53 protein-coding genes (1 of these 53 running past the window's edge) are annotated in these 57,671 nt (G+C 46.0%); 28 read left to right on the top strand and 25 right to left on the bottom strand.

What is annotated here, in order from left to right; genetic code table 11:
* Positions 1-120: 120 nt before the first annotated feature.
* Together QUA03_RS08055 and QUA03_RS08060 are read right to left on the bottom strand one after the other, a co-directional pair.
* The gene (locus QUA03_RS08055) at positions 121-813 is read right to left on the bottom strand and encodes a response regulator transcription factor (protein WP_333211102.1); all 693 of its coding nucleotides are present in this window, start codon (positions 811-813) and stop codon (positions 121-123) included.
* The gene (locus tag QUA03_RS08060; protein WP_333211104.1) at positions 810-1,910 is read right to left on the bottom strand and encodes a HAMP domain-containing sensor histidine kinase; all 1,101 of its coding nucleotides are present in this window, start codon (positions 1,908-1,910) and stop codon (positions 810-812) included. Before QUA03_RS08060 ends, QUA03_RS08055 begins: the two co-directional genes overlap by 4 nt.
* 299 nt (positions 1,911-2,209) lie before the next feature.
* Between QUA03_RS08060 and kdpA the strand changes: the two genes are divergently transcribed.
* From kdpA to QUA03_RS08090, 6 genes are all read left to right on the top strand, one after another.
* Positions 2,210-4,030 (top strand): potassium-transporting ATPase subunit KdpA, encoded by a 1,821-nt coding sequence (gene kdpA / locus QUA03_RS08065; RefSeq protein ID WP_333211106.1) that lies wholly within the window; start codon positions 2,210-2,212, stop codon positions 4,028-4,030.
* A 122-nt stretch (positions 4,031-4,152) separates the two neighbouring features.
* On the top strand, positions 4,153-6,246 hold the full coding sequence (gene kdpB / locus QUA03_RS08070) for a potassium-transporting ATPase subunit KdpB (protein ID WP_333211108.1): 2,094 nt from the start codon (positions 4,153-4,155) through the stop codon (positions 6,244-6,246).
* A 157-nt stretch (positions 6,247-6,403) separates the two neighbouring features.
* Positions 6,404-6,673, top strand: coding sequence for a K(+)-transporting ATPase subunit F (gene kdpF, locus QUA03_RS08075; RefSeq protein WP_333211110.1), 270 nt, complete (start codon positions 6,404-6,406; stop codon positions 6,671-6,673).
* A gap of 41 nt (positions 6,674-6,714) precedes the next feature.
* Positions 6,715-7,344: a K(+)-transporting ATPase subunit C gene (gene kdpC, locus QUA03_RS08080; RefSeq protein WP_333211112.1), complete on the top strand. Its 630-nt coding sequence runs from the start codon at positions 6,715-6,717 to the stop codon at positions 7,342-7,344.
* A gap of 160 nt (positions 7,345-7,504) precedes the next feature.
* Positions 7,505-8,647 carry a universal stress protein gene (locus tag QUA03_RS08085; RefSeq protein WP_333211115.1) on the top strand — a complete coding sequence of 381 codons (1,143 nt, stop codon included), beginning with the start codon at positions 7,505-7,507 and terminating at the stop codon, positions 8,645-8,647.
* A 125-nt stretch (positions 8,648-8,772) separates the two neighbouring features.
* Positions 8,773-10,041: a sodium:proton antiporter gene (locus QUA03_RS08090; RefSeq protein ID WP_333211117.1), complete on the top strand. Its 1,269-nt coding sequence runs from the start codon at positions 8,773-8,775 to the stop codon at positions 10,039-10,041.
* 94 nt (positions 10,042-10,135) lie between these two features.
* Here QUA03_RS08090 and QUA03_RS08095 read toward each other — a convergent pair whose 3' ends face one another.
* Positions 10,136-10,774: a class I SAM-dependent methyltransferase gene (locus QUA03_RS08095; RefSeq protein WP_333211118.1), complete on the bottom strand. Its 639-nt coding sequence runs from the start codon at positions 10,772-10,774 to the stop codon at positions 10,136-10,138.
* A 6-nt stretch (positions 10,775-10,780) separates the two neighbouring features.
* Positions 10,781-11,242, bottom strand: a complete 462-nt coding sequence (locus QUA03_RS08100; protein WP_333211120.1) for a cupin domain-containing protein — start codon at positions 11,240-11,242, stop codon at positions 10,781-10,783.
* Positions 11,243-11,503: 261 nt separating this feature from the next.
* Between QUA03_RS08100 and QUA03_RS08105 the strand changes: the two genes are divergently transcribed.
* The 3 genes from QUA03_RS08105 (at position 11,504) to QUA03_RS08115 (ending at position 15,707) form a co-directional block, all read left to right on the top strand.
* The gene (locus tag QUA03_RS08105) at positions 11,504-12,958 is read left to right on the top strand and encodes a folate/biopterin family MFS transporter (RefSeq protein ID WP_333211122.1); all 1,455 of its coding nucleotides are present in this window, start codon (positions 11,504-11,506) and stop codon (positions 12,956-12,958) included.
* Between the two features lie 130 nt (positions 12,959-13,088).
* The gene (locus QUA03_RS08110) at positions 13,089-14,585 is read left to right on the top strand and encodes a carotenoid oxygenase family protein (protein WP_333211124.1); all 1,497 of its coding nucleotides are present in this window, start codon (positions 13,089-13,091) and stop codon (positions 14,583-14,585) included.
* A gap of 288 nt (positions 14,586-14,873) precedes the next feature.
* Positions 14,874-15,707, top strand: coding sequence for a DUF4436 family protein (locus QUA03_RS08115; RefSeq protein ID WP_333211126.1), 834 nt, complete (start codon positions 14,874-14,876; stop codon positions 15,705-15,707).
* A 116-nt stretch (positions 15,708-15,823) separates the two neighbouring features.
* On the opposite strand, the gene QUA03_RS08120 is transcribed toward QUA03_RS08115, so the two are convergent.
* Positions 15,824-16,678 (bottom strand): SGNH/GDSL hydrolase family protein, encoded by an 855-nt coding sequence (locus tag QUA03_RS08120; protein ID WP_333211128.1) that lies wholly within the window; start codon positions 16,676-16,678, stop codon positions 15,824-15,826.
* A 361-nt stretch (positions 16,679-17,039) separates the two neighbouring features.
* Between QUA03_RS08120 and QUA03_RS08125 the strand changes: the two genes are divergently transcribed.
* From QUA03_RS08125 to QUA03_RS08160, 8 genes are all read left to right on the top strand, one after another.
* A complete protein-coding gene (locus QUA03_RS08125) occupies positions 17,040-17,282 on the top strand; it encodes a DUF7219 family protein (RefSeq protein WP_190658612.1) in 243 nt (80 codons plus the stop codon).
* 106 nt (positions 17,283-17,388) lie between these two features.
* Positions 17,389-17,922 carry an RDD family protein gene (locus tag QUA03_RS08130; protein ID WP_333211130.1) on the top strand — a complete coding sequence of 178 codons (534 nt, stop codon included), beginning with the start codon at positions 17,389-17,391 and terminating at the stop codon, positions 17,920-17,922.
* A 38-nt stretch (positions 17,923-17,960) separates the two neighbouring features.
* A complete protein-coding gene (gene rpmG, locus QUA03_RS08135) occupies positions 17,961-18,149 on the top strand; it encodes a 50S ribosomal protein L33 (protein ID WP_006631376.1) in 189 nt (62 codons plus the stop codon).
* Positions 18,150-18,251: 102 nt separating this feature from the next.
* A complete protein-coding gene (gene rpsR / locus QUA03_RS08140) occupies positions 18,252-18,467 on the top strand; it encodes a 30S ribosomal protein S18 (protein ID WP_006631377.1) in 216 nt (71 codons plus the stop codon).
* Between the two features lie 313 nt (positions 18,468-18,780).
* Complete coding sequence (locus QUA03_RS08145) at positions 18,781-20,787, top strand: ribonuclease R family protein (RefSeq protein WP_333211132.1); 2,007 nt, start codon at positions 18,781-18,783, stop codon at positions 20,785-20,787.
* Positions 20,788-21,376: 589 nt separating this feature from the next.
* The gene (locus QUA03_RS08150) at positions 21,377-22,819 is read left to right on the top strand and encodes a 1-acyl-sn-glycerol-3-phosphate acyltransferase (protein WP_333211134.1); all 1,443 of its coding nucleotides are present in this window, start codon (positions 21,377-21,379) and stop codon (positions 22,817-22,819) included.
* Positions 22,820-22,975: 156 nt separating this feature from the next.
* Complete coding sequence (locus QUA03_RS08155) at positions 22,976-23,863, top strand: histidine kinase dimerization/phospho-acceptor domain-containing protein (RefSeq protein WP_333211136.1); 888 nt, start codon at positions 22,976-22,978, stop codon at positions 23,861-23,863.
* Between the two features lie 283 nt (positions 23,864-24,146).
* Positions 24,147-25,607: an IctB family putative bicarbonate transporter gene (locus QUA03_RS08160; RefSeq protein ID WP_333211138.1), complete on the top strand. Its 1,461-nt coding sequence runs from the start codon at positions 24,147-24,149 to the stop codon at positions 25,605-25,607.
* 443 nt (positions 25,608-26,050) lie between these two features.
* Here the strand turns inward: QUA03_RS08160 and QUA03_RS08165 are convergent, their stop codons facing one another.
* From QUA03_RS08165 to smpB, 3 genes are all read right to left on the bottom strand, one after another.
* Positions 26,051-26,281 (bottom strand): Osc7112_2153 family protein, encoded by a 231-nt coding sequence (locus QUA03_RS08165; protein ID WP_333211140.1) that lies wholly within the window; start codon positions 26,279-26,281, stop codon positions 26,051-26,053.
* Positions 26,278-26,994: a tetratricopeptide repeat protein gene (locus QUA03_RS08170; protein WP_333211142.1), complete on the bottom strand. Its 717-nt coding sequence runs from the start codon at positions 26,992-26,994 to the stop codon at positions 26,278-26,280. Before QUA03_RS08170 ends, QUA03_RS08165 begins: the two co-directional genes overlap by 4 nt.
* A 710-nt stretch (positions 26,995-27,704) precedes the next feature.
* Positions 27,705-28,172 (bottom strand): SsrA-binding protein SmpB, encoded by a 468-nt coding sequence (gene smpB / locus QUA03_RS08175; protein WP_006631384.1) that lies wholly within the window; start codon positions 28,170-28,172, stop codon positions 27,705-27,707.
* A 127-nt stretch (positions 28,173-28,299) separates the two neighbouring features.
* On the opposite strand from smpB, the gene xrtO reads away from it, so the two are divergent.
* Together xrtO and QUA03_RS08185 are read left to right on the top strand one after the other, a co-directional pair.
* A complete protein-coding gene (xrtO, locus tag QUA03_RS08180) occupies positions 28,300-29,886 on the top strand; it encodes an exosortase O (protein WP_333211144.1) in 1,587 nt (528 codons plus the stop codon).
* Positions 29,864-32,764, top strand: coding sequence for a TIGR02921 family PEP-CTERM protein (locus QUA03_RS08185; protein WP_333211146.1), 2,901 nt, complete (start codon positions 29,864-29,866; stop codon positions 32,762-32,764). The genes xrtO and QUA03_RS08185 overlap by 23 nt, the downstream gene beginning before the upstream one ends.
* Before the next feature lie 205 nt (positions 32,765-32,969).
* Here QUA03_RS08185 and QUA03_RS08190 read toward each other — a convergent pair whose 3' ends face one another.
* Both QUA03_RS08190 and QUA03_RS08195 read right to left on the bottom strand, forming a co-directional pair.
* The gene (locus QUA03_RS08190) at positions 32,970-33,272 is read right to left on the bottom strand and encodes a Rieske (2Fe-2S) protein (RefSeq protein WP_333211147.1); all 303 of its coding nucleotides are present in this window, start codon (positions 33,270-33,272) and stop codon (positions 32,970-32,972) included.
* Positions 33,273-33,371: 99 nt separating this feature from the next.
* Entirely contained in the window at positions 33,372-33,608 is a 237-nt protein-coding gene (locus QUA03_RS08195; protein WP_333173917.1) for a helix-turn-helix transcriptional regulator, read from the bottom strand.
* A gap of 115 nt (positions 33,609-33,723) precedes the next feature.
* Between QUA03_RS08195 and QUA03_RS08200 the strand changes: the two genes are divergently transcribed.
* Positions 33,724-33,987: a peptide ABC transporter substrate-binding protein gene (locus QUA03_RS08200; protein WP_333211149.1), complete on the top strand. Its 264-nt coding sequence runs from the start codon at positions 33,724-33,726 to the stop codon at positions 33,985-33,987.
* Positions 33,988-34,179: 192 nt separating this feature from the next.
* Here QUA03_RS08200 and QUA03_RS08205 read toward each other — a convergent pair whose 3' ends face one another.
* On the bottom strand, positions 34,180-34,848 hold the full coding sequence (locus QUA03_RS08205) for an HAS-barrel domain-containing protein (RefSeq protein ID WP_333173180.1): 669 nt from the start codon (positions 34,846-34,848) through the stop codon (positions 34,180-34,182).
* 115 nt (positions 34,849-34,963) lie between these two features.
* On the opposite strand from QUA03_RS08205, the gene QUA03_RS08210 reads away from it, so the two are divergent.
* Positions 34,964-35,104 carry a hypothetical protein gene (locus QUA03_RS08210; protein ID WP_333211151.1) on the top strand — a complete coding sequence of 47 codons (141 nt, stop codon included), beginning with the start codon at positions 34,964-34,966 and terminating at the stop codon, positions 35,102-35,104.
* Positions 35,105-35,171: 67 nt separating this feature from the next.
* Here the strand turns inward: QUA03_RS08210 and QUA03_RS08215 are convergent, their stop codons facing one another.
* Together QUA03_RS08215 and QUA03_RS08220 are read right to left on the bottom strand one after the other, a co-directional pair.
* Positions 35,172-35,363, bottom strand: a complete 192-nt coding sequence (locus tag QUA03_RS08215) for an NAD(P)H dehydrogenase subunit NdhS (protein ID WP_015175937.1) — start codon at positions 35,361-35,363, stop codon at positions 35,172-35,174.
* A 131-nt stretch (positions 35,364-35,494) separates the two neighbouring features.
* Positions 35,495-36,565, bottom strand: coding sequence for an Mrp/NBP35 family ATP-binding protein (locus QUA03_RS08220; RefSeq protein WP_006631390.1), 1,071 nt, complete (start codon positions 36,563-36,565; stop codon positions 35,495-35,497).
* A 281-nt stretch (positions 36,566-36,846) separates the two neighbouring features.
* On the opposite strand from QUA03_RS08220, the gene hemF reads away from it, so the two are divergent.
* Together hemF and QUA03_RS08230 are read left to right on the top strand one after the other, a co-directional pair.
* On the top strand, positions 36,847-37,890 hold the full coding sequence (gene hemF, locus QUA03_RS08225; protein WP_333211153.1) for an oxygen-dependent coproporphyrinogen oxidase: 1,044 nt from the start codon (positions 36,847-36,849) through the stop codon (positions 37,888-37,890).
* 57 nt (positions 37,891-37,947) lie between these two features.
* On the top strand, positions 37,948-38,310 hold the full coding sequence (locus tag QUA03_RS08230; RefSeq protein WP_006631392.1) for an STAS domain-containing protein: 363 nt from the start codon (positions 37,948-37,950) through the stop codon (positions 38,308-38,310).
* Positions 38,311-38,555: 245 nt separating this feature from the next.
* Here the strand turns inward: QUA03_RS08230 and QUA03_RS08235 are convergent, their stop codons facing one another.
* Entirely contained in the window at positions 38,556-39,176 is a 621-nt protein-coding gene (locus QUA03_RS08235) for a chromophore lyase CpcT/CpeT (protein ID WP_333211155.1), read from the bottom strand.
* Between the two features lie 471 nt (positions 39,177-39,647).
* Here QUA03_RS08235 and psb29 point away from each other — a divergent pair, with 471 nt between their 5' ends.
* Positions 39,648-40,361, top strand: a complete 714-nt coding sequence (gene psb29, locus QUA03_RS08240) for a photosystem II biogenesis protein Psp29 (RefSeq protein ID WP_333211156.1) — start codon at positions 39,648-39,650, stop codon at positions 40,359-40,361.
* Positions 40,362-40,589: 228 nt separating this feature from the next.
* Here the strand turns inward: psb29 and QUA03_RS08245 are convergent, their stop codons facing one another.
* The 5 genes from QUA03_RS08245 to QUA03_RS08265 all read right to left on the bottom strand — a co-directional run bounded on the left by QUA03_RS08245 (position 40,590) and on the right by QUA03_RS08265 (position 46,151).
* A complete protein-coding gene (locus QUA03_RS08245; RefSeq protein WP_006631395.1) occupies positions 40,590-41,126 on the bottom strand; it encodes a late competence development ComFB family protein in 537 nt (178 codons plus the stop codon).
* Positions 41,127-41,334: 208 nt separating this feature from the next.
* Entirely contained in the window at positions 41,335-42,276 is a 942-nt protein-coding gene (locus QUA03_RS08250) for a M23 family metallopeptidase (RefSeq protein WP_333211158.1), read from the bottom strand.
* 831 nt (positions 42,277-43,107) lie between these two features.
* The gene (locus QUA03_RS08255; RefSeq protein WP_333211160.1) at positions 43,108-43,335 is read right to left on the bottom strand and encodes a hypothetical protein; all 228 of its coding nucleotides are present in this window, start codon (positions 43,333-43,335) and stop codon (positions 43,108-43,110) included.
* A 52-nt stretch (positions 43,336-43,387) separates the two neighbouring features.
* Positions 43,388-44,914 carry a phosphomannomutase/phosphoglucomutase gene (locus tag QUA03_RS08260; RefSeq protein WP_333211162.1) on the bottom strand — a complete coding sequence of 509 codons (1,527 nt, stop codon included), beginning with the start codon at positions 44,912-44,914 and terminating at the stop codon, positions 43,388-43,390.
* 331 nt (positions 44,915-45,245) lie between these two features.
* Positions 45,246-46,151, bottom strand: coding sequence for a D-hexose-6-phosphate mutarotase (locus QUA03_RS08265; RefSeq protein WP_333211164.1), 906 nt, complete (start codon positions 46,149-46,151; stop codon positions 45,246-45,248).
* Between the two features lie 40 nt (positions 46,152-46,191).
* Here QUA03_RS08265 and QUA03_RS08270 point away from each other — a divergent pair, with 40 nt between their 5' ends.
* Complete coding sequence (locus tag QUA03_RS08270; RefSeq protein ID WP_333211165.1) at positions 46,192-46,482, top strand: hypothetical protein; 291 nt, start codon at positions 46,192-46,194, stop codon at positions 46,480-46,482.
* 158 nt (positions 46,483-46,640) lie between these two features.
* Here the strand turns inward: QUA03_RS08270 and QUA03_RS08275 are convergent, their stop codons facing one another.
* On the bottom strand, positions 46,641-47,702 hold the full coding sequence (locus QUA03_RS08275) for an NADH:flavin oxidoreductase/NADH oxidase (RefSeq protein WP_333211167.1): 1,062 nt from the start codon (positions 47,700-47,702) through the stop codon (positions 46,641-46,643).
* A gap of 35 nt (positions 47,703-47,737) precedes the next feature.
* A complete protein-coding gene (locus tag QUA03_RS08280) occupies positions 47,738-47,977 on the bottom strand; it encodes a glutathione S-transferase domain-containing protein (protein ID WP_333211169.1) in 240 nt (79 codons plus the stop codon).
* A gap of 541 nt (positions 47,978-48,518) precedes the next feature.
* On the opposite strand from QUA03_RS08280, the gene QUA03_RS08285 reads away from it, so the two are divergent.
* Positions 48,519-50,834 (top strand): cation:proton antiporter domain-containing protein, encoded by a 2,316-nt coding sequence (locus QUA03_RS08285; protein ID WP_333211171.1) that lies wholly within the window; start codon positions 48,519-48,521, stop codon positions 50,832-50,834.
* 141 nt (positions 50,835-50,975) lie between these two features.
* On the opposite strand, the gene QUA03_RS08290 is transcribed toward QUA03_RS08285, so the two are convergent.
* Positions 50,976-51,188 (bottom strand): Hfq-related RNA-binding protein, encoded by a 213-nt coding sequence (locus QUA03_RS08290; RefSeq protein ID WP_333057289.1) that lies wholly within the window; start codon positions 51,186-51,188, stop codon positions 50,976-50,978.
* 312 nt (positions 51,189-51,500) lie between these two features.
* Here QUA03_RS08290 and dapF point away from each other — a divergent pair, with 312 nt between their 5' ends.
* Together dapF and QUA03_RS08300 are read left to right on the top strand one after the other, a co-directional pair.
* Positions 51,501-52,385, top strand: coding sequence for a diaminopimelate epimerase (gene dapF / locus QUA03_RS08295; RefSeq protein WP_333211173.1), 885 nt, complete (start codon positions 51,501-51,503; stop codon positions 52,383-52,385).
* 222 nt (positions 52,386-52,607) lie between these two features.
* The gene (locus QUA03_RS08300; RefSeq protein WP_333211175.1) at positions 52,608-53,753 is read left to right on the top strand and encodes a hypothetical protein; all 1,146 of its coding nucleotides are present in this window, start codon (positions 52,608-52,610) and stop codon (positions 53,751-53,753) included.
* A gap of 142 nt (positions 53,754-53,895) precedes the next feature.
* On the opposite strand, the gene QUA03_RS08305 is transcribed toward QUA03_RS08300, so the two are convergent.
* The 3 genes from QUA03_RS08305 to QUA03_RS08315 all read right to left on the bottom strand — a co-directional run.
* Positions 53,896-55,230 (bottom strand): hypothetical protein, encoded by a 1,335-nt coding sequence (locus QUA03_RS08305; RefSeq protein WP_333211177.1) that lies wholly within the window; start codon positions 55,228-55,230, stop codon positions 53,896-53,898.
* Between the two features lie 15 nt (positions 55,231-55,245).
* A complete protein-coding gene (locus QUA03_RS08310) occupies positions 55,246-56,118 on the bottom strand; it encodes a hypothetical protein (protein WP_333211179.1) in 873 nt (290 codons plus the stop codon).
* 73 nt (positions 56,119-56,191) lie between these two features.
* Positions 56,192-57,671: the 3' portion of a dynamin family protein gene (locus QUA03_RS08315; protein WP_333211181.1), read on the bottom strand. The gene runs 1,028 nt beyond the window's last position; only the last 1,480 of its 2,508 coding nucleotides appear in the window; the start codon falls outside the window, past its right edge; its stop codon occupies positions 56,192-56,194.

Raw genomic sequence — 57,671 nt, forward strand, 5'->3', positions numbered from 1 at the left:
AAACTTATATTTAACTCGGCTTGAAGATATCGATCGCTCTTATTCTTGATGTGCGATCGATTATTCAGCAAGCCCTAATTAATTTCAAAAACCGACAATCCCAGTACAAAAGTTGACCTTTTAGGGTTCGACTGCCAAAAGTTCTTGTGCAACCAATCCTTTCTGAATAGCGAACACTGCTGCTTGAGTGCGATCGCGCACTTCCAACTTTTGCAAAATCGCGTGCACGTGAACCCGCACAGTCCCCGGAGCAATGTACAATATTTGTGCAATTTCCTGATTGCTTTTCCCCCCCGCAACTAAAGCCAAGATTTCCTGTTCTCGCTTCGTCAGCGGATTCTCCAAAACTTCTGATTTTGAACCAACTTTCACAGGTTCAGAATTAGCAAAAACCGCCCGAATTTCCCCAGTTGCCGCCTTATCCCACCACGAAGCACCAGCCGCTACCGATCGAATTGCCAAAACCAAAGTTTCCGCCGCAATTCCCTTGAGGCAATAGCCCTGAGCCCCCACACCAATCAATCTTTCAATTAAGGATTTTTGCGAATGAGAAGTTAAGATTAAAACGGGAATTGCTGGATGTCGCTGTTTAATTTGGCGACACGCTTCAATACCGCCAATTCCAGGCAAACCGACATCAAGAACCACCACATCTGGTAAGTGTTCCTGAGTCAATTCTACTGCGGTTTCGCCATCTTCTGCCTCGGCAATTACTTGCAAGCAACTTTCTTGCTGCAACCTGGTTTGCAGCCCCAACCGAAACAGTTCGTCGTCTTCAACTAGGAGAATTCGCAACGGATAAGCTGGTTTCATTTCTGTGGGATAGCAGGGAGTCGGAATCCAAATAAAGCACCGTGTGGCAATTTATTTTCTGCCCAAATTATACCGCCGTGGGCGTCAATAATTTGGCGAGATAAGTATAATCCTAATCCCGAACCTTTGGCTTGCCGATCGCTGTGTCCTTGATAAAAACGCTCGAACAAGTGGGGCAGTTCATCGGCGGTAATTCCCAACCCGCTATCGATAACTTTCACCACCTGATAACTCGCATAAGATTCCATAACAATTTCTACTTTACCGCCGCGAGGAGAATGGTTAATTCCGTTTGTTAGAAGATTAACAAAAACGCGCTGGAGTTGCACCGCATCGCCATTTACCCACAAAGAGCGACGGAAATCTGACTCTCCGTAACTCATACTAATGTAAACTCGGCGCGCCGCCGACAAATGGATGAGTGTTGCGATTACTTCTTCTGCCAAAGCTACTAAATTTACGGGCGCAAGTTGCAGTTTTAAACCTTCGGCATCGTTGCGGTAAACATCCAGCAGCGTTTCTACTAATTGTAGTGACATTTTGTGCGATCGCGCCATTGTTTCGAGAACTTTTTGCTGACTGGCGGTGACATTCCCAAATTTTGCTGACTGAAAAGCTTTAATAGTTTCGATCGCCCCCAGCATCGGCGTTTTTAAGTCGTGACTCAAAGTAGAGACAAAATCTTCTCGGATGCTTGCTAGCTGCTGCTGCGACTGCAACTCAGCTTTAGCGATCGCGATCGCCTCTTGGTACTGCTGGTTGCGATCGCTCAAATATCCCGTCACCCCTAAAGCCATGACTGCGATCGATCTATTTGCAACTGTGGCTAGGGCGATCGCTTCTCCGTAAGGAACAAACAAATTTAACAGCGTCAAAGCTACTGCTACCAGAGTAATTTGTAACTTACCCAACCGACTCAAGCGCGAATTTGCCAGTAAAATCGGCCCTGTGTACAAATACCCAAACAGATACTCCGACGGCGTAGTAAATTCCAGCACTACAACGATCGCAAATAAAATTGCGATCGACCACCTCCCCCGCAAATAATTATCTTGAATTGCCAGGTTGTCTGTGATTTTTAATAAGCTGTTTAACATTCTTTATCCATCCATTTTATATTTTATATTTACACTCTATTCTCTGCCTTATTCCTGCGGTTTTTCATCGCCAAAATTTGTCTCCTGTGACGCAACAACAGCGTTTAGATAACATCTATATCTGCAAGCATAGATACTGCTACATATTTAAACATTTGTCAGTCAGTGAAAATATATAGCAGCTAAGGGTAACGGGTAAACGGCAACTTATATCTGCGGGCTGATTATCAAAAATCCTAGTGGCAAGTATATTGATTTTTAAAAGCAGATTGCACTTTTAAGGAAGTATTGGCTCAGTTATGCTTGAAGGATTAATTCAAATCGCATTAACGCTAATCATTGTAGTAGCGATCGCCCCTATTTTTGGTAATTACATGGCGCGGGTGTACATGGGAGAACAAACCATTCTCGACCCCGCTATTAAACCTCTAGAACAACTCATCTATAAAGCCAGCAATATCCGGTCTATAGATTCGATGACAGGTTGGCAATATGCGCGATCGCTACTCTACAGCAATGCAGCAATGGGCATATTTGTTTTCCTAATTTTCATGCTTCAGGGAGTTTTGCCTTTAAACGCCACCAGCTTAACTGCCCCAACCTGGGATACTGCGCTGCACACAACTATTTCATTCCTCACAAATACCGACCAACAGCATTACTCCGGCGAGACAACATTTACTTATTTGTCCCAGTTAACCCTGGGATTTTTAATGTTTACCTCAGCAGCTACAGGTTTAGCAGTAGGCATTGCTTTTATCCGGGGCTTAACAGGTCGTCCATTGGGCAACTTTTACATAGATTTAATTCAATCAATCACCCGGATTCTGCTACCCCTTTCTTTAATAATTGCCTTACTGTTGCTGATGTCGGGAGTCCCAGAAACCCTAGCCGGGCCGGCCGTTGCCCGTACATTAGAAGGCGGCACGCAAATAATTGCTCGCGGCCCAGTAGCTCACTTTGAAAGCATCAAACAACTAGGAGAAAATGGCGGCGGTTTTTTTGCCATTAACTCGGCTCATCCTTTTGAAAATCCCAATCCTTTTACCAACCTGCTGGAAACACTAGCAATGGTTTCTATACCAGCAGCTATGATTCACACCTACGGCAGATTTGCCAACAACAAAAAGCAGGGATGGCTGATTTTTTGGATGGTGTTTGCCATCTATGTAATTTTGATTGGCATTGCAGCGTTTGGCGAGTACGGCGGCAACCCTCAAATTAATAATTTACTGGGTTCGCAGCAGCCAAATTTAGAAGGAAAAGAAGTTAGGTTTGGCTGGGCAGAGACTGCACTGTGGGCTGTCACTACGACTGGGACAATGTGCGGCGCTGTCAACGGAATGCACGATTCTTTAATGCCTCCCGGTGGTTTTGCCACTCTGTTTAATTTGTTTCTGCAAATCGTTTGGGGCGGACAAGGAACAGGAACTGCTTACTTATTTATCTACTCAATTTTGAGCGTGTTTCTCACGGGCTTGATGGTGGGGAGAACGCCGGAATTTTTGGGACGCAAAATTGAGAAACGGGAAATTGTTTTAGCCAGCGTTGTTTTGTTAATTCACCCGATCGCAGTTTTAATCCCCGGTGCCATTACTCTCGCCTTTACCGACAGTTTGAGCGGCATCAGCAACCCCGGATTTCACGGCATTTCCCAGGTGATGTACGAATACGCTTCGGCTGCAGCCAACAACGGTTCTGGCTTGGAAGGATTGGCAGACTCTCAACCCGCACCTACCGGACTTTGGTGGAATTTAAGCACCTGTTTCAGCCTGCTGCTGGGGCGCTACGTTCCAATTATTGCCCTCCTGCTTTTAGCTGACAGCATGACGAACAAACAACTGGTTCCCGAAACAACCGGCACTCTCAGAACCGATTCAGTTTTATTCACCGGCGTCACCGCAGGAGTAATTATAATTCTGGGCGCGCTGACATTTTTCCCAGTTCTAGCTTTAGGGCCAATTGCCGAAGGATATGAAATTAGCAGCGGCAAATTTGAAGCCACACCGATAACTGCACCCACAACACCTTTAGCAACGCCTTCGCCTTTAGCAACGCCTTCGCCTTTAGCAACGCCTTCGCCTGAAGTGACAACCCCGACACCAAACAGCGGACAGTAGATGTAGATTGCATTAAGTAATGCAGCGACAATAAACTGCTGTTGCTGGCAACAATCCCAAATCCCTAATCCCAAATCCCTAATCCCAAATCTAAAATCTAAAATCTAAAATCTAAAATCGACATGGCTTCTTCCCATACTCCAGATTCCCCAAAAAAACCTGCTAGAGGCTCTCGCGAGTCTCGCAAGCACACGCCAAAAGCAAATACAAAAGGTCTTTATCAAAGAGCTTTTAAACAAGCTTTTGTCAAGCTAAACCCACGGGTGATGCTGAAAAATCCGGTGATGTTTGTGGTGTGGGTTGGCACAATTGTGACTGCATTATTAACGATCGACCCGACGCTGTTCGGCCCGGTTCCCGGCGAAAATCAGAGAGTTTTCAACGGTTTAGTCACGTTTATTTTGTTCTTTACTTTGGTATTTGCTAATTTTGCGGAAGCGATAGCAGAAGGGCGCGGGAAAGCGCAAGCAGATGCCCTGCGATCGACCAAAGCCGACACAACAGCCCGCAAACTCCTACCAGACGGTTCAATTCAAGAAGTTAGTTCGACATCCCTGAGACGCGGCGACCAAATTAAAGTGATCGCAGGCGATGTGATTCCTGCCGACGGGGAAGTGATCGCAGGTGTCGCATCTGTAGACGAATCTGCGATCACCGGCGAATCGGCCCCGGTGCTCAAGGAACCAGGTTCGGACATCGCCAGTTCCGTCACCGGCGGTACGCGCATCCTTTCCGACGAATTGACGCTGCGGGTGATGGCCGACCCCGGTAAGGGGTTTTTGGACAGGATGATCGCGCTGGTGGAGGGCGCTGAAAGGTCGAAAACGCCGAACGAGATCGCGCTGACGGTGCTGCTAGCGGTGCTGACGCTGGTGTTTTTGATTGTGGTTTCGACGATTCCGCCCGTGGGCAATTACGTGAAAACCCCTGTGGGCGTGGTGACGCTGATTTCGCTGCTGGTGGCGCTGATTCCAACAACCATTGGAGGTTTGCTGAGCGCGATCGGCATTGCGGGCATGGATCGCGTCGCTCAGTTTAACGTGATAGCGACCTCTGGACGCGCCGTGGAGGCTTGCGGCGACGTGAATACGCTGATTTTGGACAAAACGGGGACGATCACGCTGGGGAACCGTTTAGCCGAGGAGTTCATTCCGGTCAACGGTCACTCGCTGGAGGATGTTGCGAGTGTAGCCCTTGCTGCGAGTGTGTTTGACGATACTCCAGAGGGAAAGTCGATCGTCCGTTTGGCTCAAAATTTGGGCGCACAGGTGGATTTCGATCGCACCAATGCCACGGGGCTTGATTTTTCCGCAAAAACGCGGATGTCTGGCACGGATTTGCCCGATGGGACAGAGGTTCGCAAGGGCGCGGTGGATGCGGTGAAGGGTTTTGTGCGATCGCGCGGGGGCAATTTCGGCCCGGATCTCGATGCAGCTTACGAGCGAGTTTCGCGCTTGGGAGGCACGCCCTTAGCTGTTTGTCAAGGCAGCGACACCTACGGCATTATCTATTTGAAAGATGTCATCAAACCGGGAATTCGCGATCGATTTGACCAACTGCGAAAAATGGGAATTCGCACCATTATGCTCACCGGAGATAACCGAATTACAGCATCAGTAATTGCCGATGAAGCAGGCGTTGACGACTTCATTGCCGAAGCAACTCCCGAAGACAAAATCGACGTAATTCGCAAGCAACAAGCCGAAGGCAAATTAGTCGCAATGACGGGAGACGGAACCAACGACGCACCCGCACTAGCTCAGGCAAACGTAGGACTCGCGATGAATTCTGGAACCCAAGCAGCGAAGGAAGCAGCGAACATGGTGGACTTAGATTCTGACCCCACAAAACTAATTGATTTAGTTACAATTGGCAAACAATTGCTGATTACTCGCGGCGCGCTGACCACATTTTCCCTAGCCAACGATATCGCTAAATATTTTGCAATTATTCCGGCAATATTTTCCCCTGTTGGCGCTTTGAACGTCATGGGTTTAGCCAGCGGTCAATCTGCGGTTTTGTCGGCATTAGTTTACAATGCTTTGATTATTCCCGCTTTGATTCCCCTAGCATTAACCGGGGTAAAATTTCGACCTTTGAGCGCCAACCAACTGTTGCAGCGGAACATTTTAATCTACGGATTGGGCGGGGCAGTCGCGCCGTTTATTGCCATCAAAATTATTGATGTTTTGATTACCGCCGTTGGGCTAGCATAGATCGGGAAAGCATGACAAGGATTTTGAGACGGATACACGGATTAATCTCGTTCCCCGGCTCTGCTGATGAACGCATATCCAGAGGCTCTGCGTCGATTTTTCCCAAAAAATAATCCAATAGAAAGACAGATATTTATTCCCAAAATAAGGAGAATTCATGAAACGGAATAATTGGCTGAATGATATTTGTCCCAGAGATTTCCAAGAAAACGTTGAGTTAGCACAAATGCTTTGGCAGCGCCACCCAATCCCGGTGCAGCTATTTCTAGTGATGTGTTTCAATGCTATAGTTGCCCCCGCTGTCTACGCTGCTGCAGGTGAAGATTTGACCCGAAAAGCTGTCTGGGGTTTAAGTCTCCTAGGTTTGGTGATTATCGCCCTTTCTATTTACTTGTTCGTAGTCATCTTTCAACCGGAAAGATTTTAGTCAATAATTAACCCTTAGCAAATAACCGATCGAGGTAATTTATGAGAGAAATAATTAGAGCCATTCGCCTTACCCTGGTTTTGTGGGGAATTACAGCTATTATTTACCCTTTAATCTTGCTAGTAATCGGCCAAATTGCCTTCAACTCCCAGGCAAACGGCAGCTTAATTACCAACCAAGGAGTTGTAGTTGGCTCTGCTTTAATCGGTCAGCCTTTCTCCTCAGAAAGATATTTTTGGGGTCGTCCCAGCACCACCAATTACAGCAGCTTTGTGACAGAAAATTACGATCCGACAAAGGGAGAAAATGTTAGTCAAAGAACAGGCGTTTCTGGTGCTAGCAACCTGGCTCCAAGTAACTCGGATTTGCTGAAGCGAGGTAATCAAAAAGAGGGTTTTCAAGGGGTGCAACTTGAATTAGATCGCCTCAACAAAGCTGGTATCAAACCAACTGCTGATTTAGTCTACACCTCTGGTTCTAGCCTCGATCCGCACATTAGCGTAGAGGCAGCTCGATCGCAAATTCAGCGGATAGCAACAGTGCGATCGCTCAATCTTAATCAAGTAGAAATGTTGGTAGCCAAAAATACAGATGGTAGATTTATCGGCATTTTCGGTGAACCGGGAGTTAACGTCCTGAAACTAAATTTGGCTCTCGACCGTTTACAATAGTTTACAGTCAATAGTCAGTAGTCATTAGTCATTAGTCATTAGTTATTAGTTATTAGTAGCAACAAACAACCGCCAACTGACAACAGACAACAGACAACAGACAACAGACAACTGACAATCGCCAACTGACAATCGCCAACTGACAACTCACTACTCAGCTATGATTCACTCTAGCGAAATTACCAACAATCCAGACGCGGTTTACGCCCAACCAAACCGCACTTACGATCGCACCACCCGCCGGGGAAAGCACAAAATATTTATCGGCATGGCCCCCGGTGTCGGCAAAACGTTCCGAATGCTGGAAGAAGGACACAGGCTCAAATCTGAAGGCATTGATGTGGTAATTGGACTGTTAGAAACTCACGGTCGGAAAGAAACAGCAGCTAAAGCAGAAGGATTGGAAGTAGTACCCAAAAAACAAATGCGGCGCGGCGAAAAAATGCTCACCGAAATGGATACAGATGCTGTCATCGAACGCCGTCCTCAATTAGCATTAATAGACGAACTGGCTCATACAAACATTCCGGGTTCTCTGAGAGAAAAACGATATCAAGATGTCGAACAAATTCTCAAGGCTGGAATTGATGTTTTCTCCACCCTCAACATTCAGCACATAGAAAGTCTCAACGATTTAGTAGCTCGAATTACCGGAGTTGTAGTGCGAGAGCGAGTACCCGATCGCGTCCTCGAAGATGCTGACGAAATAGTCGTTGTCGATGTCACGCCAGAAACTTTAGAAGAAAGGTTGCTTGAAGGCAAAATTTATGCTCCCGAAAAAATTGAACAATCTTTAGAAAACTTTTTTCAGCGCCGTCATTTAATCGCTTTGCGAGAACTCGCCCTGCGAGAAGTCGCAGACAATGTGGAAGACGACGCAGCAACTTTAAAAGGTCAATCTTGCAACATTCACGAACGAGTTTTAGTGTGCATCTCGACTTATCCGAATTCTTTGCAACTGCTGCGGCGGGGCGCGAGGATTGCTAGCTATATGAATGCCCCATTTTATGCTGTGTTTGTCAACGATCCAGACCGATTTTTAACAAAAGCAGAAAGCTTGCACGTTGAAACTTGTGAGAAACTCTGTCAAGAATTTAAGGGGCAGTTTTTGCGGGTAAACGGCACTAATATAGCCAAAGCAATTTCGGAGGTAGCGAAACAGTATCGCATTACTCAAATTGTGATCGGCGAAAGCCAGCAATCCCGCTGGAAATTGCTGCTGCGGGGTTCTTTGACTCAACAGTTAGTGCGATCGCTCAAACACGTAGATTTGCACATCATCGCTACTGAAAAAAGTCAGTAGTCATTAGTTATTAGTCAGTAGTTGTGAGTTGTTAGTTATTTTGCAGAAAAACTGCAACTTTTGGAGGATAGGTGAATCTAGCGGGTGGTGGATGCTGCAGAAGCTTTTATCTGTCAAGATTGCACTTGGTAAACCTGATTAAAAGTGCGATCGCTATGGTGGATGATTACATTCTCAACTTGCTAGTTATTGGCATCCTCCTGCTTACCGTTACCTTGGGTTCCGGCTGGATTTCGCGATTGCCTGTATCTTATGCCTTAATTTATCTCATTGTCGGTATCGGATTGGGGCCCTACGGCATCAAGCTGATTGACTTGCGTCCCGAAGCTGAATTTTTAGAAAGACTTACAGAATTTGTAGTTATTGTTTCTCTGTTCAGTTGCGGCTTAAAAATGAATCGCCCACTGCAACTTTGGGCCTGGAATTCCACAGCGCGGCTGATCGGTTTTTTAATGCCAATTTCGATTTTTGCTGTTGCTGCGATCGGTCATTGGTTTGTGAAATTAGATTGGGGCCCGGCGATTTTACTGGGAGCAATTCTCGCTCCCACCGATCCAGTTTTAGCCTCAGAAGTTCAGTTAGCTCATCTAGACGATCACGATGAATTGCGCTTTGGTTTAACATCGGAAGGCGGTTTGAACGATGCTTTAGCTTTTCCCTTTGTTTATTTCGGAATTTATGCACTAAAAGATAACAACTGGCCGAACTGGTTTTCGCAGTGGGTAGCAGTTGACTTGATTTGGGCGATCGCCGCAGGTATCGTTATGGGAATTTTAGTAGCTAAAGCCGTCACCTGGGTCGATCGCCAACTCCAACACTATAGACCGGCCGATCAATTAATGGAAGATTTCATTGCTCTCAGCACAATTCTGCTTACATATTCCCTCACAGAAGTAGTCAACGGCTACGGATTTCTCGCAGTTTTTGTAGCAGGAATTGTGGTGCAGCGGAGTTACCGCAACCCAGAAAAGCCGCTTTCCCAACTGCACTTTACCGAGCGCATAGAAAAGTTAATGGAAGTAGCAACTATTTTACTATTAGGTTCACTTTTGCGCCTAGAACCTATGTTGGCATATGGAGGTTACTCCCTCTTAGTAGCTGGATTGTTAATTTTTTTAATCCGGCCTGTGGGAGCTTGGATTAGTACGATCGGCAGTCCTTTGCACCCAGCCAACCGCTGGCTTTACGGTTGGTTCGGCATTCGTGGTGTCGGTTCTATCTATTATCTTACATATGCTTTGGGTAAAGGTTTGAAAGGCGAAACGGCAGAAAAAATTGCCTGGATTACCTTTTCAACCATCGTACTTTCTGTGATTCTGCACGGCATTACTTCTACCCCGTTAATGAACTGGTACGAGCGCCGAATCAAACCTGACGTACCAGATTTAATTTAATTCAGTCACTAACCTCATATAGATTGTATGCCATATTTGTAGGGACACGGCAGTGCCGTGTCCTTACCCGGCTCAGCGAATTTCACGAAATACTCTAAACTGGTTTGACACCAATTAATAAAGCGAGTTCCCGCCACTTCCAATAACAATCTGCATCGGTAAAACCAAGTTCTCTAAACCAGCGCAATTGCGTTTCGACATCTAGCAATTTATTAGATGGATCGTCTGGCGAATCGCTAATACCGATCGCCTCTCGAAATTTATCATGCAAAGCGGGAGTTGGTGATGCTACGTGCTCCAAATTGCCAAAAATGCCTCCCGGTTCCAAAAGCTCGAAAATCTCGGTGTAAAGCGAACGTTTGCGATCGTCTGCTACATGATGAATCGCAAAACTAGAAACAACCGCATCAAACTTGCCCAAATCCGCCGGTAGCGATTCGTCAAAATTGTGTTCGATTACCGTGACATTCTGGTCATCAGCAAAGCGAATTCTGGTTTTTTCCAGCATTGTCGGCGAAAAGTCGATCGCCACACATTCCACATTTGGTCGATCGCACTTAAGCAGACCCAGCAACCGCCCGTCTCCCGTACCCACATCCAGAATTCGCTTCACATTTTTCGGCACTTCCTCCAACAAAACCGCTTCACCTTCAGTGCGGTGAGGAATACCATCAGCCTTAGCCAGATACCACAAAGCGTGTTCCGCCGAAGTCCAAAGATTCACTTGACTCATAAATTCTCAACTCTCATAAACTTCGCCATTTTTGTGAGTAAAAATCCAACCATTATCCGTAGCTTTGGCAATTAAATCATCATCGGGATATTCGGCACTATCTCCCGGAGTGCGATCGCCCATTTCCAGATAAACAACATCTGCATTGCTGCGGTTGACTAAATGATGCCCATCTGAATCACCCGCGCGAAAACCCGCAGCCATACCCGGTTTCAGCACCTGCTCTCCCGAATTTGCAATCAGAGTAACTTCCCCTTCCAGAACATAGATTAACTCATCTTGACGAGTGTGCCAATGCCTGAGAGCAGAACAACTTCCCGGCGCAAGTCTCACCAAATTCACCCCAAAATTCTGCAACCCGGCAGCATCGCCCAAGCGTTTTTTAACTCTCCCCGCAACAGCAGATTGGAATTGCTGAGGGTACTTAGAACCCGTAATTTCCGGCACGTTTTTAGGGTCAATAATCATATAACAAAGCTGACCGCAGTTGTGAGTTTTTTCTTCTTTCTCTTGCTTGGCGTCCTAGGGTTTACGCGCGGCTTCGCCTAACGCGCCTTCGCGGTTCGTTTTTCGGTTTTTATTATTACAAAACACGCTTAAATTCAAGATAAATACAATTTTATAGCACTTACCAGATCCCCGCCACTCTCGCCTCCCACCTCCGACAGTTCCCCCAACTCATTAAGAATGTGTTATAAATATTGAGATTCATTAAGAAATATTGCTCAAATGCTCGTTTCCCCCTCCGGCGTCAGCAAACTCAAAGAATCTTTAAAAGAAAAAGTATTCTTTGGGAATGAGCCAACCCCCGAACTCATAGCCATCTTACTGATTTACTTCGTCCAAGGCATTCTCGGACTAGCCCGCTTAGCCGTCAGCTTCTTTCTCAAAGACGAACTCGGCATGAGTCCGGCAGAAGTCTCGGCCATGCTGGGCGTCGTAGCCCTGCCTTGGATTATCAAACCCGTGTTCGGGTTCATGTCCGACGGCTTGCCGATATTCGGCTACCGCAGACGCCCTTACATCGTCCTCTCCGGGCTGCTGGGAACCTTAGCATGGGTGAGCCTCGCAACAATTGTACACACACCGCTGGCAGCTACAGGCGCGATCGCCCTGAGTTCCCTCTCCCTCGCCGTCAGCGACGTAATCGCCGACTCCCTGGTAGTCGAAAGGGCCAGAAAAGAATCAGTTACCGACGCCGGTTCCCTGCAATCCTTGTCTTGGGGCGCAGCTGCCCTCGGCGGACTAATTACCGCCTACCTCAGCGGTTCCCTGCTGCAACACTTCAGCACCCACACTATCTTTTTAATCACTGCATCTTTCCCGCTAATTGTATCAGCAACAGCTTGGTTAATTGCCGAAGAAAAAACCGACAAAAGAACCGACTTTGATACAGTCAAAGACCAATTCAAACAACTACGGCAAGCTGTTACCCAAAAAACAATTTGGCTGCCCACAGCCTTTCTCTTCCTTTGGCAAGCCACCCCAAGCTCAGACTCCGCCTTCTTCTTTTTCACCACCAACGAATTAGGCTTTCAACCAGAATTTCTCGGCCGAGTGCGCCTCGTTACCAGCATTGCCGCCCTCGCCGGGATCTGGCTGTTTCAACGCTTCCTCAAAACAGTTCCATTTCGAGTAATTTTTGGCTGGTCAACCGTCCTTGCGGCTGTTTTGGGCATGACTACTTTATTATTAGTAACTCATGCCAACAGAGCTTTAGGAATTGACGATCAATGGTTCAGCATCGGAGACAGCCTGATCCTGACAGTAATCGGACAAATTGCTTATATGCCGGTGCTCGTACTCTCCGCCAGATTGTGTCCCCCAGGCGTCGAAGCAACTTTATTTGCCGTGTTGATGTCAGTCACCAACTTAGCAGGACTTATTTCCCACGAAGGCGGCGCACTTTTGACCCACTTGCTAGGAATTACCGATCGCAATTTCGATAACCTCTGGCTGCTAATTGTCATCACAAACCTCTCCACACTTCTGCCCCTACCCTTCTTAAATTGGCTGCCCGCCGATAGTACAGAAAGCGCCGATCCAAATTCTCAAAAGTCTCTTCCCGTATTAGAACCAGAAATCGGCAGTTCCAAGCCAGGCGGACAGCATTTCATGCCCGAATACTTTCCCGACTTAGTACCCACAGTAAGGTCACAAAGCCGCACCGCAGACAGCAAATAAACGCAGGCACACACGGATTTTGACACGGATACACGGATGAATTTAACTGTGTTTCCCAATTCTCCGATTTTCCTTCTCTCTGCGCCCTCTGTGTTCTCGGCGGTTAAATCAATAAAAGCTTATTCTACCAATGCCAAACTTACAGATTTCTCAACCTCAAACCGCAGCTCAAAACGTATCATACGATCGCACAGACTGGCAGCGCGGGTACGAATCCCAACCCAACGAATCCGACTACTGGATTGACGACATAGAAGGCGAAATCCCCGCCGACTTGCAAGGCACATTCTTTCGCAACGGGCCCGGATTATTAGAGGTCAACGGCCAACGCATCCACCACCCGTTTGACGGTGACGGGATGGTTTGTGCGATCGCAATATCCGAAGGCCGCGCCCATTTCCGCAACCGATTCGTCCGCACAGAAGGCTATCTCGCCGAACAAGAAGCCGGAAAAATTCTCCACCGAGGCGTTTTCGGCACACAGAAACCAGGGGGTTGGCTAGCCAACATCTTTGATGTCAAAATCAAAAACATTGCCAACACCAACATCATTTATTGGGGCGACAAACTGCTAGCACTTTGGGAAGCCGCACAGCCCTACAGACTCGACCCCCGCACCCTAGAAACACTCGGCTTAGATACTCTAGACGGCATCTTGGAACCCGGTGAAGCCTTCGCCGCCCACCCCAGAATTGAAAAAGGGAAAAATGGCAAAGGAGACAGATTAATCAACTTTTCCGTCAAACCAGGTTTGTCGAGTACAATTACCATTTACGAACTCGACGAAAGCGGCAAACTTTTGCAGCGTCACGCCCATGCAATACCGGGTTTTGCCTTCCTGCACGACATGGTAATTACCCCGAATTACTGCATATTCTTCCAAAATCCCGTCAGCTTCAATCCGCTGCTTTTCGTGTTAGGATTTCGGAGTGCCGCCCAGTGTATTCAATTTTCGCCAAACAAGCCAACGCAAGCAATTTTAATTTCCCGCAACGGCACTGACGAGGTAAAGATATTAGAAACTGAACCTTGTTTTGTCTTCCACCACTGCAACGCATGGGAAGAAGGAGACGAAGTTTTTGTTGACTCAGTTTGTTATGAATCGTTTCCAAATGTAGAAGAGGACGGCGATTTTCGCGAGGTTGATTTTGACAGCGTTCCAGCGGGCGAATTGTGGCGGTTTAAGTTAAATTTGCAAGACAAAACCGTGCAGCATCAAGTTGTTGAAACTCGGTGCTGCGAGTTTCCAACTCTGCATCCCAATAATGTCGGACAACCTTACCGATATCTTTATATCGGTGCTGCTGATGCTCCCACTGGGAATGCTCCTTTGCAAGCTATCCTCAAAATTGATTTTGTGACTGGTGAAAGGCAAATTTGGAGTGCGGCGCCGCGCGGTTTTGCGGGGGAACCGGTGTTTGTTACCCGTCCCGATGCTGTTGCCGAGGATGACGGCTGGCTGCTGGTTTTAATGTATGATGCAGCTAATCATCGATCGACCTTAGTGATTTTAGATGCTCGCGACATCACCAAAGGACCCCTAGCGCGCTTGCATTTAAAACAGCACATTCCCTACGGCTTGCACGGAAGTTTCACGCCAAATGTATTGCTTCCTATCGGTTCGTAGTTCGGCTACTATGGGCGGGCAGAATGCCCACCCCACAAAAAAGAAAATTGAACTCTTGTGGAACAGGCATCTTGCCTGTTCCTAAACAAGTAATTGAGAATGCTCTAATATCTCACTTTTAACCGAATTTAGCTATGAGCCAGGGGTTTACACCCCTGGCTGACTGACTGCGGAGAGTGCGGGAAATACTAACAACAATTTACACAGAAAAATCCATAGTAAATGCAAACAGTCAACAAATTTAATCTAAAAAAAATACTTATTTTAATTTGCAGTCTGGTCGCAATTTTGGCAATCATCTTATCTATTTATTCTCACAATGCTAACGCTCAAGAGCCTTATAATCCCTCTCCAGAAAGCACTGTAGCGTCCAAAGGCTTGGTTGAGGTCAAAATGACATTAATTGCCGTTGATCCCATTAAAAACGAACTAGAAGCCCGCTTGCAGTTTGAACTCAAAGGTATCTATAAAAAAGGGCCAACTTACCCGGCGCAAGACTTGTTAATGACAGTTAACGGCGCAAACGTACAAGATTCGGAAATTACCTTTAAAGAAGGCAAACCGATGATTGTCCCTGCATTGAAGTTTAACTTAGTCAAAGGAAAAATTAACAATTACCCATTTGACAGGCACATTGCTAAAGTAGCTATTTCGATTGACCCGCTGCCTTCAATTGGTAAAAAGTTTGCTCCCTTTGAACTGAATCCCGTGCCGCTGGAATTTAATTTTCATGCCGATGTTCCCGGTTTCGACATCAGCTATAAGCCGATGGAAGAGAATTCATCTATTTTTATTTATATCGATGTTTCTGCAACTCGATCACTGCCGGTGAAATTCTTTGCGTTAGTAATAATTGTGATCATGTGGGTGCTGTCAATTATGGCGCTTTTGCTAGCATTGAAAGTGATGAAATCAGGCAAGTTGCCGGAAGTGGGAATGTTGAGTTGGACTGCTGTCATGCTGTTTGCTTTTCCAGCGATTCGCAACGCTCAACCGGGGGTGCCTCCCGTGGGAACTGCCAGCGATTTCCTTTCCTTTTTTTGGACGGAAATTATAGTTGTGGTGGCGTTGGTGATTATCGGTAGCTGTTGGTTAAAGCGGTATCATCCGCCGATTGAATGATTTTAGATTTTAGATTTTATATGGGAATAATTTACCCCCGATATAAATCAGGGGGCTTGTAGCTTTGATACTTTCACTTAACAGCCAACAGTCAACTGTTAACTACATTCAAAAATTCAATTTTTGACTTCCAAATTCTCAATATCCTTTGCGGGTACGCCCAAACCGCGCAAGATAGTAAAAGCCATAATTCTATATCCCGATTGATTTGGGTGCACTCCATCTGCCGCCAACAAATTCAGAGTCTTGCCCGCGTGCTTTTGATACGTGCCGATAACTTCCCGAAAAGGCGCATTCAAATCAATAAACAAGCACTGATTCTCTAACGCAATTTCTCGCATCGCGGCAACATACTGTTGCAACCTGCGATTTTCTGGGCCGTCGATACTTTCCCCTATCAGAGTAGGAGAAAGCAGTACAAGTCGAATTCCTGCGGCTTTTGCGGCCAGCACCATTTGAGTTATTTTCTCCCGATATTCTGCCACTTGCACTCCTGCGGACCAGTTGCCTTCCGGATAAAACTGATTGTTTGGGAAGTCGAAGAAAGCGTTCCAAACGTCGTTTACTCCGACATTAATCATCACTAAACCTGGCTTTTGATCGATCGCATCTTTCTGGAAGCGCGCTTGCATATCAGTCGATTTGTTACCGCCGATCCCGGCGTTGATGATTTCGATTTTGCGATCGGGATAAAGGGCATTCAGATAGCGTTCCAGCAGCCAAACGTAACCTCCGGGGTATTTCCCCGCCTCGGTGATGCTGTCGCCCACTATCACAATTTTGCGCTTGCCGGTGAGCAAGTTCTGGATTTCTGGTGCCGGCGTTGCTTGGGATACGGATTCTTTAAACACTGGAATTAAGGAGTGAGGAAGGTTGAAGGCGATAACAGCAGCAATTACGGCAATGGCAAGTCGAATTAAAAATTGCCTCAGCCGGGGTTTGGGACGGGGCGATAGCGCATTGGGAGACATTACGCAGATTCCTATTAAAACTCTAACTATTTATGTCTGCAATAATATTATCCATTTCAGGGGTTTTTGTCACTTATTTCAATAACTCAGTCATGGACTAACAAAAACCTGGTTTGGACGCCACATCCTAAGTTATAAGCCTTAAGGCAGAAACCTGGTTGTTGACCCCGCCTGCGTAAGCTATACAGGTGAAATTACTGAGGTTTTTGTTGCCCCGATCAGTCCGTGTAATTGCCATCACAAAAAAGTTCGCCCAATGTCACATGATTTCTGCTACTTACGGCACAACTTTAGCAGGTGTTCGCGGTTTATAATATTATTGATTAGTTCAGGAAACAACTTTTCATGTGAGGTTAAAGCAATGGTAGCAAATTCAAATTTTTTATATCCTCAAAATCGCTATTACGGTGAGGTAAAACCAGAGAATTTGGTATTTAATGCGAATTTACAAGAGTTTTCTCAGCGAGTGGGTTACATCAGTTCCTTGACATCTAACGGTAAAATCTCTGTGGAACAGGCATTTACTCAGATCCAAACACTGTGGGAACAGGTGGAAAAGTCGAAAAAGCAGTTGGGAATTGGCGAAAATCCATTTTCAGCTTGAATAATTAGCGGTTGGCTTGGAAGTTGAGTGACGCGCCATTGATGCCGATCGATTATTCCACAGCTTAAGATGAAAAAGTAGCTAGTGCCGCTCGACCTTTTTGCCTATGAGTTCCGATTTAGTACCCCTCCTTCCCAAAGTATCCGTCGGCCGCCGCGCCGCGGCCCTCTGCATCGACGGAATCGCTGTTTGGCTGCCCAGTTTGCTTCTGGGCAATAATGCGATCGTCCAAACCATATTTTTTGTTTTGCTGTGGCTGATCATGCGCGTAGCCATCGTCAGGAAAAACCAAGGTCAAAGTCTGGGGCGCTGGGCCTTGGACATGAAAATTGCCGATACAAGATTCCAACGGACTCCCGGATTCCAAGAACTGTGCAAGCGCGAAGCCTTACTGGGCTTTTGCGCCGCCTTAGCCTTCGCAGGTATAGCTGGGCTCACATCTACCAACGCTGCCGTCCTGCTGCTGATGCTGCCCCTGGCGATCGACTGTAGCGTTGCCCTCACCTCCGCCGAAAGGTTTCCCCAAGCTTTCCACGATCGCATCGGGGGGACGATGGTCGTCGGAACCCGCCGCGGCTACTCCCTCGACATCAAAGTTAGAAGATTGCTTGACCAAGTGCAGAGCAATGTGAGAAGATAATAAATTGTGTTTAAATTAGTCGAAATTTATTTAGAATTATGGCTAAAGGCGTCCGCATCATAATTACTCTAGAGTGTACTGAGTGCCGTACTAACGTAAGCAAACGCTCAAAAGGCGTGTCTCGGTACACCACCACCAAGAACCGTCGCAACACGACGGCGCGGCTGGAACTCAAAAAGTTCTGCCCCCATTGCAACAGCCACACTGCCCACAAAGAGATCAAGTAGATCAGTTGTCAGTTGTCAGTTGTCAGTTGTTATTGGTCAACAGACAACAGTCAACAGTCAACAGTCAACAGTCAACAAAAAACAGTCAACAAAAAACAAACCATGACTTACTTTCGCCGGCGCGTTTCGCCCATCAAACCAGGAGACCCGATCGACTACAAAGATGTCGATTTGCTCAAAAAATACGTCACAGAACGCGGTAAAATCTTGCCCCGCCGGATTACCGGTTTGACTGCCAAACAGCAGCGAGACCTGACCAGAAGCATCAAAAGAGCAAGAATTGTAGCTTTGATGCCCTTCGTAAACCAAGAAGGTTAACAGGATTTGGGATTTTGGGTTTTAGATTTTGGACTGGGAATAAGGCTTGCGCGAAAACAACGTCTTTCTGTCATTAAGAGTGCAGCAAGAATGCAGCGAAATAATCGCGAAATAGGGTTAAGAGTCGCCGCAGCGCAAGTCTTAATCACAAGTCAAAAGTTAAAAAAGAAGCAAGAAGAAAGAACAACTTTTTAGATTTTAACTTTCACAATTGACCAGAAAAATTGCCAATATCCAAAATCTAAAATCGCAAGCTCGAAACTCGATAAGTGGCTACTGTAAAAATCCAAAATCTCAAATATAAAGCTGGCAAGTGGAGAAGGGAACGTTAGTAGAATTTAGAGTGCACGGCGACCGCCGTCTGGCAGTTGCCGATCGCCCCGACGGCAAGAAAAACTGGGTGGTGGTAGACGAAAACGGTCAACCGCACAGCATACCGCCCAAACAAATCAGCTACGAAGTAGTCGGAGAAACTTACAAACCCTCCGATATTCCCAAATTTCTCAAAGAAGTAGAAGCATACTCAGATCCGTCGAGTTTGGAAGTCGCTTGGGAACTTTTAGTCGGTGACGGAGAAACAGCAGATCCCGAATCCCTGGCAAAGCTGTTATTTTCTGAGAGTAGTGCGGCCCAGTGTTACGCGGCTTACTGTTTGCTATCAACAGACAAACTGTATTTTAAACAAAAGGGCGATCGCTACGAACCGCGACCCGCCGCCCAAGTAGCCGAAATCAAACACCAGCAAGAAGTAGAACAGCAGCGACACCAAGAATCCCAAGGATTTTGGGATCGAGTCAAACAGCGGCTGGCAGGGGAAAATGTAGATTGGGAACACAGCGATCGAACTCGCCTCGACGCCCTAGAACGCTTTGCCCTCCTCGGAGAAGAAGCAACGCACCGCACCCCAGCCTTAGAAACTTTAGCCAGCTTACAACGATCCGAAAACCCTGAAGCAGCATTTGGTCTCCTAGTCGAGCTCGGCCTCTGGAGTACCCACGAAAACCTGTTTTTGCGGCGCAGCCAAATTCCCCTACAATTCTCCGCAAAGGTATTAGAAGTGGCCCAACGCTGCCTAGAAAATCCCCCAACCGACTCCGACACAAATCGTCTCGATTTAACTCACCTCAAGGTTTACACGATCGACGACGAAAGCACCACCGAAATCGACGACGGCCTCAGCTTAGAATTCCTCGAAAACGGCCAGCAGCGGATCTGGATACACATCGCCGATCCCACCCGCTTGCTTTCCCCCGGAGACGAACTCGACCTCGAAGCCAGAAAGCGCACCACTACGGTTTACCTGCCCACGGGAATGATCCCCATGTTTCCCCCAGCTTTGGCAACCGGGCCGATGAGTTTAATTCAAGGCAAAGAGTGCAGCGCGCTCAGCTTCAGCGTCACCTTAGACGAAATCGGCGCGGCTCAAGATTACAGCATCCACATCAGCACCATAAAACCCACCTACCGCTTGACCTACGATGACGTAGATGAAATGCTGGAGTTGGGAATCGAAGCAGAACCGGAAATAGCAGCGATCGCCTCTGCAGCAAAACTGCGCCAAAAATGGCGGGAAGCCCAAGGCGCAATCAGCATTTTCATGCCAGAATCCGTCATCAAAGTCAACGGCGACGACATCAAAATCCACGTCATCGACGACTCCACAGCCCGGATGCTAGTAGCCGAAATGATGATTTTAGCAGGCGAACTAGCCGCCCGCTACGGTCAAACTCACAGCCTGCCCATACCCTACCGCTATCAGCCACAGCCCGAACTCCCTCCCGATGAAGAACTGCTAGCCGTTCCCGCAGGCCCCGCCCGCGCTTGCGCTGTGCGTCGGTGTATGCCCCGCAGCGAAATGGGCCTCACCCCCGGACGCCACGCCGGCTTGGGTTTGGAATTATACACCCAAGTTACTTCCCCGATCCGCCGCTATACCGATTTGCTGACTCACTTCCAAATCAAAGCCCACCTGCGGGGCGAACCCCTACCTTTTACTGCTGAAGAAATACAGGACATTGTGATGTGTCTAGGCACTGCAGTTAAAGAAGCATCCACCGTAGAACGCCAAACAAACCGCTATTGGGGATTGGAATATTTGCGGCGCAACCCCGATGAAGTTTGGGAAGCTTTAATGCTGCGCTGGCTGAGGGAAGACAGCAATCTCGGATTGATTTTATTGGAAGATTTGGGTTTAGAATTGGCAATGCGATTTGGTCGATCGGTCGCCATAGGCGATCGGCTAGAAGTCAAAGTCACCCACTGCGATCCGCGATCGGATGTCATTAACTTCCAAGAAATGATCTTTGAAGCCGCACAATAGGATTTGAGATTTGAGATTTTAGACTGCAAAAATCTGCGTTGAAGGCTGAAACTGAGGATAAATCTCGTTTTTAGTCGAGTTTCCGACCGAAAGCATCCAGGATACAAGCCCCCGGCTTCATTCCTGGAGAAATAAAAAACCTGTATCCGATGAAAATTGCTCCCCGAACTTATCCGTGGGGTCAATTCTAAAATCTAAAATCTAAAATCTAAAATCTAAAATCTAAAATCGATTGACCCCCTCGCATCCCCCTTGTCAAGGACAGGGGGGTAAAAAAGATGATGGTTTCATATCTAGTCCTGTAAAATAATCGTAATTCTGGTCAAGGCGAGTTCACCCCCGATCTGTAATATAAGCCAGAAATCCTCTAAACCCGCCCCGACCAAAATATTGGGGTCGATCGACTGGACATGATATTCAATTCAAGACGGGTAATACTTTTGACGTTAAATTGACACGCTTTGCTATCTCCTCTCTTCCTCCGTGTCCTCTGTGTCCTCTGCGGTTAATAAAAAAACTTCAGCATCATAAAAATTGGAAAATTTTACCGCAGCCTAGTAATCTAAAATTTAAAATTTAAAATCGCAAAATGCCCAATTCAATTAGCCAAGTTCAGCCGCCGCTGGAATTCATACCCCCAGCCTACAACCCGCTAGTGGTGCAAGGTTGTAAGCAAATTTTCCCGTGGTGGCTGCGATTTCGGACGAGTATCAGCCACGTTCAAGCCGAAAACGTCGAAACCCTCGCCGAACTATTCCACCAATTTCAAAATCAGAAAGTTCGCTTCTTGCTAGCCTTCCGCCATCCCAACTCAGACGATCCCTACTGTTTGGGACAACTAATTTGGAAACTCGTTCCAGAGGCAGCGCGCGCCAAAGGCATTCCCCTGCAATTCCCGGTACATTCCCACTTTATCTACGATCGCGGCATTCCCCTGTGGGCCGGTGCAGGAGTCGGCTGGTTGTATTCCCAACTCGGTGGCACTCCGATTGTTCGCGGCAAGATCGATCGTGCCGGATTGCGATCGGCCCGCAATTTATTTGCCAACAGCCAATTCCCGATCGCCGCCGCCCCAGAAGGCGCTACCAACGGTCACAATGAAATAGTTAGCCCCCTCGAACCGGGAATAGCTCAAATGGGCTTCTGGTGCGTTGAAGATTTGCTGAAAGCCGGACGCACTGAAAAAGTTGTAATTGTGCCGATCGGCATTCAATACCGCTATATCAACCCACCTTGGCAACCCCTAGAAAAACTTTTAACTCAATTAGAAATTGATTGCGGACTGCCACCATTAGATCGCACCGAAATCGAAAATTTAAATACTGCAAATTCCGATCCCGAAAACCACAATCACAAATTCCAATATTTGCGCCTGATTCGACTGGGCAGCCATTTGCTAGCAGTAATGGAAGAATTTTACAGCCGTTTTTATCATAAAACTTTACTGCCTGAAACATCTATTTTGACATCATTATCGCTACCAGAAAAAATGGGAAATGATTCGGGCAATGAAGTAATGATAGCTCGACTGAAAGCTTTGTTAGACGTGGGTTTGCAAGTAGCAGAAGAATATTTTAACTTAAAGCCCAAAGGCAGTTTAATAGATCGCTGCCGCCGTCTGGAACAAGCAGGCTGGGAGTATATTTATCGAGAAGATATCAAAGATATTGCAGCACTTTCTCCCTTAGAAAGAGGATTAGCCGATCGCCTCGCTGAAGAAGCAAGTCTTCGGATGTGGCACATGAGACTTGTAGAAAGTTTCGTGTCCGTCACGGGCAGGTACGTCGAAGAACAACTGACAGCAGAACGTTTGGCAGAAACAACTTTACTGCTGTGGGACGTACTGGCTCGCATCAAAGGGGGAAATCCTTTCGGTCGCCCCAAGTTGGGCAAACAGCAAGTACAAATGACCGTGGGCGAACCCATATCAGTGAGCGATCGTTGGGATCGATATCAAACCAGCCGCAGGTTAGCAGTTGCCGAACTCACTCAAGACTTACAATCAGCTTTAGAAGCAATGATTAAATCTTAATTACTCAGATAAACAAGAGCTTCTAGGGAAGAAGGAATATATATGTTTATTCACTACGTTTTTTTTGGTGAATTATAAACAAATTGTTATAGACTTTTGGAAGAGGTCTAATGAACCGCAAACCCTCGCTCGACAATGAACCAATAAAAATTAGCGATGACTAACAAACCTATCGATTTGTCTACTAACTCAATTAAGGTAAAACTGCTAAATAATTTAGCGCAGGAATTGCTCACACCACTCACTTCTGTCCTCGGCATGGCAAGCGTGTTGAAACAAGAAATTTATGGCCCCTTAACGAGCAAGCAAAAAGAATATATTGACGTAATCCAAGACAGCAGCCGCTCTTTGCGATCGCTAGTTGAAGAAATTTTGGAACTGGCAGAACTAGATGATTCTGCTTTCACCTTGAAGCGAACCGCAGTCGATATAGAAACTTTGTGCCAGCAGGTTGTAACAATCCTGTCCTCGGTGGCAAGTAGACGAGAGCAAGAAATTAATTTGTCGATGGGGCCCGGGTCGCGCATCTGGTTGGTAGATAAAGATAAGGTTCAGCAAATGCTGCACCACTTAATTTTTAGCATTATTCAATCTGCTGGGGCAGGCAGCGTGATTCGAGTCCACGTTTCTCGGAAAGAAGACGGTATCAACATCGGAGTTTGGGTTTTTCATCCTTGGTTAGGGGAAAGTTTGCCCCATGCTAAACTCTACACCGACTACTTGTTGAATGCCGGATCTGGTAGCGGTTCGCCATCGAACTCCGAAACCGACTCCCTCGGACTCGAACCGCAATTCCCGACACAGGGTTCGCAGCGCTTAACGCTGGCGTTTTCTGAGTTGGCGGCTTTGGTGGCACAGAATGCAGAGGATAGCGCACCTGTTTTAGCTGGTTACGGGGCGCGGGAACGCTTGGGGCTGCTGCTTTGCTGCCAATTGGTGGAAATTCAAGGCGGTCAACTCTCGATTCAAGGAACCCCGGAATCTGGATATCGCTACGTGCTCTGGCTGCCCTGCACAAATGCTACAGAATTGTTGGAAGGCTAAAGAAGGAAGAAGAAAGTTCGGCAACGGATTTCTAACGGATGTAACGGATGGAAAGAAGAAGGAAGAAGAAACAAGTCATTTGTTAATTAATACTGAGATGTTGCACCATTCTCAATAAGCCTATTAGGCGCGGGCTCGCGTGCCCCACCCACAAGAAATTTATTCTTTGGGGAGCCGACCAGAAAAGTCTTCAGGAAGAATGGCGCAAGATTGGAGTTACTACCAATTGTCCATGCTTTTAGACTCAATTCCCCATTCCCAATTCCCAATAATCAATCTAAAAATGAATTCAGTTTGGCAACAGTTAACTCTGGCAAATTTGCCACTCTCTCAGTGGCAAAGTAGAAGTTATTTATTCAATTTGGCGATCGGCTCTTTACGCAGTTGGCGGCAGAGTAGCTGGCTGATGCAGTGGGCAGAACCCTTGGGTTTTGTTTTGCTGGCCTTGACTTTCGGTTTGGCGCCGTTTGTAAACAATGCCTTGGTGGGGGTGTTGATGGCGGCTAGCGCTGCATTTTGGGTGCTGCTGACTGTTTCGGACGATCGCCCGATCGCCTTGAGGCCGATTCACTTGCTGGTACTGCTGTACTGGGGCATTGCCACCGTCGCAACCGCCATGTCGCCGGTGAAAGTCGCCGCTGCTACTGGTTGGAGCAAGCTAACGCTGTACTTGCTGTTTTTTGCGCTGATGGCGCGGATCTTGCGATCGCCCCGTTGGCGATCGTGGTTAATTGCCGTATTTTTGAACGTCGCTCTAGTTGTCAGTTTCTACGGCGTGCGGCAGTGGATTGATAAAGTGCCGCCACTAGCTACTTGGAACGATCCGACTTCTACTCAAGCCAATGTCACGCGAGTTTACAGCTTTCTGGGAAATCCTAACTTGCTTGGTTCCTATTTACTGCCAGCCATTGCATTGAGCGCCGCCGCACTTTTTGTGTGGAAAGGATGGGGAACAAAAATTTTAGCGCTGACGATGCTGATAGTGAATTGCGCGTGTTTGCGCTACACGGACAGCCGGGGTGCTTGGATTGGTTTTGTGGCTCTACTGGTGGTGTTTTTAGTGCTGCTGTGGTACTGGTACAGCCCTTTGATGCCTCGGTTCTGGCGAACTTGGGCGCTTCCGTTAGGGTTAGGAGGTTTGGCTGGGGCCTTAATTTTGGGAGTGGCTTTAGTTGAGCCTCTGCGCGATCGAGTTTCGAGTATGTTTATCGGTCGAGGTGACAGCAGTAACAATTTTCGGATTAATGTTTGGACGGCGGTGATTGACATGATTCGCGATCGACCCATTCTCGGAATTGGGCCGGGAAACACTGCTTTTAATAAAGTTTATCCGCTTTATATGAGGCCGAAATTCACTGCTTTGAGCGCTTATTCTGTGCTGCTGGAAATTGCGGTGGAAACAGGTTTTATCGGTTTAATGTGTTTCCTGTGGCTGATGACTGTCACCGTCAATCAAGGTTTGTTGCAGATAAAGAATCTGCGGGATGCACAATTTAAACTCTCTAGTTTAGAGGAAGCATCCCAAAATCCCCAATCTAAAATCCAAAATATAAAATCGAATCAGGGGTTTTGGTTGATAGGGGCGATCGCAACTTTAGCCGGCATGATGGCCCACGGTTTTGTCGATACCGTTTGGTACCGACCAGAAGTTAATATGCTGTGGTGGTTGATGGTGGCGATTATTGCTAGTTTTTACAGCAACTCACACCATCAGGAAGATTCAGCTTTGACCGAGGGCGAGTAGATAGAATTGCTGGCGGGGATTTTCTCCCCCCCCGGTGGCAGGGCGGTTTCATTCTCAGGGAAATCATCGTTTTGTAGGGGTAGTGCTACCCCTACTCCCCGTGCCTACCCCCTCCACGGATGATGAAATCGATGTTTCAAATATCGGGCATCTTCACGAGGGTTTGCCCCTAGGTCGAATGAAACAGCCCTGCGCCCGGTGTGGATTCCAGCAATAGCCGATACAGCAATGATTAAGAGTTATACCAGTGCAAAAAAAGAATGCAGCTTTATGCAAGCTGCAAACCATTATCGCCATAAGTTATTTCCAATTCTTCAATTATTAATCTCAAATCTCAAATGCTATAAGGTGCGGACGGGGCACCCTGCATACTACTACATACTACATACCTGTTGCTGTAAAGTGGTGATGGTACACTCTACAAAATTCATTGAAAATAACTCTTATGCTTCGCTATCCGAAGGCATGATGAATCTGGGACACGGATATTTTCCACCATCTCTATCTCTGCACCGCCGCCTCCTCGCTTGATTGGAGTCGAACGGCGTTTCGACTGATTCATTAACTGTAATTTTAAGAGTCGAAGGAGTTGGCAGTGCTGTTGAGGCTTGACTTAGCTTCAGCAGCGTTATAATTGCCAGTATGGTTGATGAAAACAAAACTGTGCGTTTCATTTATTTGTTTTTTCCTCGTTTAATCGTTGACGTGCCATCCCTATCCATATATCCTCATCGAATTCTTGAGAATCCGCATACTTTAGACAAATTTTCCACTGCGGTAGCGCTGCCTTAGTATTTTTCATTTTTTCTAGGACTTGCGCTTTTAAGCAGTAAGTTGCTGGTCCTTCACTATCAAGTTTAATCGCTTCATCCAGATGCTGCAATGCCTCTGAATATCGACCCTGTTCCAGGCGAGCCCATCCCAAGTTTTTGAGTAAAGAATATTTTACTTGATCGTCCTCAGCTAATTTCAAACCTTGCCACAGGAAGTGAACCGCAGCCGGATAGTTTTTTTGATCAACTATATATAATCTAGCCAGGTTGCTGTAAGCAGCAGGCAGACCGAGTTTTGCAGCTTGCAGATATTTTCCTCGGGCGCATTGTAAATCTTGCACCTCTTCGCAAAGCCATCCTAAATTATAAAGAGCTGTTCGGCTTTTTGGATCTACCCAGAGCGCTAACTCATATGCTTGTTGAGTATCAGCGAATCGATTGGCTTTGTAGTTTTCAAAAGCCATATTATTAAAAAAAGATGCCAGTTCCGGCAACCCAATTTGCCAGCCGCCAAAGCCTACAGCTAGCATCAGCAAAAAGGCTCCCAACTTGGAGTTCTGATGCTTTTTTCCTGGCTCTTTCATAGCATTGAAAATGTTAGCTAATGGTGTCATTTTTAGCATTTTTTAACTTGAGAGTTGAGCGATATTTTTTTTCCAGATTTAATTGCCACCCTAATGGCATATAAACGAAATGACTCAGGTTTGAGCCCATTTCTTATAAGAGTTTGTCAGTCCACAGCCGAATGCTTGGGTAATGCTCCCACTACCTAGATGTATTCGAGCATAGGTTAATCATTCCTGAGACTCCACAAGCCATCCGGATATTTTCAGGAAAAAGGAAGCGGGAAGCAGGAAGAAGGTGGAACTGTTCGCCTTGCCTAAGTAATAATACTTAGCTGACGGTCAGTCGATCGACAGTATGCGACAGTATGAGCAGATACAGCGTATTCCAGGTTTATGAAGTGTAGGAACTTACCCTGGGCCATTTCCCTACGGGGATGGAACGAGCTGGGGTGTAGTTCCTCAACTTGGAATCTTCTGTAAGATGGACTGCGGTGAAATAACTCTAATTAAGTTTGTAGTGAGGATAGAAGTCCTCAAAATTCTCAACGGGGTATATCGAACAATTTTATGATGAGTAATTAACCGAACTCGATTTAAAATAATCAATCAATAATCAGCAATCACCAATCATTAATCACTAATGACTGGTGACTAATAAACATCTCCAGAGACTAAATTTCAACCTTCGAGTAGCAAAGGTTTTGGTTTCTTTTTAGGAAAGGTCTAATGACTAATGACTAATGACTAATGACTAATGACTAAAATTGCTTCATCGCTCTTTCCATGTCCCGCTTGTCTTCGCGTTTCTTTAAATCTTCGCGCTTGTCGTACAGTTTTTTCCCTTTACCCAAACCGATATCAAGTTTTACCCAGCCGCCTTTCAAATACATTTTTAACGGCACTAAAGTCAAGCCTTTTTCTTCCACTTTGCCGATTAATTTGCGAATTTCCTGCTTGTGCATCAGCAATTTACGGGTGCGGCGGGGTTCGTGATTAAAATAGTTACTAGCACTTCTCCAAGGCGAAATGTGAACGTTAATTAGCCACAGTTCCCCGTTCCGAACTAAACCATATCCGTCCCGCAAATTGGCTTTTCCTTCCCGAATTGATTTGACTTCGGTTCCCTTTAATTCGATTCCCACTTGGTATGTCTCTATAATTTCATAGAGATGGCGCGCTTGTCGGTTATCGCTAACAATTTTGTATCCTGGGCTTTTTTCGCTCATTTTTACCTCCGCTAAGATTAATTATTATAACGCTAGCTTCTCTGTAGAGAAAATCGAAGCTTGACAAAACTTAAATAATCGGTCTGGACATTACCAATTTGGCTGAGCTAAGATGTCACCAACGTGAATGTCAAGCGGTATCATGCAGCGCACCAATATCACTGATTCTGCAATTCCAGATTCTGTTACTCCTCATCCTGCGGTTAATTTGGTTGGGCTGGCTCCTTTTTTGCTGGCGCTTGCTTGGTTTTGGGCCAATATCTCGGCTGTTAAGTGGCTGTTATCCTCGTTTGTTGAGATACCCACACTATATAAAATAGTAATTGGCTTCCTGATTGTAGCATTAGTAGTGCGATCGAGCGGGAACTGCGTTAGCGCAGCCCACGAAGAGGCTCGCCCGCCGGGATTTTCACCCAATTTCGTTTTGAGGCGATATCCGCTGCTGTTGATGTTGGGTGCGGGTATTTGCTCGATCGCCCTTCAGTACATAATTGATATCAAACAAATTACTGTCCTGCTATTTATCCTCGGAACTTACGGGCTGTGCGGCTTATTGGTGGAGCCGAACTTTTGGCGAAAAAACTTGCCAATAGCGGGATTCCTGGCTTGTATTTTACCATTTAATAGTCAGTTGAATAGCGGCTTAGGTTTGCCAGCGCGAGTGCTTACTGCTCAGGTAGTAGAACAGTTGCTCTCTATGCTGCACGTTGCGGCTATTTCTTCTTACGATATTATCGTTTTGGAAAACGGCATCGCTCAGGTTGACGTGCCTTGTAGCGGCATTAAAACCCTCTTAGTGGGAACGCTATTTTTGCTGGCTGCCACCTGGCTGGAAGGGCGTAAATTGAGTTTAAAATGGCTAGCAATCGGCGCTGCTAATCTGTTCATGTTGGTATGTGCTAACGTTGCGCGGGTTGCCGTGTTAGTCCTGGTCTCAGAAGTGTTTAACCAGCCAAAAATAGCAGAAATTATTCACGTTCCTCTGGGAATTGTCGGTTTAGTATGTGCTTCTTTTGTGACCTGGTTAATGCTGCAACGAGTACCGAAATTTCAGCCCAAAAAAAGCAGCGGTATTTCTGCAAAATCAAACTCAGAAATACTACAGAATCACCCTTTAGCCAAACCCGGAATAATTGCCGCAGTCATAGTTTTGGCAGTCATGGCTCAACTGTCTCATGTAGAAACGTCAAAAATGGCGATCGCACCTTTAAGATTGCCTGAATACATTAAATCAGAGTCGATTCCCCTGAATCCTAGCGAACAAAAATTCTTTGGCAACTATCCAGACACGCAAACACAAAAAATCAGATTTATCGCCGGCAACTTGCGCGGTTCCATGCTCACAGTAGCGAGCACATCCTGGCAAACTTATCACGCCCCCGAGTTGTGTTTTGTAGCGAGCGGAATTCCCGTCAATCGCATAGAAAAAAAACAATTAACTCTTTCAGTAACAGCCCGATGGCTGTCTCTCAAAGACAACCAACTATCTGCTGCATACTGGCTGCAATCGACCCAGAAAACTACCGATAACTTCTTGTCGCGCATCGGCAGCGATATTACCCATAAAAATCATACTTGGGTGCTAGTTTCCATTTTATTTGACAGATCCCTACAAGCAGAAAATAATGATGTAAAAGAGTTTGCTGGTAACGTCTACGATACCGTTAAACAAAGCTTACAAGGAGAAATGAATGAAAATCAAACAGGTATTTGATGGAGTTTTTCAAACAATTTTTTGGGTTTGGAATTTGACATTTTTATCGATTGTTTACTTGGGAATTTTGCCTCTTCTAGGAGTGCCCTTAATTCAGGCGACAATCGATGGCACTATCCCGCTAGAGTTTTCTTTGACGATGGCAGCTACGATCGCAGTACCCACTGTATGTACTGTAATAGGAGCTAGGCGTTTTCGCAAGCAACCCCTACAGCTAATGCGTTGGTTTTACGGCGTAGAAGCACCGCTATTTTTGCTTTGTTTGCTGCGCTTGTTCCTGCTACGAGAACTCACCCCAGCTAGTTCTCAAATCATCGCTACTATTGCTTTGTGCATTGCAGCATTTTCAGTGGAAATGCTGTACGGATATCTGGGTCAAAGAGAAAATGTGCAAAATATTTTCGATTCCCCGAATTCCCATAATCAACAGCCTCGTTTTTTCATGTTAATCGGAGAAAAACGAAGTGCGTGGCTGCAACTAGGATGTCACAGTTTAATGGTAGTAGTTGGCATTTGGGCGGCAACATTACTGCTTTATTACGCTCTACCTGTGGCATTGTATACACTTTATGGATTTTTATTTGTCGTCATTCAATTTTTCAAGTTTACATGGGTTTCACCATTTCTGGAGATGTTTAAATACGGGGCGTGGGCCTCGGCTTTAATTTGGATACCGCTATCATTTATATTGTTTGGTTTAACCTGTAGCTTATTCGTTGTCATGCCTTCGCTGTACGGCTTCCTATACATTCATTCCGGACGGAAAATATGGCAGAGTTTTGCTGCACAATACGGGAAAAATAAAGCGCTAATGGGAAGTTTGGGAGTCATAGCAGCTTGGCTGGCTATTTTCTCGGCTTTGCAGCAGCAGCCACAAGTTGCAGTAATGAAAATGCTGGCGACTCCACCCGCAAATGACACGGTTCGCCAAACTTTACTAGCCAAGTCTGATATGATTCGATCGGGCTTAGTTAACGCTTATTTGTCCCCTTACCGCTACCTGAGCACTGTAGGAGAAAACAACCACATTTATGAGATATACAAAAATATTTGGATTTTCCCTGACGAAGCGGCTCAAACTTTGCAGAACAGCTATAATTTTTTAATGTCGCCGTTTTTGTATCAAGGCTCTAGTGCTGATGTGGAAAAAGCCGAAAAACTCTACGGCGAATTCTTCGATACGGAACTGCAAAAAGGCGACACAGAAGCAGTAAAACACGCAGTACAGTCCACATCAAACCGGGAAGAAGCTAAAGCTGGTTTGCTCAATGTCAATCAAGAAAAAGTATGGTTGCAGTCGCAAGAAGTTACAGTCAAAGAAAACGGCGACTGGGCTGACGTTCAACTCTACGAAGTTTACAAAAATCAAACGCCGAACTTGCAAGAAGTATTCTACTACTTTTCGCTGCCGGAAAGCGCCGCAGTTACAGGAGTTTGGCTGGGAGATACTGGGGATTTAAACAAACGTTTTGTATTTACCGTATCGCCTCGCGGTGCAGCCCAACAAGTCTACAATCAACAGGTGAGAGAAAGAGTAGATCCGGCTTTGCTAGAACAAATTGGTCCCAAGCAATACCGCTTGCGGGCTTTTCCAATCCCGGCAAAACGAGAATTTACCCAAACTGACGGGCCAACGGAAATGCACCTGTGGCTTACTTACAAAGTCATGCGCCAGCCGCAGGGTTGGGCGATGCCTGTTTTGGCTGAAAAACGCAACATTTTTTGGAACCAAAATACTCGCCGCACGATCGCCGAAAAAGAGGTAAAATACAGCGGTAAAGAAGCAAGAGAAACTTGGCTGCCACCCTTTTTGCCCGCAGCCGCACAGCAACCGCTAACAGCGCAGCAGGCGATTCTAGCGGGAGGAAATATCATTTCTGCTAAGCCGCTGGCTGATGCAAATTACTCGCTACCGCAAGGCAAAAAATTTGCAGTTATTCTCGATACTTCCCGCAGCATGGCGGCGGAAAGTAAGGAAGTAAAAGAGACTTTTGAATGGTTGAAAGCTAATGCAGCAGGCAAAAATGGTGTTGATTTGTATATCGCCAGCGCTGCGGGAATGCCACCTAAGTTTGTGGAAGATGTACGCAATTTCGATGCGGCAAAAGTGACATTTTACGGTACAATCCAGCTCAAAGATATGCTGCAACAGTTTGCACAGTTGCGGGGCGATAAAAGTTACGATACAGTATTTTTGGTGAGCGATCGCCATAGTTACGAATTATCGGACGATCGCAAACTTAAACTTTCCATCTCTTCACCCCTATGGACAGTGCATTTGGGAGGTTTGCCCCCCGGCTACGACGACGCAACTTTAAAGGTCATTCAAGATAGCGGTGGCGGAGTTTCTACAGATATGAAAGAGGCGATGCAGCGAGTAGCAACCACAGCAGCTTCGGGCGAATCTACAGTTAGCGTTGTTGACGGCTATGCTTGGAGTTATGCCAAAACCCCGCAGTCGAAAAAAACCGCCAAATCGGCGACAGTTGCAGAGCCGAAAAATGCCGGAAATGAAGGCTTTAAACCGATAGCTGCGCGGCAGTTGATAACTGCACTTAGCAAGCAGAAAAGTTCAAATCAATTGACGCAACTGGATGCAATGCACGCGGTAGCTAAAAATTTCAAAGTGGTGACGCCTTATTCTTCGATGATTGTGTTAGTTAATGACGCGCAAAGGGAGCAATTAAAAGCAGCGGAAGCTAAGAGCGATCGATTTGACAGAGAGGTAGAATCCGGTAAGGAGGAGTTGAGTAAGCCGAATAATCCTCTGAATGTTTCGGGGGTTCCTGAACCGGAAGAATGGTTGCTGTTGGCGGTAGGTGCGATCGGGCTTTTGGTCATTTTCCTCCGTCAGCGGCGCGCGAAAATGGTAGGTTGAAAGTAAATCCGGGTTGGCCACTCCCTCGATGGTTCGGCGGTTGGAACGGCTACTAAAAAAACAAAGTCTGCCTCCGCAGACTAAGAGAGTGAGGGGGTATTTAAACCGGACTTGATATCAAATACTAATCTACAGTCGTCTTGAGACGACTTGAGTTATGAGACAGGGGTTTAAACCCCTGTCGGACTTAAGGACTAACGCATAACTAATCTATGTCTACAAAAACGCGATCGCCCTCAATCTTTACCGGATAAGATTCGAGGGAATCGGCGGGTGCATTCAAACATTTACCGCTATCTAATTTGTACTGATACTTATGAAACGGACAGGTAATGATACCGCTGCTTACCTTACCCATGTCGATCGGATATTCTAAATGAGTGCAAGCATTGCGGTAACAAGTGACATTCACCCCTTGACGATTCAAAATCAGCGAAGTCCCCTCAACTTTTACCTTCAACACACCCCATTCGGGAACTTGATGGACCCCTGTTATCTCTACCCACATATAATCTTTCTCGCTTTAAATAAATGATTGCAAACTAATAGGCGATCGCCCTTGAATGCAGCAAGGGCGATGGGTGAGGTCTCATCCACACCTGATAACCTAATCGTTTTCCTCGCCATTTCCCAGGTACAACCTGACGAATTCATTAGCCGCCTCCCGATTGAAGGTCTGCAACGCTTGCTTAATCGCAAATACCGCCTCGGCAGATGGGTCTCGTTCTTCGCTCACCCAACGGCTAACGTTTGAGCGATCGATTTCCATCTTTGCCGCCAATTGATATTGACTGATATCGTATGCCTCTAATATTTTTTTGAGGGCTTTACCTGCTCTTCCCATGCTCCCGATTGTGTCAGAGAGTCACCCTCCTGTAAACGTTGCTGATTGTCATCTAATGCGCTACACTGCAAGCAGTTGACAATTAGCACCTATTAGATCGAGGAGATAGACCGCAATGACTCAAACACAGCTTTTTGTTTCCACAGATATCAACGACATCCCGACATCGCCGACATCGCAGCCAAATCCTGTGCCTGCTGAACCAGACCGGGAACCTGTGCTGATCCTCGTGATTGGCTCGCAGAAGGGAATCGATAAAATTGTTAGCGCACTTTACTTGCGTCGTTTTGCAGCAGTTCAAGAATGGTCGCAGATTTTACCTGCCCCGACTATCGGCAAGCTCATGCGGAGTTTGATTCGCTATGTTTCTTTAGATTAAATTGGGCAAAAATGCTCTTTTACATCAGACGCAGTGTTCTGCAAAACTGAAGGGGGCGATCGCATTTTAAATTAAGTGCGATCGTTTCTTCCTTCTCAATTTAATTGTAAGGCCGATCAAATACCAGAGTCTGGCTGGTGCGATCGCCTCAATATTTGAAGATCGGTTTCAAACATACTATTCAGCTTTTCCCTACGGATGAATCTGACTCAAAATCACCCTCAACCTGTCATAATCATCCTTCAGCAAAACACTCAAACTCCTCCCTGCTTCCACCAACCAAGATCGATCGCGCATCCGCAACTGATAAATCTCCCGAATCGCCGCCGCAGTCAGCGCATCCACCGGCGCATTAGCCACCCCCAGCAGCGTCCTCAAAAAATCCAACTGCACCGTAAAATCAATCACCTCATCGGGTTCGCAGCGATAAACCGCCTGGTGAATTTGCGGCGGGCGCGGCGGCAAATACTGATAAATTTTACCCCTAGATGGGCCGTGGCCGTTCAACCTTTCCGGCGCAGCCTCATACCCCACAATCGCCACTCGAAACTCGGTTTTGAGCATCGCAAAAATCTGCGGTTGTTCTTCCCGCAACTCTTCCAGCGACAAACCCAAAGCGCGAGCTCTGTGCACGGAGTCGATCGGGCTAGTCGTAGCGTAATAAACCACGCCGTAAATTTGATTTTTCGACTCTTCATCCTCGGCCTTCACCCAACTCCCAAAAGGCGGCATCACGGGAAAGCTTAAGTCTTCCGGTTCCAAACATTGAGCCAAAAACTCCGAAGTTGCCGTCTCGATCACCTCAGCAATGCGATCGGGATGGCGCTCTTTTGTAGCAAATTGGGGTAAAGGTAAACGCATATTATATCGATTCCGGTGCAACCGGAATCATTGTTGACTGTTGACTGTTGACTGTTGACTGTTGACTGTTGACTGTTGACTGTTGACTGTTGACTGTTGACTGTGAGTCAAAAAAATGAAAATTGCGCGAATTATTTGTTGGCAGCTTGATTCTACTTTACGCCCGACGATGAAGCGCGGATTTGATATCATTCCGGCGCAGCCGGAATTGATATTAGTCAGTTGGCAGTTGGTTGTTATTTATTATTATTTGTAAGTGGGTACTAATAAACAATAACTGACAACTGACAACTGACAACTGACAACTGTCAACAACCAACGGACTATTTCGCGCGACCAGCCGTAGCATCGACAAGTTCCAACTGCGACAAGCGGAACGTAATCAGCTTGTCCCAATTCCCGCCTTCAAACAGTACCGCGACCTTTCCGTCGCTAACTCGCTGGACTTGTCCTTGAAAGGCGTAGTAAATCTCACCCTTATCTTTAACTCGAACTGCCGAACCTGGAAAAATCATAATTCTTTGAATGTTAAGTTTGCTGGTTATAGTTTACCTTTTCTCGTTTCTAGTTCCCAAGCAGAGCCTGAGAACTAGGCAAATCTTCCTCAACCGGAAGACGCGAGGCAAAGCCCCGAAACGAGAGTTTGTTAGGCTAAAGCTGCTACGGAAACTTTACCGGCAATGCGGCCCGCGATCGCCCGCAACTCTCTAGCTGAAGCAGAACCCGGTTGCCCCACCACGATCGGCACCCCCGAATCGCCACCTTCCCGCAACGGAATTTCCAGCGGAATGCGGCCTAACAGCGGCACTCCCAACTCAGCAGCAGTCTTTTCCCCGCCACCGGAACCGAAAATATCGTATTGCTTATCGGGCATATCCGGCGGCACAAAATAGCTCATGTTTTCCACAATTCCCAACACGGACACTCCCAACTGCTGGAACATCTTTAACCCCTTGCGAGAGTCCAACAATGCCACAGTCTGTGGCGTGGTCACGATCACGACACCAGCCATCGGCACCGCTTGCGCCATTGTCAACTGCGCGTCTCCAGTACCCGGAGGCATATCGACAATCAAATAGTCTAAATCGCCCCAATTCACCTGATAGAGGAACTGCCGGATGATCCCGTTTAACATCGGGCCGCGCCAAATCACGGGCTGGTCTTTGTCAATTAAAAACGCCATCGACACCAATTTGACGCCGTAATTAAACGCGGGTTCGAGGCTTTCCCCGCTTTTTCCGTCCCTAACCATCACTTTCGCGTCCCCCAGACCCAACATTGTCGGGTCGTTGGGCCCATAGATATCGGCATCCAGCAAACCCACCTTAGCGCCGGTTTGCGCCAGCGCTACTGCCACATTTACCGCCACCGTGCTTTTGCCGACGCCACCTTTGCCACTGGAAATTGCGATAATATTTTTAACGCCTTCAATGCCTTGGCGATCGACCACTCCCTTCTGCTGCGGCGTCTCGGCTGTCACCTCCACCGCCACTTTTTCGACTCCTGGCAACTGTTTGACCGCTTTTTGGCAATCTTCGACAATAAATTCTCGCAGCGGGCAAGCAGGTGTTGTCAGCACCAAGGTGAAACTGACGACACCGCCGTCAATTTTTATGTTACGAATCATGTTCAATTCCACCAAACTCTTTTGTAGTTCGGGGTCTTGCACGGGTCGCAGGATTTCTAAGACTGAACTAACATCGAGTGTATTGGGCATTGTGTTCTCCACCATAGCTCTGCAATTGGGTTAGCGAATTTTCGATCGCACGTTTAAGTATATTTTTATTGCTATTTTTTAATGTAACTTCATAGCGATCATTTGCCGACCTACGGTGGCATAATTACATGACGACTGGATTTGGGACTCACGGTCAAGCTCAAACTCAAATGCGATCGGCAAGAATTTCTACGACCGAAAGCAATTTGGTCACAATCCCCGAATTGATCCGTGGTCGCAATTCTTCAATCTAAAATCTAAAATCTAAAATCTAAAATCGGATGACAGTTTCTACAACACTTAAAACCGCCACTTCCCCGTTTTTGCCGCCCGCTGACTCTAGAGCTAGAGTCAGCCAATTTATGAAAACCCTACAAGACGAAATTTGTCAATCCCTCGAACAGCTCGATGGCGTTGGCAAATTTAAGGAGGACGCTTGGGAACGATCCGAAGGTGGCGGCGGACGTTCTCGCGTCATGCGGGAAGGCAATGTTTTTGAACAAGGTGGAGTCAATTTTTCCCAAGTGTGGGGCGAAAGTTTGCCGGCTTTGATTCTGGCAAAGCACCCAGAAGCCGCAGGTCACGATTTCTATGCAACTGGCACTTCGATGGTGCTGCACCCCCGCAATCCCTACTTGCCTACGGTTCACCTGAATTACCGCTATTTTGAGGCTGGGCCGATTTGGTGGTTTGGCGGCGGTGTGGATTTGACTCCTTATTACCCGTTGGCTGAGGATGCAGCTCATTTTCACAAAACTCTGAAAGCAGCTTGCGATCGCCACCATCCCGGATATTATCCGACATTTAAACTTTGGTGCGACGAATATTTTTACCTCCCCCACCGCCAAGAAACCCGCGGGGTGGGCGGCCTATTTTTTGACTACCAAAGCGCTCAAGGCCCGCTTTACCGCGACCATCATGTCAAAGGCAAGGCGGCTGAGTGCAGCAACAACATTGGGGCGCCGGAACCTAGGACTTGGGAGTCGCTGTTCGCCTTCGTACAGGATTGTGGCCGGGCATTTTTGCCGGCTTACACCCCTATTATTGAAAAGCACCGATCGAAAGAATACGGCGAGCGCGAGCGTAATTTCCAACTTTACCGCCGCGGCCGTTACGTTGAATTTAACTTGGTGTACGATCGAGGCACGACCTTTGGCTTGCAGACCAACGGACGCACGGAATCGATTCTCATGTCCCTGCCACCTTTGGTACGCTGGGAATATTGTTACGAGCCAGAACCCAACTCTCCCGAAGCCGAACTCTACTCCAAGTTCTTAAAACCGCAAGATTGGGCGAATTGGATGCCTCAGCAGTCACCGACCTGAGTTAAACTACTGGGACAGTAACCACCGCGATAGATAATAAATTTGAGGGAAGGGTCAGTGATTCATATTGATCAAAAAACCCACACGCTTCAAGACGGTACAACAGTTATCGTCTTAGCACCGACAGGACGGTTGGACATCACTACAGCTTGGCAATTCCGCCTCAAGTTGCAAGAGTGTATTTCCAAACTTAGCCGCCATGTTGTAGTGAATCTTGGTCAGGTTAACTTTATCGATAGCTCTGGCCTGACCTCACTTGTAGCAGGTATGCGGGATGCGGATAAAGTTAAGGGAAGTTTCCGCATTTGCAATGTTCATCCCGAAGCCAAACTGGTGTTTGAAGTCACCATGATGGATTCTGTGTTTGAAATCTTTGAAACGGAAGAAGAAGCTCTAGAGGGGGTGCCGCGCGCAAGTTGACCACTCGCGCTTGCATCGGTTGCGATGTCAGCGCAACTTAAGCTTGAGGCTCACAAAATGCGCCGGAACCCTGGACAAGAACAGGAAGCAGGTAAATTCTTGCCAGCTTCCTTATGCTTTCTTCCTTTCTTGAGAGGTTGAGAGGTTCACCAAAACACTAAAGTAGAAGAATAGGTCAAGGTAAAGTCTTGCCTTCTATCCTAGATAGCTATATTTTTCTTCCTTGTTTCTTGTTGCTTCTTGCTTCAAACCAATATCTCAGGAGCAAAATCCTGACGCTTGACAAATCTAAAAGGACCCATTAAAGCTCCCCAGATAGCCTGGCCTGTCGTGGGGCTTATTCCTTTGTCGTAGCTGAGGAATTCCTCGCCTGCGGCTTCAAATCCCAAGTCTACTTGGTAATTTTGCCCCCCGTAGGCAAAGCCGCAGCGAGTGCCCTCCGGCAAAGATGCCCGAAATCGATAGCCGTTTGAGGCTAAATTTTGCACCGCAACCGAGAGGGTGCAGCCGGGAAGGAGTTGGATTTGCTCCTTCGTTAGCTTTCCAAGCAAGTCGGGGTTGCAACCGGCTCCTTTGACGGCTGTAATGTCGTTGAACATATAATACTGAGCTTCAATAAGTCCTGGCGCTATCTGTGAGTGCCTCAGTTGCACTATGCGGGGGCGGTATGGCTTGTCTAATTCCAAAATGTTGGCTTGTTCGGCAAACAGGGCAATGCTGGGTTCGGAAAATAAAGGAACGGGTAGTGGTCTTTGCCACATACGAAGGTGGACGTACCACGCCGGCTCTGCTAGCGCTTGTTCTCGGTTGTCAAATTCGCCCGCCATGTACTGGGCTAAAGCTATTAATTCAGGAGAAATTGTCATGTTTGTTTTTTGACGATTAGGGATTGACAAGAAAAAGTTATTGTGATATGTAAGACCATATCAAGGCTGGGCAAGTCAGAAGATGAGATTTATGAGCGATCCCAGAAGAGCTATGATTGTAAAGATACTGGGTTTTTTCCCTCATATTGCGACATATTAATTGTTGCTGCCGATCGCGCGTAAAATATTTTTGATAAAATTTTGTCTCGCAAGGAGGCGGCAACGCTTAAAAAACTGGCACTTTTTGTCAGACCGATCGCAGAATTGACCCAGCCCAACAACGGATACCGTGCCACGTACTTAAGTCGTGGAAAGATAAAAATTTTAGACCAAAGTTCAAGCTCCCAGATTTATCTGTGGGGTAAATCTAAAATCTAAAATCTCAAATCTAAAATCGACTGACTCCCCCGACTTTACTCACGCCGCGCTGGCACGCCCGCTACGGCAAAATTATTTATCTATAAGACTCAGGTGAACAATAACCGTACTGTTTCAGATACTAAGCGAAGTTTCTATACGATTCACACTCGACCGATCAACTCAATTTACCGTCGAGTGGTGGAAGAGTTGATGGTAGAAATGCACCTGCTTTCGGCGAATGCCGATTTTCAATACGACCCGATTTATGCTTTGGGTGTAGTGACAGCTTTTGATCGATTCATGCTTGGGTACGCCCCAGAAGCCGACAGAGTTTCGATTTTTAACGCTTTGTGCAAGTCCCTAGAAGACGATCCAGAGCGCTACAAGCAAGACGCTCAGCGATTGGAAAGCTTGGCAGATAGACTTTCGGGGCAAGAGTTGCTCTCGTGGCTCGATCGCTCTACCAGCTTTGAAGATACAGCAGATTTGCAAGCGTCTTTAGGGGCGATCGCCAGCAACCCTCAATTTAAGTACAGTCGCTTGTTCGCGATCGGTTTGTTCTCGCTGTTAGAAAAAGCTGATCCTAACTTAGTAAAAGACCAAGAAACGCGAAACAACGCGATCGCTAAAGTCTGTGTAGCCTTGCACCTGCCAGAAGACAAAGTTAGCAAAGATTTAGATTTGTACCGCAGCAATTTGGAAAAAATGGCCCAAGCACGAATAGTGCTTCAAGATGTCATCCAAGCGGAACGAAAAAAACGCGAAAAGCGAGAAACAAAAGTTACCGCTGGCCCCTCCGGTGAGTCTTCTGACAGCAACAATTAATCGTTTGAAAGAAGAAGGAAGAAGGAAGAAGGAAGGAAGAAGGAAGGAAGAAGGAAGAGAGAATTTTTTGTTTTAGGCAACAAATAAAGAAAACTCTTAAATTTTAATTTTTTGTTCTTGAATTCTGGCTTCTGCCTTCAGATGAATCTTGCTGGCTCAGAAACTAAAAATCCCGCTTTCTGAATTGAGCGGGATCGACTTAATCAAAATAGAACTGTTGGGGTGGTACTAAGGCTGGGGCTCAAAATTAGTGGCGTTAGCTTGCAGCCAAGTGCTTAGCTGTGAAAGAACTTCGTTTCCCGAAGACTTGCCCAAAGCTGTCGGGTTTGGGGTGTCGGGCCGATCCAAGTTGCGGGCGATCGCTGCGTTGACTTCTTTGGAAATCAAATCGTGAAGTTGCTCTTTAGCCCTAGCCCTTTGAAAGTGAGCTCCCTCTTCCGTCGTAGCGTACAGAGGTGGCAGCCTATTTAAAGCATAAGCTGCAATATCTCCCACATCCAAACTCAGGTCGCTCGTCGCCTCAATTTCGGCCACTCTAGCGATCGCATCGCTGAGTACCAACTCTTCCATCACGTTGATGAACTGTTTGCGTGGCAGAACTACAACTTCGCCAGTCAACAAAGAACCCATCAGACGATCGAGAGCCATGTACTCTTCGATCGACAATTCCGAAGCCGTATTGCAGATCCGTCCCACCTCAGCTTCCATAGACGGCGTTAAATAGCCATCCTGCAAAGCCTGTTCAACAATTTTTTCAATACTCATATATGCGTCCCCGCTCAACGGCATCATCAATAAAGTTTTGTGAAGACGCGATTGTTAGCGTCTTGAGATTCGAGTTTTGAGAGTTGAGTTGAGAAATTTTATACAAATCCTAACTCAATACTGATAACCCATCACAGTTATCTGCACACCCTAGCCACAAACTTACCCCATAATTGACTGATAAATCCGTCAAAACCTGTAAAAACTCCTACTCAACTCCCTGAAGTCGCCAAGGTACAGGATCGACGGACTGCCCATGCACGTAAAGTCCCCAATGCAGGTGAGGGCCTGTAGAAGCCCCTGTTGACCCCACAGTACCAATTACTTGACCGGCTTTCACGACATCGCCTTCCTTGACATCAATCCGGCTGAGGTGCATCAAAATACTTGCTACGCCCTGACCGTGGTCGATACCAACCACGTTTCCGTGGATTTTGAAGCCTTGCGATTCACGTCCCACTAGAGACACCCGACCGGCTGCTGGTGCCACTACAGGGGAACCGGAAGCACCCGCGTAATCCACGCCGCGATGGTAGTAGTCTTGAGCAAATACCCCATTATAATAGCGTCGCACCCCGTAAATAGTGGTAATTTCGCCGGAGTTGGGGCGCAACAATTTGCCGTCCCAAAATTTTTCGGGTGTCACGAGTGCTTTAAATGCGTCTACGCGATCGAATTCAGCATCTGTACCTTCCTCGTCTTTCCCAGGCGGTAGCCAGATGGATTGAGTGGGAAAATTTCGATCGCGCACTTGCACGCTCAAGTTCTGCACTTGTCCGTCACCTGCGACTTGGATTTGGCGGGCACCGGGTTTCTCTACCGGCGTCGTCGGCAACAGGGCCCGAAAGCGGCCGTTGCCGATCGGAAACGCAGGGTAGTTTTTTTGCTGTAAAGAAACTGTTGGAGTTTCCCCGCCGTTACCGTCAACTTGAATCATTACTGACAGCGTATCTCCCAGTTGGGGATTGGCCGGCGTCACAACTACCTGCAAAGCTTGCACCGGCAGGGCAAAACTCAGAAAGCCAGCAACAATTCCCCCGATCGAACTGGTGGTTAACTTGTTTGCTTTCAACTGCCCCCACCGCAAAATCCGACCCGTAACTATTTCGGCACTTAGCCCGCCGTTGCCTCGACTCACAGTCATTATCATCACTAGGTGTCCTTAATCTTTGTCTCGCTGATATATTTTTAACTATCTAGACTAACTATAGCAATCCGCAATAAGTCGAGAGAAAAAGCTTTAGGTAAAAAGCTTGGTCAATCGATTTTAGATTTTAGATTTTAGATTTTAGAATTGAAGCATTGACCCCACGGATAAATTCGGGCGGCAAGTTTCATCAGATACAGATTTTTTATTTCTGGATACTGAGTCTGCTTTCGGAATGAATCCGGGGGCTTGTATCCTGGATGCTTTCGGTCAAAGATTTGGAGATGAGAGACTAACTTAAATAAATGCTTAACTTGAGGTGATAAGAATAATAAAAATTCCCGTAGTGCGCGGAGAAAAGCCTGCTTGAGGCAGACGCTCACACTACAGTTTCCATTACAAATATAGGAGAGCCCAGGTTTCAACAGAAACACTCTTCATCTATAGCAATCCTAATTGATTTTCTCGCTTCCGAAAAATTGAAGTCCTTGCTAGACAAGAAGTCTAGCAAGACAAGGAACCATTATCTTTTGAGACTCAGATCGGATGGCTATATAACTGGATGATTATATTTTATCAGTCCTAGCTACTATTACATAACTTTCAACAATTAGTATTAGTTATAGTTCACGCCGCTACAACAGAATTATTTTTGACTCAAGAGCAGTTAAATCAATTCTTTCTTTGCCGTTTACTTTCCGCGAACCTTCTTCAAACTCTATAGTTATTTTAGCCTGTTTTTGGCAAAATAGTATTGATTCCCAATTTTAAAATCTCACATCTAAAATGGTATGAGAGAAAAATTGAGACTTGCTATAATCTGATCACCTAGAATTATAGGGATTCAAAGGTAGCGGTGAAACCATCTAAGGTTAAGCATTCTTCCATAAATTCCTCTACATCATTGACATTCTCAAGCTGATATTCCATGATGCGTTGACCAGATCCTTTCATCTTTTTGGAAGAAAGAGGCGTAGCCGGATATTTATCAGCGATGGCCTTGAAAGCTTTGGAATGGGTATCCCAGCTTTCAGCAGAACATTGTATGGTTAAAAGCCACATGATGAAATTCCTCCTTGGGTTGGGTTTACTAATAGTCTGACACGAGTAAAACTTAGATCGATAGTGCCGAAAAATTAAGGGATTCTGTGGTTTGGAAAAAAGTTAAAAGCCGAGCCACTATGTGAGCAACACCACCCTTAACATTCGACTCCACATTCAAAGGCATCACCGGATCATGGAGTGATAAGCGTAACAGAAACCAGCCGGATTCGCTAGCTGAAGTGCAGGAAATTCGCAGACCTTCGTAGTTATTGGGAACTATTTTCCAGTCTGCTTGCGTTGAGACAAATTGTTGCAGTTGTTCAATAACCAGATAGCCGTGAGCCTTGAAATCATCCACACCAATTTTAATCCGAAATTCTGCACTTTCTTCGGGTTCTTTTAAATTCGCAATTAAATCCGGCAAAGATTGATTTGCTAGCTTTGAGTTAGCCAATTCAATCAATAATTTGCTGACCAAATAAGCGCCATCATCCAGAAAGTAATTTTCTTTCAAAGCTCCATGTCCAGAGGTTTCAATCGCCAGCCATGATTCCTGTCCGGCTTCATTGAGGCGAATCGACTCATCAATCACATTTTTGTAGCCGCGTTTAAAGCGATGGTGAATCCCTTTTAAATCTTGTTCTATGAATTGTGTCAAGCCATCGGAGGTGATAGAATCGGTGACAATAGTAGAGCCTGGGTGTTCTTTTAATACGATCGCCGAAATCAAGGCAATTAAGCGATTGCGATTGAGTTCCTTGCCAACTTGATCGACTGCAGCACTGCGATCGACATCCGTATCAAAAATAATCCCAAAATCAGCTTGGTGTTCAATTACCGCTTGACAAATTGACTGCATTGCCTGTTTATCTTCGGGATTTGGCACATGATTGGGGAAAGTACCATCGGGCTCTAAAAACTGACTCCCCGTAGTGTCAGCACCTAAAGGTTTTAAGACTTTATCAACATAAAAACCGCCAGCACCGTTTCCTGCGTCTACAACAATTTTTAATCCTGTTAGCGGTTGCTCAAAATTATCGGGATGATTGACTGATTCCCTAATCTTGGTGACAAATTGGTTAGCATAAACTGAGATAAAATCATGCTTTGTAATCTTACCGGGCGATGAGGCGGGCTGAAAGTAATTGCTTTGGGCTAGTGTTAAGATATCTGTAATATCCTGCTTTTGTAACCCACCTTTGGCGGTGAAAAACTTTAAGCCATTTCGATTAAATGGCAAATGGCTAGCAGTGAGCATAATCGCGCCGTCGCAATCAAAACCAGGAGTAATGGTACTCATAAACATGGCGGGGGTTGAGGCCATTTCAAAGTCGTACACGGTTGCACCAACTGAGGCGATTCCCTCCATGACTGCTTGCATTAAGGTTGGCCCTGATAGGCGACTGTCACGCCCGATCGCGATCGTTAATTCGGCCGCTGGCTTATTGACTTTTTGCACCAGCCAACTGACAAAGGATTTACCTAAGATTGTCGCAATTTCGGGCGTTAGGTTGACTGTTTCATTGGGAACGCCTTCGAGGGCGATACCGCGAATGTCTGATCCATTTTGAAGTTTTGTCCAGTTGAAGATTTGCATAATAATTGATGGTAAGTAAAAAGATCGGAGTCGGCGGTTGAAACCGATCGTACAAACTTTCGTTTGCCGCTAGACGGTTCGACTCAGCTTCGCCGAAATTCTTTCACGGACTAAGAAATAAAGACGGGAGAAATCTAGAATTTGGTGTTATTAGTCATTACGGTGACAGAGTTTTTCAATTCAATCAGCTAATCGGCATTTAAGTTGTATTTAAAGAAACAATCCCCGTCTTGTGGGTGGGATTTAAGCAACGCCCAAAATATCCAATTGAAATGTTGAACAGCTTACTGGAATTTTGGCCCCATCACCGCTAAGCTTAAGCTCTAATTCCTTAGCCGCGTTCAACGCTGTAAATGGCCTGCAAGCGGAACTCACCATGAGCGGGAACTTCCACAATATCTGTAGCTGCATTGGTCGTTTCTACGCAGAGTAAACGCTGATAATCTGCATCATCAAGGTCGGCCATATTTGCAGAAATTGTCACCCAGGGATTCCACACTACGACGGATTTACTACCCGATGATTTAATGCGAATTCGACGATTGAGGGCGCTATCGTCAATGACTAATTCATTGGTGACATCAAGATAAATGCGATCGACTTCACCTGTTACTACCACTGCACCCACTTGAGTTTTTTCGACACCACTATCGGCTTTATCAAGATACTGGCTATTTTCTAAGCCTAAAACCTGCACGCGGTTGATATCGCCGACTTGGAAATAGGTGTGGAAAGCTTGGGTGAGGGGAAATGCTTTGTCGCCTAGATTGCGGGTGATTAATTCTACCGTGAGGCTGGTACCGATCGTAATCTCGATCGCCAGTTCAAAGGCTTGGGGCCAAATTGCTCTAGTTTCATCGGTATCCTTGAGTCCGAGAGTGACTTTGGTTGGGCCGTCTGGGGTTGTGGCGGTTTCCAGCACATTCCAGAGGCGATTCCGCACAAACCCATGACTCGGACGCCCCAAGGCTTCGGGATCGGGGCCAAACCAGGGCCAACAGATGGGTATACCGCCTTTGATGGCTTTCCCTTCGGCGTAGTAGGCTTTGTCGCTGACGAACATCAAGTCTGTGGTTTCGGTGGCGGGTTGAAAGGAGAGAACTTGACCGGAATACACAGAAATTAAGGCTTTGGCTTGACCGTTGTCGATGTGAATCATCGGGAAACCACCGTTTCCCGTGGCGAAGGTGAGGTTCCCGGCAATGCCGTAGTCTGTGTTTAATTGGTCAATACTCATGCTGTTAGCTTGGTGAATTGCTTTACAATTATCCGATATTATGGTTTCTAGATTGATTAGATTGTTGGGTTGGACGAGGGAAGGCGCGATCGACACCACGATGCACTCAGAGGAACGAATTGGGAGTGCCAACCGATCGCGAGGCGATGTGCGATCGAACCCACCGACACACCTTACTGAGTTCTCTGTAAGCAAGCTAATGCAGCAGTTCATCAAAAGACGGCGCATTTGCAAAACTCCGCATCTCTTCGAGGGTGATTTCAGGCGACAATTGCCAGAAATACGCCGAAAACAGGGCAAAGAGCACTATCCGACTGACTGCATCCGCTAGCGTTCGCATCGAATCACGTCACGGCGATGGGAACGTGCCTTGTACTTGAGGCGATCGCAGAATCAAAAAAGCCTTTATTGAGCGACTGGTTTACAGAAACACTAAACAAGTGAGTCCTAGTGGATTTGTGTAAAACCGACGATCGCAAATCCGCTTAATTACCAAGCGCGAGCGTATTGAATAGGAGCAGGAACGGATTGACGTAGTTGCTTCGCAGCCCGCATCGGCCAATAAGGATCGCGCAGCAGTTCTCTGGCAAGTAACACCATATCTGCTTGACCTGTACGGATGATGTGGTCAGCCTGCGCGGGTGCAGTAATCATACCAACGGCTCCGGTGGCGATGTTCGCGGAGCGTCGAATGCGATCGGCAAAGGTAGTTTGATAACCTGCACCCGTCGGAATCTTTTCACCCGGTACAATTGCGCCTGATGAACAATCGATTAAATCAACGCCCAGTGACTTTAATTTATAGCTGAGTACAATACTTTGTTCAATGTCCCAACCATTTGGAACCCAATCAGTTGCAGAGATGCGAACCCAAAGCGGTGTTTGATCCGGCAAAACATTTCGCACCGCTTCTACGACTTCACATAAAAACCGGATGCGATTCTCAAAACTGCCACCATAGTCATCTGTCCGTTGATTACTCAAGGGAGACATAAATTCATGCAGTAGGTAGCCGTGAGCCGCATGAATCTCGATTACGTCAAATCCGGCTTCGAGGGCGCGTTGGGCTGCGTTGACAAAGAGTGTCGTCTGCTTCTGAATGTCTTCGATACTCAGAGCGATCGGGGCGGGGGTACCGGGTTCAAATGGAACGGCGCTAGGGGCGATCGAAGTCCATCCTCCTTGAGATTCCGAAAGCACATCGCCGCCCTCCCACGGAAGTGCTGTACTGGCTTTTCGACCTGCATGAGCCAGTTGAATTCCTGCAACCGCACCGTTGCGGTGAATTAACTCGACGATTCGCGCCAACATTTCAATGTGAGCATCTTGCCAGATTCCCAAATCTTGCGGCGTAATTCGTCCTTCAGGCTCGACTGCCGCTGCTTCAGTCATCACCAGCCCTGCCCCTCCTACGGCTCGACTGACGAGATGAACCAGATGCCAATCATTCGCGAATCCATCAACACTGGAATATTGACACATGGGAGAAACTGCAATGCGATTTCGGAAGGTAACACCACGTTGATCCAATGGCTCAAATAAATGCGACATGGTTGTAAACCCCTGATTTATAAAGTGTACAGATGTCAAGCACAGACTTCCTTCACACTGGGAAGTTGACTGACTTTATTCCACCAAGTCCGCAGCTTTGAAGTTGGCGCGATCGTTGCTTCGTACTCTGCGGTCTGGGATAGGTAGGTGAAGACTGGAATTAGGTAAAAATCGGCAATGCTCAGTTCGTGACCGAGCAAATACGGGTGTCCTACAGTTAGGGAGTCGATCGCCTCTAGCGCAGTCTTTACAGGTGCGACGGCAGCTTTGTCCAACCTACATCTCCAATGGGCTTGTCATTTTGAGGTATCAAGAGCCACGACAAAATTACTTTTCTAAAACCTAAATTTTTATTGTTAGCAAAACGGGGGATTACTAGAAAAAAACACCAAAGTGCCTGAGTAATTATGCAGTATATCGGGTAAATCCGCAAGCAGGGCTTGAATAAATAAAAAAGATTTTAACTAATCATTTTTATTGATCGCCGATCTGTGAACGTACACCCTGAGAAAACCACTCACTACAAAAAGGTAATTAAAATCACTCCACCCCGTCAGAAATAGATTAAAAAAAGTAACTTGATTTAATCTCACCGCGCTCCTCTCGTTGAGGCGAAACATTACCCCCAATAAAGGCGCAATCTCTTGCTCAAATTGCAAGAGGTTAAGGTTTTTTTGAGCAGTGAAACTCTTTGGTATCAGAAAATACCTGGTTCTATAGTTGCAGTTGTCCTGGCTCCCCAACTACAGTCAACCCACTAAACAGAGTCAACACATTAGACACTATAATATAACTTTATACTTTTTTCATAAACTTGTGCAAGAAGACTTCCGACTGATCGTTGACTTAGTTCTAGTTCTCGCTGCTGCCGCAGCAGGAGGACTCTTTGCATCGCTCTTGCGACAGCCGGTAATTCTCGGCTACCTGCTGGGAGGGATCGTAGTTGGGCCGGCCGGTTTGGGGCTGATTAAAGAATTAATTCAGGTAGACACCCTGGCTGAATTTGGGGTTGCCTTTCTGTTGTTTGCCTTGGGAGTGGAATTTTCTTTCGCCGAACTCCAGAAAGTAAAAGCCATTAGTTTGGGCGGAGGGAGCTTGCAAATTGTGCTGACGATCGCCATTACTACTGCAATTTCCTTAGCTGTAGGCTGGGTAGAATCGCCCGCTCAAGGCGTGTTTTTAGGAGCGATTCTGTCGCTTTCCTCGACCGCAGTTGTACTGAAATGCTTGATGGAGCGCAATGAATCCGGTACTTCCCACGGTCAAGTCATGCTGGGAATATTAGTAGTTCAAGATTTGGCTTTGGGACTAATGTTAGCAGTTTTGCCGGCACTCAATCAGCCAGCAGAAGAGATCGGCATGACGGTAGCGTGGGCGCTGCTGCGGATCGGGTTATTTGCTATCGGTGCTGTAGTCGCGGGCATTTGGATGGTACCGCAGTTGCTGCGATACCTAGCGAAAACAGAAAGTCGAGAACTGTTTTTGCTGGGAGTTGTGGTTTTGGCTTTAGGGATTGCGCTGCTGACAGAATATTTGGGTTTTTCGATCGAGATGGGCGCATTTGTGGCGGGTTTAATGATTTCGGAGGTGGAATATGCCGACCAAACTCTAACTTATGTCGAGCCTTTGCGAGATATTTTTGCATCCTTATTTTTTGTCACCATCGGAATGTTAATAGACCCGATGTTTCTGTGGAACCATCTAGAAGTAATTCTGGGACTGGTATTTATAGTATTTGTCGGCAAATTCTTGATTATAACGCCGATCGTCCGACTATTTGGCTATCCGCTAAAAACAGCATTGATCGCAGGTTTGGGCTTAGCTCAAATAGGAGAATTTTCCTTTGTACTCGCTAGTGCCGGCCAAGTTATGGGGCTGGTTTCGCGGAATGTTTACCTGTTAATTTTAGGCACGACAGCAGTCACCCTCGTGCTAACTCCGTTTGTGTTGAGAAGCGTGCCCCAGTTATTGAAATGGGCGGAAAATTTCGGGCCTTTACAGCGCTATTTTGACGAAACATCTCAACCTGTGGCAATAGCTGAAACTTTGCCAGAACAAAATTATGTTGTGGTTTGCGGCTACGGGCGAGTCGGCAGAATTTTAGTCAAAATGCTGCAAAGCCGCAACTGTTCAGTTGTGGTGATCGATGAGTCAGAAAGTAGAATTCAAGAGTGCAGAGTCCAAGGAATTCCTTACATTTACGGGAATGCTGCCAGCTTGCACGTATTGGAAGCCGCGCGGGTGGAACGGGCAAAAGCAATGGCGATCGCCCTTCCCGATCCCATGAGCACTCGCTTGTGTCTGAAGCGGGCTTTAGAATTAGTCCCGGATTTGGATATTGTGGTGTGTGCGAACCAAGATAAAGACATCGAACTGCTTTACCAATTGGGGGCCTGGGAAGTCGTGCAGCCGGAGTTTGAAGCCAGTTTAGAACTGTCTTCCCACTTGCTGGCTGGCATGGGGCTTTCAGCAATGGCGATCGCGCGGGATGTGCAGCAAATTCGCAGCAGCCGCTATCTGGAATTGCGGCCAGCGCGCGAACCTTTGGCGGTTTCGCGGGATTTGAAAGTGGCGGTTCGGGATATGAACAGCGAGTGGTACAGCTTGCCGTCAGGTTCTCCCATTGCCAGCATGACTCTGGAAGAAACTAACTTGCGGCAGTTGACAGGGGTCAGCGTAATGGCGATCGTCCGCGAGAATGGCGAGGAAATTGATTATCCCAACGGGAAGACAGCTTTGCTGTCGGGCGATCGACTTTTTGTAGTGGGAGAACCGGAAGAACTCATCAGTTTTGAGTTGCTGGCGAAAGGGGAAGTTGCAGTCCCGCAGGGCGACAGTTCTTGCCAGTGGCTGAGGCTACCAGCAAACAGCCCTTGGGCGGGCAAAAAACTGTCAGAGGTAGATTGGCTGACCCAGTACGGGGTGCAGGTGCGGGCGATCCGCCGGGAAGGGAAATTTACTCGCTGGCCCGACGGAAGTAGCAATTTGCAAGAAGGCGATCGTTTGCTGCTGTGTGGCGGCTTCTACGAGCTCGGCTTGATGCAGCGGACGGCCTCACCACCAGTGCCGCAACCTGCTTTAAAGCTGCCTTTGGTCAAGGCCCAAGTCATCGAAAAGCTGTTTAGCGATTAGTCAGTTGGCAGTTGGCAGTTGGCAGTTGACGGTTGGCAGTTGACAGTTCAGAGTTGGCAGTTGACTGTGGTGAGCTTTCCAGCCAACAGTCAACTGTCAACAATGCCCGATGCCCGATGCCCCATGCCCCATGCCCCACTCTTACCCGTTGGGTTTGAGATAAGCAATTGCTGGCCGCGAGATCAGAATTTGTGTTTCTGACGGATCTAGGAGGCAAATGCAGCTATTATCCTGCCAAAAAATTCTGCCAGCTACTAAGTCGCCGGTCAGGAGTTTGATCTCCACCTGTTGTTTGTCTTTGATGTAGCTTTGTATTAAGCGAACGCTGGGCAATCCGGTTTCAAATTCAGACATAGTTCAGAAAAATATAGTCAAATATTACCTTAAACCATATTCTTCTCTTTATACCGTTTAACCCTTACTGCCACAACTACAAGCGCGTCTAATCGATGAGGGATAAACCCCTTGGCGGCTAGTTTTCGACCGATATTCATTGAGGGATTGACATCAGCATTAATTAGATATCCCTGTGGAGTTATAAATATTATATTTGTTTATATTTCACTAGAAAGGACTATAAATTGCATAAAGTTTTATAATACTGGGAAATGGGTAATTTGGTCAGCAAATTATCTAATCAGTTTTAACCAAAAGAGGTTTGTTTTTATGCCGATCGAGTTTGCGAAGTATCACGGACTGGGAAATGATTTTATTCTGATTGACAACCGCCACTCGTCAGAACCGGTGATCACGCCAGAACAAGCTGTGGATTTGTGCGATCGACATTTCGGGATTGGCGCAGACGGTGTGATATTTGCTCTTCCGGGTCAAAACGATACTGACTATACGATGCGGATTTTTAACTCCGACGGTTCGGAACCGGAAATGTGCGGCAACGGGATTCGCTGTTTGGCTAAGTTTATCGCCGATTTGGAAGGGTCAGAAATTCACCCCCCCCAACCCCCCCTTGCTAAGGGGGGGAGTGAATCTAAGACTGAGTACCGGATTCACACCGGTGCGGGCGTTATTATCACCGAATTGCGATCGGACGGTCAGGTGAAGGTGGATATGGGGGTTCCCCGGCTGCTGGCTGCGGAAATTCCGACAACTTTGGCTGCAGCGGATGCCAAAGCTATAGATGTGCCGATCAAAGTTGCTGATAAATCTTGGTCTGTTACCTGCGTCAGCATGGGCAATCCTCACTGCATTACTTTTGTAGAGGATGTTTCGGCTGTTGCTTTAGAAACTGTCGGGCCTCAATTCGAGCACAACAAAGCCTTCCCGCAGCGTACCAATACGGAATTTATTCAAGTGGTACGTTCAGACTACGTAAAAATGCGGGTGTGGGAAAGAGGCGCTGGTGTTACTCTAGCTTGTGGGACTGGTGCTTGTGCTGCTGTGGTAGCTGGGGTGTTGGTAGGGAAGTGCGATCGGGCAACTGCAGTTGAGCTCCCCGGCGGCGTTTTGGAAATCGAATGGGCAGAAGTTTCTGGGCGGATTTACATGACCGGGCCGGCACAGCGAGTATTTACTGGTTGTATGAGTGATTAGTCATTAGTCATTAGTTATTAGTCATCAGTCATTAGTCAGAAGGGATTTTTTGTTGAATTAACCAACAATAAAAATTATTGACTTCAAAATTTTTATTGAATTCTGACCAATGCCTTTTGCCTTCACAAATCATTGGCTGCGGACTGAAGACTGAAGACTAATAACTAAGCCGGAAATCTAAAATCTAAAATCTAAAATCTAACATTAAGTAGGTGGGCTTGCATGGCGGGAGGTATTTATCTGATTCAGGACGACGACAGGCTGGTAGAAATGATGGAACAGCCCTACGACTCGGAAGACCAGTTACAAGACTTGCTAGTAACTTATCCCAATTTGATCGCGGGAGACCAAATCGATCGGGCGACACCGCGCAGGTGGCTGTTAATTTCGCGGGAAGCAGCAGTAGCCAGCGATGAGGAAACAGCGGTACAGTGGTCGCTGGATCATTTGTTTCTCGACCAAAATGCCGTTCCTACTTTGGTGGATGTCAGGCGAACTCCTAATGCCGAACTGCGGCAAAAAGTTTTGGGTCAGTCGATCGACTATGCTGCTAATGCGTTGTTTTACTGGCCCATCGATTCAATTATTGCTCTGTTTGAAGCTAATTGTCGCGATCGGGGTCGCGATCCTGAACAGATTTTTGAAGAGTTTCTCGGTGCAGATGCTAATGAAGACAGATTTTGGCAGAAGGTTAAAACTAATTTGCAAGCGGGTAAAGTTCGCTTAGTGTTTGTAGCTGACGAGATTTCCGCTGAAATGCGCCGAGTTGTGGAATTTCTCAACGAACAAATGGACCCGGTTGAAGTTTTGGCCCTGGAAATTAAGCAGTATGTAAGTGAAGATGGTTTGAAAACGCTGGTTCCCAGAGTGATCGGTCAGACAGCCGAAGCACAGCAGAAAAAATCGAGCGCAACGCGCGAAAGAAGGCGCTGGGATGAATCTTCATTTTTTGCGGAAATCAAAGCTAGACGAGGCGCGGACGAGGCGCAAATGGCCAGAGAAATTTACCTTTGGGCGAAAAGTCAAGAACCCGAAGTTCAGATCCAGTGGGGAACGGGGGACGCCTATGGCGGTTTCGCGGCTCAATTGCCTCAAAGGGGAAGAAAACCCTATCAGTTATTCACTGTAGATATTGCTGGCAGAATGGAGATTTCTGCTAACAATTACGGTTCCCAGCCGCCGTTTAATGCGGAACCGAATTGGCTGGAATTGAGAAGTAAGCTGAGTGCGATCGGTCTGTCGCTACCTATAGAACCGGGTGAGAGAAGGTCGCCGAGTCTGGCTTTGTTTACTTTGCAAGATGAATCTGCCCTCAACCAAGTTATGGAAACTTTTGACTGGGTGATTCAGCAAATTAAAACCTTATAGTTACACTCAGAGATGATAGAAACGGAGGACACGGCAGTGCCGTTTCCCTACCCCATTAATTGTAGGGAAACGGCACTGCCGTGTCCTGATTGTGGGTAATATTAATTCCGATGCTACCGGATGTGATATGACGCACCCTACCCTATGTGCTGGGTAGTATGTATATGCCCGGTTCAGTGTCTGGCCCAGGCAGAATTTCACGGCTGCTTTTAACACCTGTACTTTCGCACAGATTTGCAAACGATTCTAAACCCTCTAATCTGGCTGAAAGTTCACTCAACCCATCCAAATATTCAGCTACAGCAATTTGGCGATGTGTCCATGTTTGATCAAATTTAGCAGAACTATAGCACATTTCAAACTCTACATCAACATAATTTTTTTTTCCTCGGATTTGGTCAGGAGATAAAGTGCGATCGCTTGGTGATATTTCCGTAATTCGTTCTACTCGTTCTGAGGCAATATGGTTTTTAAACCGAGAATTAGTAAAGCGATAAGCAGTAGATAGATAAGTGTTTTCATCATTGATTAGTGCCTTACCCCATCTTTCCGCGACTTGTTTAAATAGGGGGATTTGTAAGGCCAGTAATTCTTTAGCTTCTTGATGTTTCCCTATTTCTAAGAGAAGATTGGCTTCTGTTGCTATCGCTACAGCCCAACCTTGAATAGAAACATCAGCATTAAGCATAATTTCAGCATCTAATTCTGGGGTAGCTTGCATCGCTTGATTACTGAGAAATAATCCCACACTGGAAGCTGTTTTAATGGCTGATCTCGGTGATTCATCAGGAAAAAGAGAGCGATCGTAAAGTTCAGCTTTTAAAGCTGCAATTTCTTTAATTAGCATGGCTTGATGAAGATGGGAAATAGCTTTAGCAAGGCTTTTTTGCTTTTGGCGGCTGTCTTCTACCAATAAATACAGATAGGCCAATTGTCCAGAGATAATATTTAAGCCCTCGTCAACACTATTTAAGCGATTATCAATATGATTAAAACCTGCTGTTAAGTTATTTTTAATCCCATTTAAGCCAGCTTCAACACGGTTAAAGCCTTCTTCCATTGACTGTTGAATGTGACATAAATTTTTTTGTATTTGGTGCAGTTTATAGCCCATATAGGCAAAGCCCGCAATACTGACACCAAGGTTTAAAACACTTGCGCCCGCAGCAATTTGACTTAGCCCCATCACTGCGGATAAGGTTTTTTCAATACCGATTAATTTACCCTCGACACCTATTAATTTATGATAGTTAAGCCCATGACCAATAACATCAATTCCTGCCACAATGGGAGAAAAGGGAACAGTCATCAGTTTGCTAGTCAGTCCGGGAGTTTCGGCTAAATGGCGGAAAATTTGACCACCATTTGCAGTACCCGCAGCCCATCTAATAACGCTTCCGTGGCGTTGCATTGAACCATCGAGTAAACCCTTGATAATTTCTGGATTGTTAACTAACAGAGTGGTATCAATCAGCATTTTACTTTCTCCTGTTTAACGATTGTAAACTTCAATGTTTCCGTAGGCTTCCATTTGCAATCTAGGGGAAATTGTAAGATTAACTGATAAATCACCTAATTTACGGAAAGCATCATATCTATCCAGTTGATCCACATTTGAAGTGAATCCTTCATCAGCTTGATCTAGCTTTATATAGACTAGATAAATATCATATTCTGATTCTGCTCCTTTAGGGACTGAATACTCGCTGATATTACTTTTTATTTTAGAGTATTCAGTTTCAGAGCCTAGCCATAAATATTTCGTGATTTCATAAAGAGATTCCCCATCTTTAACATCATCAATTCGTCCTTTTGCTTGGAGTGAGTTAATAAAATCTGCCTGTGAATGAGACACTACTAAAATTAAAAACTGATTAGTAATTTTTGGAATTGAAGGAGTTGGACTTGAAGGCGTTTGAACTGTAGAAACATTAGGGGGCAGAGGATTAGGATTATATGGTCTGGGTTCTTCTCCACGAGTTGTTTGTTGTTTTTGTTGATTGAGTATATATATCCAGTAACCAATTGCGGTAATAGCGAAAGCAATAAGTATAATAAATTCCATGTTTTCCCTCCTAATGTTCATTCGATTAAAAAGCGCGTTTATATATTGATAGAATCGATCTCGATTTGGTATAAGCCAATTTTCCTTTTCTATTGTGCCTTCTTGATAAATATAATTTGTTAAGTCTTTTATTTCAGGCTGACAATAACCTCTCAGAATAGAGTCAGCAATATCTTTATTTATGTCAAGCTCTTCGCACCAAATTCTAGTAGAGTGATACAAATATAACTCAACTGGATTACGACCTCTTAATTCATGTCTTATTCGTTCTCTTACTTCGTTTAACTTCTGAGAAAACATAAATTTTAATCCTTAAATAATAGATTGTTTAAAGAGGGAGCAAGAGGCTCCCTCAAATTATACAACAGCAGATTTAAGATTGACGACAATCTTTTTCTAAATTTTGACAAACTGCTGTTGCATGATGTTTTTGAACTTCAAAATCAAGCCAGAACTGTTTTTCCTGCTCAAAGTTTTCCTCAATGATAGTTAATTGTTGTTGCAAAGCACGTTCAGCTAGATTGGTAATCTCATCAACGGATTCTTCAAAGATACTGCTAACATCATCTAACCGTTTGAGAATCCACTCAAGTAAAATATCCCACAAACTCCCTTTCCCTTTTTCAATGCCACTTAACCATTGTTTTGCCATTAAGTCTGGAGAAGGAAGGGAAAGTTCCACATACTCGATATCTTCGTAAATATTCCGAGTTACAGCTTCTTGGTAATTACGGGTTACAGGTCGTGTTTTTGTTCTCGTTTTTGTGCTAGAGAAACAAGAACCATCTTGATAAGATTCTGTATAGTCTTGATATTCTGTTTTTGTGCGAGTTTCATACTCTGTTTTTTTGCCAACCACTTCTCTTTTTGTGGATCGATTTTGTTTTATAGGAGCGGAAAGTTCAAAAAACTTCTCAGGTAAAGTTGGCAATTTTTGAGCTAACTTTTTGCGTAAATTACTGATGGCTGCTTGTTCAAAATTAATCGAAGAAAAAGTTTTGTCTGACAAAGAAACTTTTAATCTCTTTACTTGCTCATTAACTAATGATTCTAATGCTTGTTCAAATTGCTGGCCTTTTCCTTGCAAGAAAAACTCCGCTCTTGCGGATATAGCTTCTCTCATCCTGTGATATAGCAGGCGAACATAGCGCTCATCATGTTCAAGTTCTTTTTTCCCTTTATCATCATCAGCCCGTACACGCTTAACTAAGTTTTCTGACTCAGAAGAAAATGTACTGAGTCTACGACTAACATTATCATAGGCTTGAGAAATATCTTCAGCCAATGAAGGGAATATAACTTCCCGCAGTTTATCTCTTAGCTCAAAAGCTCCTTGATTATTTTTAAAAGCATCACGAACTGGAACAATTAGAACCTTGGTTAAGTCTCCTTCTACCTCAGCGACAGCATTACTAATCAGAGAAAAACCATAAAATTCTTTTTTTTCAGCAGCTTTTTTACTTTTAATATCATCGTTAGGATCGTTGCTTTTCCAGAGATTTATTATTTCCTCAATTTTGCCCTTAAATTGTTTGCCAATTTTCTTACTATTTTTATGCAAATCTTGACCAATTTTAGCTATTTTATATTTTTCTTGTTCAACCTGCTCTTGATTGTAAATTTTTCTGCTTTGAATCAGAATATCGAGAGCTTTTGCCAAAGCATCGTAATTATCGAATACTTCCAACAATGCAGGAAGTATTACCAGTTCAGCAAATGATTCTTGAACCCGCACACGGAAACGATCCCAAAGTTCTCTACCTCCACTCCATTCTAAAGAATAGTCGATAATTTTTAGCATGGTTTCATCATCAACATTGTGACCTGACATGATTTGCGTTCTGAGGTTAAAA

It is taken from the genome of Microcoleus sp. S36b_A4, assembly GCF_036700645.1.
Taxonomy (GTDB): Bacteria; Cyanobacteriota; Cyanobacteriia; order Cyanobacteriales; family Microcoleaceae; genus Microcoleus.

Excerpts from the sequence above, each read along its gene's own strand:
- QUA03_RS08095 (WP_333211118.1), bottom strand. The coding sequence starts at position 10,774 with ATGAGTCAAGTGAATCTTTGGACTTCGGCGGAACACGCTTTGTGGTAT.
- kdpF (WP_333211110.1), top strand. The coding sequence starts at position 6,404 with ATGAAACGGAATAATTGGCTGAATGATATTTGTCCCAGAGATTTCCAA.
- QUA03_RS08165 (WP_333211140.1), bottom strand. The coding sequence starts at position 26,281 with ATGAAACGCACAGTTTTGTTTTCATCAACCATACTGGCAATTATAACG.
- rpsR (WP_006631377.1), top strand. The coding sequence starts at position 18,252 with ATGACTTACTTTCGCCGGCGCGTTTCGCCCATCAAACCAGGAGACCCG.
- QUA03_RS08250 (WP_333211158.1), bottom strand. The coding sequence starts at position 42,276 with ATGATAATGACTGTGAGTCGAGGCAACGGCGGGCTAAGTGCCGAAATA.
- rpmG (WP_006631376.1), top strand. The coding sequence starts at position 17,961 with ATGGCTAAAGGCGTCCGCATCATAATTACTCTAGAGTGTACTGAGTGC.
- kdpC (WP_333211112.1), top strand. The coding sequence starts at position 6,715 with ATGAGAGAAATAATTAGAGCCATTCGCCTTACCCTGGTTTTGTGGGGA.
- QUA03_RS08130 (WP_333211130.1), top strand. The coding sequence starts at position 17,389 with ATGAGTTCCGATTTAGTACCCCTCCTTCCCAAAGTATCCGTCGGCCGC.
- QUA03_RS08185 (WP_333211146.1), top strand. The coding sequence starts at position 29,864 with ATGAAAATCAAACAGGTATTTGATGGAGTTTTTCAAACAATTTTTTGG.
- xrtO (WP_333211144.1), top strand. The coding sequence starts at position 28,300 with ATGTCAAGCGGTATCATGCAGCGCACCAATATCACTGATTCTGCAATT.
- QUA03_RS08190 (WP_333211147.1), bottom strand. The coding sequence starts at position 33,272 with ATGTGGGTAGAGATAACAGGGGTCCATCAAGTTCCCGAATGGGGTGTG.
- QUA03_RS08275 (WP_333211167.1), bottom strand. The coding sequence starts at position 47,702 with ATGTCGCATTTATTTGAGCCATTGGATCAACGTGGTGTTACCTTCCGA.
- QUA03_RS08110 (WP_333211124.1), top strand. The coding sequence starts at position 13,089 with ATGCCAAACTTACAGATTTCTCAACCTCAAACCGCAGCTCAAAACGTA.
- QUA03_RS08215 (WP_015175937.1), bottom strand. The coding sequence starts at position 35,363 with ATGATTTTTCCAGGTTCGGCAGTTCGAGTTAAAGATAAGGGTGAGATT.
- QUA03_RS08270 (WP_333211165.1), top strand. The coding sequence starts at position 46,192 with ATGGTTTCTAGATTGATTAGATTGTTGGGTTGGACGAGGGAAGGCGCG.
- QUA03_RS08100 (WP_333211120.1), bottom strand. The coding sequence starts at position 11,242 with ATGATTATTGACCCTAAAAACGTGCCGGAAATTACGGGTTCTAAGTAC.
- QUA03_RS08085 (WP_333211115.1), top strand. The coding sequence starts at position 7,505 with ATGATTCACTCTAGCGAAATTACCAACAATCCAGACGCGGTTTACGCC.
- QUA03_RS08170 (WP_333211142.1), bottom strand. The coding sequence starts at position 26,994 with ATGACACCATTAGCTAACATTTTCAATGCTATGAAAGAGCCAGGAAAA.
- QUA03_RS08105 (WP_333211122.1), top strand. The coding sequence starts at position 11,504 with ATGCTCGTTTCCCCCTCCGGCGTCAGCAAACTCAAAGAATCTTTAAAA.
- QUA03_RS08160 (WP_333211138.1), top strand. The coding sequence starts at position 24,147 with ATGAATTCAGTTTGGCAACAGTTAACTCTGGCAAATTTGCCACTCTCT.
- QUA03_RS08290 (WP_333057289.1), bottom strand. The coding sequence starts at position 51,188 with ATGTCTGAATTTGAAACCGGATTGCCCAGCGTTCGCTTAATACAAAGC.
- QUA03_RS08195 (WP_333173917.1), bottom strand. The coding sequence starts at position 33,608 with ATGGGAAGAGCAGGTAAAGCCCTCAAAAAAATATTAGAGGCATACGAT.
- kdpB (WP_333211108.1), top strand. The coding sequence starts at position 4,153 with ATGGCTTCTTCCCATACTCCAGATTCCCCAAAAAAACCTGCTAGAGGC.
- QUA03_RS08125 (WP_190658612.1), top strand. The coding sequence starts at position 17,040 with ATGGTAGCAAATTCAAATTTTTTATATCCTCAAAATCGCTATTACGGT.
- QUA03_RS08060 (WP_333211104.1), bottom strand. The coding sequence starts at position 1,910 with ATGTTAAACAGCTTATTAAAAATCACAGACAACCTGGCAATTCAAGAT.
- hemF (WP_333211153.1), top strand. The coding sequence starts at position 36,847 with ATGACAGTTTCTACAACACTTAAAACCGCCACTTCCCCGTTTTTGCCG.
- kdpA (WP_333211106.1), top strand. The coding sequence starts at position 2,210 with ATGCTTGAAGGATTAATTCAAATCGCATTAACGCTAATCATTGTAGTA.
- QUA03_RS08305 (WP_333211177.1), bottom strand. The coding sequence starts at position 55,230 with ATGCTGATTGATACCACTCTGTTAGTTAACAATCCAGAAATTATCAAG.
- smpB (WP_006631384.1), bottom strand. The coding sequence starts at position 28,172 with ATGAGCGAAAAAAGCCCAGGATACAAAATTGTTAGCGATAACCGACAA.
- QUA03_RS08155 (WP_333211136.1), top strand. The coding sequence starts at position 22,976 with ATGACTAACAAACCTATCGATTTGTCTACTAACTCAATTAAGGTAAAA.
- QUA03_RS08260 (WP_333211162.1), bottom strand. The coding sequence starts at position 44,914 with ATGCAAATCTTCAACTGGACAAAACTTCAAAATGGATCAGACATTCGC.
- QUA03_RS08200 (WP_333211149.1), top strand. The coding sequence starts at position 33,724 with ATGACTCAAACACAGCTTTTTGTTTCCACAGATATCAACGACATCCCG.
- QUA03_RS08120 (WP_333211128.1), bottom strand. The coding sequence starts at position 16,678 with ATGTCTCCCAATGCGCTATCGCCCCGTCCCAAACCCCGGCTGAGGCAA.
- QUA03_RS08235 (WP_333211155.1), bottom strand. The coding sequence starts at position 39,176 with ATGACAATTTCTCCTGAATTAATAGCTTTAGCCCAGTACATGGCGGGC.
- dapF (WP_333211173.1), top strand. The coding sequence starts at position 51,501 with ATGCCGATCGAGTTTGCGAAGTATCACGGACTGGGAAATGATTTTATT.
- QUA03_RS08255 (WP_333211160.1), bottom strand. The coding sequence starts at position 43,335 with ATGTGGCTTTTAACCATACAATGTTCTGCTGAAAGCTGGGATACCCAT.
- QUA03_RS08265 (WP_333211164.1), bottom strand. The coding sequence starts at position 46,151 with ATGAGTATTGACCAATTAAACACAGACTACGGCATTGCCGGGAACCTC.
- QUA03_RS08205 (WP_333173180.1), bottom strand. The coding sequence starts at position 34,848 with ATGCGTTTACCTTTACCCCAATTTGCTACAAAAGAGCGCCATCCCGAT.
- QUA03_RS08055 (WP_333211102.1), bottom strand. The coding sequence starts at position 813 with ATGAAACCAGCTTATCCGTTGCGAATTCTCCTAGTTGAAGACGACGAA.
- QUA03_RS08310 (WP_333211179.1), bottom strand. The coding sequence starts at position 56,118 with ATGTTTTCTCAGAAGTTAAACGAAGTAAGAGAACGAATAAGACATGAA.
- QUA03_RS08210 (WP_333211151.1), top strand. The coding sequence starts at position 34,964 with ATGAAAATTGCGCGAATTATTTGTTGGCAGCTTGATTCTACTTTACGC.
- QUA03_RS08220 (WP_006631390.1), bottom strand. The coding sequence starts at position 36,565 with ATGCCCAATACACTCGATGTTAGTTCAGTCTTAGAAATCCTGCGACCC.
- QUA03_RS08300 (WP_333211175.1), top strand. The coding sequence starts at position 52,608 with ATGGCGGGAGGTATTTATCTGATTCAGGACGACGACAGGCTGGTAGAA.
- QUA03_RS08150 (WP_333211134.1), top strand. The coding sequence starts at position 21,377 with ATGCCCAATTCAATTAGCCAAGTTCAGCCGCCGCTGGAATTCATACCC.
- QUA03_RS08245 (WP_006631395.1), bottom strand. The coding sequence starts at position 41,126 with ATGAGTATTGAAAAAATTGTTGAACAGGCTTTGCAGGATGGCTATTTA.